The following is a 46,544-nucleotide window of genomic DNA, read 5'->3' on the forward strand; positions in this document are numbered from 1 at the left end:
CTGCGCCGGAAGATCGCCGACCAGGCCACCGCCTACGCCTTCCTGACCGGCGGACTGCTCTGCTTCATCCTCTTCTCCTGGTACCCGGCCGTCCGGTCGGTGATCATCGCGTTCCAGAAGTACACGCCCGGCTCCGACCCCCAGTGGGTGGGCACCGCCAACTTCACCCGGGTCTTCCAGGACCCCGAGTTCACGGCGGCCTGGCGCAACACGCTCACCTTCACCGTGCTCGCCCTGGTCATCGGCTTCGCCATCCCGTTCGTCATGGCCCTGGTCCTCAACGAACTGCGCCACTCCAAGGCGTTCTTCCGGGTCGTCGTCTACCTGCCGGTGATGATCCCGCCGGTGGTCAGCGCCCTGCTGTGGAAGTGGTTCTACGATCCGGGCGCGGGCCTCGCCAACGAGGTCCTCGGCTTCTTCCACCTGCCGACGTCGAACTGGACCAACGGCGCCGACACCGCCCTCGTCTCCCTGGTCATCGTCGCCACCTGGGCCAACATGGGCGGCACCGTCCTCATCTACCTCGCCGCGCTCCAGGGCATCCCCGGTGAGCTGTACGAGGCGGCCGAGCTGGACGGCGCGTCCATCTGGCAGCGCGTCCGGCACGTCACGATCCCGCAGACCCGCTTCATCATCCTGATGCTGATGCTGCTCCAGGTCATCGCGACGATGCAGGTGTTCACCGAACCCTTCGTCATCACCGGAGGCGGGCCGGAGAACTCCACCGTCACCGTTCTCTACCTGATCTACAAGTACGCCTTCCTCTACAACGACTTCGGCGGCGCGTCCGCCCTCAGCGTGATGCTCCTGCTGGTGCTCAGCGCCTTCTCCGCCCTGTATCTGCGACTCACCCGCACCGACTGAGTAAGGAGCGGCCGCCACTCATGACCCAGACAGCTCCGCCCCCGGTACAGCAGCCGCCCGCCACGCTCGCCAAGCGGCCCGCGGACGCACCGGCCGAGAGGGCCGTACGCACCATCGTCTCCCCGCTCGCGCTCGCCGGACGGCGCGGCAAGGTCACGTACTGGTCGGTGTTCGCCCTCGTCGTCCTCCTCTTCGCCTTCGCGTTCCTCTTCCCCGTCTACTGGATGGTCACGGGCGCGATGAAGCCGCCCGAGGAAGTGGTGCGCACCCCGCCCACCCTCGTCCCCGAACAGTGGCGGGTGACCGGCTACACCGACGCCTGGGACCTGATGCGGCTGCCGACCCACCTGTGGAACACGGTGGTCCAGGCGACCGGCGCCTGGGTGTTGCAGATCATCTTCTGCACGGCCGCCGCCTACGCCCTGTCCAAGCTGAAGCCCGCCTTCGGCAAGGTGATCCTCGGCGGCATCCTCGCCACTTTGATGGTGCCGGTCCAGGCCCTCGTCGTACCGAAGTACCTGACCATCGCGGACATGCCGCTGATCCACGTCAACCTGCTCAACGACCCGCTGGCCATCTGGCTGCCGGCCGTCGCGAACGCCTTCAACCTCTACCTGCTCAAGCGGTTCTTCGACCAGATACCGCGGGAGGTCCTGGAGGCCGCCGAGATCGACGGGGCGGGCAAGCTCCGCACGCTCTGGTCCATCGTGCTGCCCCTGTCCCGGCCGGTGCTCGGCGTCGTCTCGATCTTCGCGCTGGTCGCCGTCTGGCAGGACTTCCTCTGGCCCCTGATGGTCTTCTCCGACACCGACAAACAGCCGATCAGCGTCGCCCTGGTCCAGCTCTCCCAGAACGTGCCCCTGACCGTGCTGATCGGGGCCATGGTCATCGCGAGCATCCCCATGGTCCTGATGTTCCTGGTCTTCCAGCGGCACATCATCGCCGGAATCAGCGCGGGCGGCACGAAGGGCTGACCGGCGGCCGGCACCGAAGACACCCCTGGCCGGCCGTACCGCCCGCCTTCGACCCGCCGCCGTCCCCGGCTTCCCGCCCCGCTCCGGGGCGGCGGCGCCAGAACCTCCAGCTCCTCCCTGTTGCGCGGACCGGCACACCCCGCCGGCGACCGCGCCCGTCCGAAAGGAACCCGCCTTATGGAAGGCAGCCAGCTTGCCGCCGACGACTGGTGGCGCTCGGCCGTCATTTACCAGGTCTACGTCCGCAGCTTCGCCGACGGCGACGGCGACGGCACCGGCGATCTGACGGGTGTGCGGTCCCGGCTGCCCTACCTGGCCGAACTCGGCGTCGACGCCCTGTGGTTCACGCCCTGGTATCTCTCCCCGATGGCGGACGGCGGCTACGACGTCGCGGACTACCGGGTCATCGACCCCTCCTTCGGCACCCTCGCCGAGGCCGAGAAACTCATCGCCGAGGCCCGCCAGGCGGGCATCCGCACCATCATCGACATCGTGCCCAACCACGTCTCCGACCAGCACGTCTGGTTCCAGGCGGCGCTCGCCGCGGGCCCCGGCAGCCCGGAGCGCAAGCTCTTCCACTTCCGCCCCGGCCGCGGCGAGAGCGGCGAACTGCCGCCCAACGACTGGGAGAGCGAGTTCGGGGGAGTGCCCTGGACCCGGGTCGAGGACGGCGAGTGGTACCTGCACCTCTTCGCCACCGAACAGCCCGACCTCAACTGGGCCCACCCCGCCGTACGCCAGGAGCACGAGGACGTCCTGCGCTTCTGGTTCGAGCGGGGCGTGGCCGGTGTCCGCATCGACTCCGCCGCCCTCGTCGCCAAGGACCCCGCCCTGCCGGACGTCGCCGGACACCCGGGGCCCCACCCGTACGTCGACCGGGACGAACTCCACGACATCTACCGTGGCTGGCGGGCCATCGCCGACGAGTTCGGCGGCATCTTCGTCGGCGAGGTCTGGCTCCCCGACTCCGAGCGCTTCGCCCGCTACCTGCGCCCCGACGAACTGCACACCGCCTTCAACTTCAACTTCCTCAGCTGCCCCTGGGACGGCGAGCGGCTGCGCCGGTCCATCGACGAGACCCTCGCCGAGCACGCCCCGGTCGGCGCCCCCGCCACCTGGGTCCTCTGCAACCACGACATCACCCGGACCGTCACCCGCTACGGCCGCGAGGACACCAGCTTCGCCTTCACCAGCAAGGCGTTCGGCGTCCCCAGCGACCCGGAACTCGGCACCCGCCGCGCCCGCGCGGCAGCGCTGCTCTCGCTCGCCCTGCCCGGCTCCGTCTACCTCTACCAGGGCGAGGAGCTGGGCCTGCCGGAGGCCGACGTACCGCTGGACCGCATCCAGGACCCGATGTACTTCCGCTCCCAGGGCCGGGCCCCCGGCCGCGACGGCTGCCGCACCCCGCTGCCCTGGGCGGCGGACGAACCGTACGCGGGCTTCGGCTCGACCGTGGAGCCCTGGCTGCCGCTCCCGGCCGACTGGGCATCCCGCGCCGCCGACCTCCAGGCCGCCGACCCGGCCTCCATGCTGGCCCTCTACCGCGAGGCCCTGCGGCTGCGGCGCTCCCTGCCCGAGCTGCACACCGGGCAGCTGCGCTGGCTCAGCGAGGAGCGAGACCTCCTCGTCCTCGCGCGCGGCGCCACCCTGGTCTGCGCGGTCAACCTGGCCGAAGCCCCCGCCGAACTCCCGGCCCACACCCGCGTACTACTGGCCAGCGGCCCCCTGGACGACGACGGCCGGCTGCCCCGGGACACGGCGGTGTGGCTGGCGGTCTGACCCCGTACGAAACGAACAGCCCCCCGGCCCCTGGCACCGCCAAGGCGTCAAGGGCCGGGGGAGCGACTCAGCAGCTCACTTCCGCCCCGGGCCGCGTACCGGATCAGGAGGACCGCCCACTCCCACTGAGTATCCGAACTCAGGTCCGAGATCCCGGCCGCCGCGACGATGATCACGACCGCGCAGGTCACCTCATCGACCGGACCACAGGAGAGCCGTGCTCAGCAGCGTCGCAGCCGCCGTCATCCCTTGCCTCGGCCGCCTCACGGTCACATCCGACGACGCCGGCGCCCCGGCGCCCGGCTCCATCATCGTCGCCAACCACACCTCCCTGGCCGACCCCGGCGTCGTCCTGGCCGCGCTGCTGCGCCTGGGCGTCGAGCCGGTCGTCCTGGCCACCGCCGGCCTCTGGCGCATCCCGGTCCTCGGCCGGCTTCTGGAGCGTGGCGGTCACGTCCCCGTACACCGCAACACCCACCGGGCGGCCGACGCCCTCGACACGGCCGCCGCCGCGCTCGGCGCGGGCCGCCACGTCCTCCTCTACGGGGAGGGCCGGCTGCCGCTGCGTACGGACGCGGCCGAGGCGCCGCCGGAGAGCTTCCGCAGCGGCCTCGCCCGCCTGGCCCACGCGTCGGGCGCGCCCGTCGTCCCCCTCGGCCAGGCCGGTGCCCGCCGGGTGACCTCAGGCTCGGGCGCCAAGCAGATCGCGGGCTTCCTCACCGCCCCGGCCCGCCGCCCCCGCCTCCACGTCCACCTCGGTGCGCCGGTGCACCTGCCCCAGGGCGTCGAGGCGGCGACCGCCACCGCCCGCGAAGCCGTCACCACCGCCTGGCGCACGGCCGCCCGGCACCTGGGCGAACCCGCGGCGGCGCCCGCCGTACGGTGAACCCGCCATGGGGCCGGCCGAGGTCGCACGCGCACACCCCCGGCGAAAGGTTCGCGTCCGCCGGACCCGGGGTACGCGCCCGGGTGGCGCCGCCGACCCGCGCGGCGTAGGTATGTAAGGCATGTTGTTCCGGCGACGAGACGGATCCCGATGACGGCGGCAGAGCGGAGCACCCCCGCACACGGCTTTCCCTGCTGGGTCAGTCTCATGACCCAGGACCTGCGCGCCGCACAGGACTTCTACTCGGCCGTGCTCGGGTGGACCTTCCGCTCCGGCACCCTGGGCGAGGGGTTCACCGTCGCGCACGCCGACGGCCTGCCCGTCGCCGGGATCGGCCGGATCGGGCCCGGCCTGCCCACCGCCACCACCTGGACCCCCTACTTCGCCGTCACCGACGTGGACGCCACCGCCGCCCGCGTACGGGAACGCGGCGGCACGATCGCCGTCGGACCGATCCGGCTCGGCCCCGGCAGGGGAGCCGTCGCCGCGGACCGCGAGGGGGCCGGGTTCGGCTTCTGGGAGGGCCGCACCCTGCCCTGGTCGATCGGGAGCGGCAGCGCGCCCGCCTCCCTCGAACTGCGCACGAGCCACGCCTTCGACGCCGCGATCTTCTACGCCGAGGTCTTCGGCTGGGACCCCCTCGAACCGGGCGGCTGCGAGGTCGGCTACGCCTACCAGCAGGACACCGTGGTCGTCCGCGAGGGCGACAACACCGTCGCCACCCTGCGCGGCGGCGGCGACGGGGGCTCCCCCGACCCACGGCTGCGCCCCCGGTGGCACGTCCGCTTCCAGGTCGACGACCTGACGGCGGCCACCGAGGCGGCACGGAAGGCGGGCGGAGAGGCCGCCCCGCCGACCGTCTCCCCGGACGACGGACCCGAGACGATGATCAGCGACCCCGGCGGCGCCCTCTTCACGGTCGGCGCCCGCCGGTCACCCGCATCCCCCGAGTCACCCGCATCCCCCGGGTGACCGGAGTGGCTTCGTTCACGTGAAGTAGCAGCGTTTGATCAGTGGTTTGGGCAGCAGTTGGCGATCTTCAATGCTGTAGATGCTCACGAGAAATGACGTCACCGTGGTGTGGTGCCGCCGGAGTGCGGCAGCGGCGGACCGTGCTCTTGATCATCGGTCGTTAGACTCCCGGGGTTCGGATGGTGTCGGTAAACCGGAAGGCCAAACCATGGACGATGAGCGCTGGGCCAGGTGGCCCGAGCCGTGGGCAGGCACGGATGCCGACATGCGGACGGTCATGGGCGCGATCCCGCGGGAGGTCAAGGACGGGTTCAAGTACGACGAGATCCCCTGGCAGCGGTTCCCGCACTTCTACGGACCGGGCGAGGAGGTTCCCGGTCGCCTCGCGACGCTCGCCTCCGCAGACGCCGAAGCCGCCGGCCGGGCCTTGGGAGAACTGTGGAATCACCTCCACCACCAGGGCAGCACGATCGCGGTGGGAGCCCTGGCAGTACCGTTCCTGCTCCGGATCGCGGCCACCGGGCTTCCCGGGCTCCGGGCGGACACCCTGCGCCTGGTCGCCGAAATCGGGCGATGCCAGCACTTCGGAGACGGAACACGCGAAGGTCTTCTCCAAGTCGCCGAGGATCCGCTGGAGGCGGAGGGCACCACGATGTGTCCGACGAACTGGACGATTCAGGCTGCTCGCGATGCCATCACGGACGACCTGCACCTTCTGTTCCCTCTTCTCCCTGACCCCGATCCCGATGTCCGCTCCGCGACCGCCTTCGTCCTGGCGGCGGCGACCAGCGAGATCCAGCGCGTCTCCTCAACCCTGCACCGCAGGCTGGCGGTGGAAGCCGATCCGGTGGTCCGCGTGAGCTTGATCCTGGCCATCGCCCAGCTCGCCCGCGAACACCAGGATGAAAACGCTCCGTCGTGGGCCCGGGAGCTGTGGTCGGATCCCGGCCGATCGCCCGAGATCCGCATCGGCGCCGGCCTCGCCTGGCTGTGCCTGTCCGGCGACCCGGTCCCCGACGAGCTCCGAGCCCTCCTGACCGACCCGAGTACCGACCGATGCAGCGACCTGTTCCAGCGGGTGCCGTGGCTCGAGCCGGTCGACTACTACGGCAGCGGGCTGCGCCGCTGCATCCACGAAATGCTCACGCCGGATGTCCCCTGCCAACCTGATGGTCCTCCGCCCTTCTAGGGGAAGACCATCAAGGCCTTCGGCAGTCAGCCAGCCTTGGCAGGTGCCTCGGTCCGTGCCCGGGTGCTGGCGAGGCGATAGGAGTCGGTACCGGTTTCGATGATGGTGCCGTTGAAGGTGAGGCGGTCGACGATGGCCGCGCAGAGGCGGGGGTCGGTGAAGGTCTTGGTCCAGCCGCCGAAGGACTCGTTGGAGGCGATGGCGACGCTGTTCTTCTCCTCGCGCTCGGTCAACACCTGGAAGAGGAGCTCGGCGCCGTGGCGGTCGAGTTCCATGTAGCCGAGTTCGTCGATGCAGAGCAGGTCGACGCGGCCGTAGCGGGCGATGGTCTTGTTCAGCTGCTTCTCGTCGGCGGCCTCGACCAGCTCGTTCACGAGTTTCGTGGCGAGGGTGTAGCGGACGCGGTAGCCCTGCATCGCGGCTTCGGTGCCCAGGGCGATGAGCATGTGGGACTTGCCGGTGCCTGAGTCGCCGATCAGGCAGAGCGGCTGGCTCTTCTTGATCCACTCGCAGCTGGCGAGAGTGTTGACCACGGCGGGGTCGATGTTCGGGTTGGCGTCGAAGTCGAAGGCCCGCAGCGACTTGTCCCGGGGAAACCCGGCGGCCTTGATCCGCCGCTCCGAGCGGCGTCGGGCCCGGTCGTCGCACTCCGTCATCAGCAGCTCGGCGAGGAACCCTCGATAGGTCATCTGGTCCTTCGCCGCCCGGTCGGCGATCTCAGCGAACTCGCTGCGGATCGACGGCAACCGCAGCAGTCGGCAGGCGGTGTCGATGGCCGTGGTCGCGGCCTGCTCGGTCAGGTTCCGCTGGCGGGGCAGGGTCATGGCGCTTCTCCCTCTCGCAGGTCACCGCCGCCGGCGCGGCGGTGTCGGAGCAACTGGTCGTAGTGCGACACCGACGGCAGCGGCCTGGTGTCCAGCGGAAGATGCGCGAGCCGCCACTCGTGCAGGAACGTCACGGTCGCCGCTCCCGGCCCTGTAGCCGGCCGCGGTGCCGGGATGTCGGGGGCGGTGGGTTCGTCCTCGGCCTGGGCTGCCTTGCGGGCCTCCAGCGCGACCGCGTCCGCGGTCAGGGCCCCGGCCCGAAGGGCTGTGGCCAGGCCGGCGACGATGTGCTCGTGCGCGAGGTGGCGGCCCAGAAGCAGTACCTCGATCAGAGCCCGGGTGCCCTCGGAGTCGCCGTGGGCCCTGACCGCCGCGGCCCACCAGGCGTCGTGGACCGGGGTGAACTTCCCGGCGGAGCGGGCCTGGTCGAGTGCGGTCGCGCCGGGGAAGGCGCCCGGCTTGCGGACCAGGGCCTCCAGGTAGTGGTCCAGCTCCAGCCGGCAGGCGCCCTTGGCGATCAGCCGCTCGTGCCGGGCCACCTCGACGTTCTTGTCGTAGACCACCAGGTGGGAGGCGTGCAGCAGTACCCGGACGCGCTTGCCGATCAGTCTCACCGGCACCGAGTAGCGGTTGGTGCGGACCGCGATCTGGCCGTAGCGGTCGACCCGCGGGGTGAAGACCCGCCCCGTCTCGAACGGGTCCTCCGGCAGCGGCAGCAGCCGAGGGCGCTCGTCCTCGAAGTACTCGTCGATCGTCCGGGCCCTGGACCCGATCCGGCGCCGCCCGTCGTGCCGGTCCCACTGCTCGACCAGCTCGTTCAGCTTCGCCAGCGAATCGACCTCCGGCACCGGCACGAAGTGGTTGCGGCGGAAGTAGCCAATCTGCCCCTCGACGCCGCCCTTCTCGTGGGCGCCCTCGATGCCGGGCCGGCAGTAGAAACTCTCGATCCCGAAGTGCGACCTGAAGGCGATCCACCGGTCGGCCTCCACCCGTGCCCGGCTCAGCCCCAGCACCCGGGCGACGGCCGCCTTCAGGTTGTCGTAGCGGACCTTGCTCCGCGGAACCCCGCCCAACGTCCGCAGCGCGTGGACATGGCCCTCGAAGAACGCCTCCTGCCCGCAGGACGCGAAGACGCGGTGGACGGCCTTGCCCGAATACGACAGGCGGAAGGAGAACAGATAGCAGGTCACCAGCTCGCCGGCGAGCCGCACCGTCACGTCCCCGAAGTCGACCTCGGCCTCCATGCCGGGCTGGTGCGTCTGCGGGACGAACGCCTCGATCGGAGCCTTGCCCGACTCCACCAGGATCTGCGGCTTGCGGTCGGCGACGTAGCGGCGGACCTGCTGGTAGGAGACGTCGGCACTGTGCTCCTCGACCAGGCGGTGGAATATCCGGGTGACCGTGTGCCGCTGCTTGCGCGGCGCGTCCAGGTCCGCCCTCAGGATCCCGTCGACTACCGCCTTGTACGGGTCCAGGGCGGTCGCGCGCGGCGGGAGCTTCTTCCGCGGCTCCGGCCAGACCGAGTCCACGGCCTTCCTGATCGTCCGCCACGACACGTTGTACTTGCGCGAGATCTCACGAATCTTCATGCCGTCGCGGTGGTCACGCCGGATCGCGGCGTACAGCTCGACCTTCGACATCTGCGGCATGACCAGGGCCTTTCACCAGGAGCACTCCGATGCTGACCTGGCAAGTACCCCGGTGACGTCGAAACTCGTGAACATCACCCGTCCGTGGTTCGAGGCGTCTCCCAAACTCGTGAACAACTGACGTCAGGACTCGTGATTAAAGCCACCGGAGAGCGCCGGGGCGTATCAGCAGGTGCGGAAGACGTACCCCGGCTGCCCCGAGGGGCGGACGTCGAGGTCCCGGTGGACCACGGAGACCTCGGCGCCCACGGCGGAACAGGCCTTGTCGAAGTCGCGGGCGGTGTACTCGACGACGAAGACCCTGTTGCCGTACGCGGTGGCGTAGTCGGCGCACTCGCCGTAGCGGCCGCACTCCTCCGCGACCGCGAAGTCGAAGCCGATCGCCTCGCGCTTCTCCAGCAGGTCGGTGGTGTTCTTCTGGCCGATCGCCAGCCCCGCCGCGTGCGCCCGCGTGGCCAGCAGCTCGGCGAACGCGGCGTTGTGCGCCCGGGTGAGCCGGCCCCCTGAGCGCTCGTAGGAGTCGAGGTTGTCCGGCTCCACCGCCTGGAACCCGGACTTCGCGCAGCCGTCGATCCAGCCGCCGACGATCTCCGCCAGCCGGGTGCGCTTGGCCGCCGTCGAGGTGTCGAGCAGCGCCTCGCCCCAGGCCTCGTCGTCGACCGGCTCGCCGCTGCCGTCGCGCAGCAGCAGATCCGGGTGGTTGCCCTGCCACCAGTCCAGGGCGTCCGGCTGGGCCTGGAAGGCGTTGACGTAGCAGACGTTGTACAGGCCGGGCACCGGCCTCGCGCCCCGGTCGCGCGAGAGCGCCTCGACCCCGGCGGGCGGGGTGTAGGCCCCGCCGATCTGGTAGTCGAAGGTGGCGTCGGCCCGGGGGAGGACGACCTCGGGGGCGGGTTCGGCCGCGAAGGTGCCGGACAGCATGGCCCATGCGCCGGCCGTCAGGGCGACCCCGCCGGCCAGGGCCGCGAGGGTGGATCGGCGGCGGAGGAACGGGGTGACGGCGTGCTGGGACATGGAGACTCCTGTGGGTGATCTTCGTACCTGTTCCCGCATCATGAACGGCCGATCATGAGCGGACCGAGAGCGTCAAGCCCCTGCCTGCCCGCCCGCACCTGCCCGTCTGCGCCCTGTCCGCACCCCGCCCGCCTCCGCCCTTACCTGCCCGCACCGCGCCTGCCTCCACGCTCACCTGCCCGCCCTCCTCGGTGCGCGCCGCCCCTGGCCGTACGGTGTGCACGAGACCGGGCGCCGGGCTGGGGAGACCCGTCATCCTAGGAGGCCCCGTCGAGCGCCTCGGCGGCCTGCGCCACCACGGCCTCGGCCACGGTCGCGAGGGCCGGTGAGTCGAGCTTCCACTGCTGCCAGTACAGGGGGACGTCGACGTGACGGTCCGGGGCGAGGGCGACCAGCTGGCCGGCCCTCAGCAGCGGGCGCGCCTGGACGTCGGGCAGCATGCCCCAGCCCATTCCCGCCACCACGGCGTCCACGAACCCCTCCGACGTGGGTACGAAATGGCGCCGCGCACCTGCCCGCCGGCCGCACCCCAGGGCGCGGACGAAGGAGTCCTGGAGGTCGTCGCGCCGGTCGAAGTCCACCACCGGCGCGTCCGCGATCAGGTCGGGCAACGGGGTCTCCGTCCCCAGCCCGAGCCACCTTCCGGCGAAGGCCGCGGTCGCCACCGGCAGGTAGCGCATCCGGCCCAGACCCCGTACCGAACAACCGGACACGGCCTCGGGCGACGAGGTCACCGCCGCCATCACCAGCCCCTCGCGGAGCAGCGCGGCGGTATGGTCCTGGTCCTCCCGGCGCAGCTCGTAACAGATGCCCAGCTCCTCCGGTACGCGACCGAGGGCGGGCAGGAACCAGGTCGCCAGGGAGTCGGCGTTCACCGCGATCGTCAGACGGGTCGGCTCGCCGGGGCCGGACATCCCGAGGGCCGACTGCGCGTCCTGCTCCAGCCGGGCCAGTTGGCGGGCGAAGCGCACCAGGACCTCGCCGGACTCGGTGGGCCGCACCGGCTTCGTCCGCGTCAGCAGCACCCGTCCCGTGCGCTGCTCCAGGGCCTTCACCCGCTGGCTGACCGCGGACGGCGTCACGTGCAGGGCGCCGGCCGCCGCGTCGAAGGTGCCTTCGTCGACGACGGCCAGCAGGGTCCGCACCTGATCGAGCGGAAGTTCCGACATCATGACAGCTAATGATACGTAAGAATCATTAGCTGTACACGCATGCCGAGGCTCCCTAACGTCTGCGTCATGACCAACGCTCTGACCACCGCGGCCGCCGGATTCGGCACCGGCCTCTCCCTCATCGTCGCCATCGGCGCCCAGAACGCCCTGGTTCTGCGCCAGGGCGTCCGCCGGGAGGCCGTCCTCGCGGTGGTCGCCATCTGTGCCCTGTCCGACGCGGTCCTCATCGCCCTCGGCGTCGCCGGGGTCGGTGCCGTCGTCGTGGCCTGGCCGTCCGCGCTGACCGTGGTCTCCCTGCTGGGCGGTGTGTTCCTCATCGGCTACGGCGTCCTGGCCGCGCGCCGGGCCTTCCGCCCCTCGGCCCTGCATCCGCGGGGCGCGCCGTCCGGGGCGACGCGGGGCGCCGTACTCGCCTGCCTCGCGATGACCTGGCTCAACCCACACGTCTACCTCGACACGGTGTTCCTGCTCGGGTCCGTCGCCGCCGATCGTGGTCCGCTGCGCTGGACCTTCGCTCTGGGGGCGATCCTCGCCAGCGTGTGCTGGTTCGCCGCTCTGGGCTTCGGCGCCCGGCTGCTCAGCGGGGTGCTCGCCCGTCCGTCGTCGTGGCGCGTCCTGGACGGTCTCGTCGCGGCGATGATGATCGGCCTCGGCACCCGGCTGGCCCTGGCCGCCTGACCGTTCACGGGCGTTCGCGCGCCGCCGGTGGCCCGTGCGTGGGAGCCGACAGGGCGCGCAGGCGTCACGGGAGCCGGCGGGCTCGGCGCGCGGGAAGCCCGAGGGCTCTCAGTACGCGGGGATGAGCCGGGCGAGGTGGGTGGTGCGCTGAGGGCTGAGGTCGAGGGCGGTGAGGATGGAGGGGGTGGCGACACTGGGAAGGATGTGCCGCTGGAGTGTGATGTAGCGCTGTTCCAGATCGCGGTAGTTGCTCAGGGTCTGGGAGACCGCCTGGATCCCCGTGAAGGCCGCGACGTAGAGGTCCGCGGTCTCTGTGGGGTCGACGTGCGGGAGGAGTTCGCCGTTCTGCTTGGCTTGGGCGAGGAGATCGTGGGTGGTCTGCTGCCACCGGAGGAAGGGGCCGGTCCGGTCCAGACCCTGGGCCTGCTGGTCCATGGAGAGGCGGACACCTGCACGGGCGAGGAGGCTGGTGTGGAGCCGGTGGCTGAACAGCATCCCCATGTCCACGAGTTCCTGGAGTTTGAGGACCTGGTCGGGGGCGGGCGGCGGCGGCTCCTGGGCCTCCAGCACGCCGAGCGCGAGCTCTTCCTTGGACGGGAAATGGAAGTAGAGCGCGCCTTTCGTGACCCCGGCGATCTTCAGTATCTCGGTGATGGTGGCGGCTTGGTATCCGTGCTTCTCGAAAGTCTCGGCCGCTGCCATCAGAATTGCCTGACGGGTGCGGATCGCCCGGTCCTGCTTGGCCATCCCTGTCTCCTTCGTCGGGCTGGGCCGGTCGTGCGGCCGGGCGTGGGGTGGGGATAGAAAAAAAACCGCTTAGTCTGTATCTTATCAGTGCGTGCGCACCGCAGGAACGGCTCGCCCATCACATGACCCCTGGGGGGAGTTATGCCCGAAGCAGCAGTGTTGACCGATCCTGTAGCGGCGTCGGCCGTGGGCTCGGAGGCCCGAGTGGTGCATCCGGTGGGAATGGAACTGGTTCACAGGAGCAGGCCGGAGGACGCGTTCCCGCGAAGCTGGGAGCGGTTGGGCCCGGACCGGTTCCACGTGGAGGCGGTGCTCCCGCACGACCATCCGTTCTTCGCCCCGGTGGGGGCGGACCGCCATGACCCGCTGCTGGTGACGGAGGCGATGCGGCAGGCGGCGATGCTGGCCTTCCACGCCGGGTACGGAGTCCCCGTCGGCCACCACTTCCTGATGGCGGACCTGGACTACGCGACCCACCCCGACCACCTGGTCGTGGGCGGCCTGCCCACCTTGATCGACGTGGAGGTGACCTGCTCCGAGCTCAAGTGGCGTGGCGGGCTGCCGGTGCAGGGCCGCGTGGACTGGGTGGTGCGCCGCGCCGGCCAGCTCGTCGCGACCGGCATGGGCGCGACGAGGTTCACCAGTCCGCGGGTCTACCAGCGGATGCGCGGCGGATCCGCGGAGCCAGGCGTGGAGATACCCCGGACCGTGCCGGTCGACGCCGCTCGGGCGGGCCGTGACCGGGTGGAGGACGTGGTGCTCTCGGAGAGCTGCCGCGAAGGGGTCTGGCAGCTGCGGGTGGACACCCGCCACCCCACGCTCTTCCAGCGGCCCAACGACCACGTGCCGGGGATGCTGCTGCTCGAGGCGGCGCGGCAGGCGGCGTGCCTGGCCGCCGGGGACGGCGGCTTCGTCCCCGCGGAGGGGCGTACGCACTTCCACCGGTACGCGGAGTTCGGCAGTCCGTGCGTGATCGCCGCGGAGGTCCTGCCGGGCGTCGCGCCGGGCCGGGCGAGGATCCGGGTGACGGGCCACCAGGACGGCGAGCCGGTCTTCGACACGGTGCTGTCGGGCCCGGTGGGCGCGGGCTGAAGGCGCGGTCGGCCGAGGGAGGCGCGAGCTGCGTGGTGCGGGTGAACGGCAGGCTGATGACGGTGTGTGAGGGGTACGTGGCGTGATTCTGGTGACAGGGGCCACCGGTGCGGTGGGTCGTGAGGTCGTCGGCCTGCTGGCGGCCGCCGGTCCGGTGCGGATCCTGGCGAGGCGGCCGGAGCGCGTGACGGTACGCGGCCCCGAAGTCGACGTCGTGGCGGGGGAGTACGGGGACCGCGAGTCCCTCGACAAGGCCCTGCGCGGGATCGACGCGGTGTTCCTGGTGACGAACAGCCCCACGGACCCCGATGACGAGAGGGTCTCCGCGGCGGCCGCGGCGGCGGGGGTGCGCCACCTCGTGAAGCTGTCGATGATGGCGGTGGAGGAGCCGGGCGCGGACGACTTCATCACCCGCCTCCAGCGCGTCAACGAGCAGGCCGTCCGGGACTCCGGGGTGCCCTGGACGTTCGTCCGCTCCAGGACCCTCATGTCCAACACGCTCTCCTGGGCGAGGGGCATCGCCTCGGACGGTGTGGTGCGGGCCCTCTACGGCGGGTCGCCGGTCGCGTGTGTCGATCCGCGGGATGTCGCGGCGGTGGCCGTCGCAGCCCTCACCGGCACGGGCCACGAGGGGCGGACGTACGCGGTGTCGGGCCCGGAGGCGATCACCGCGCGCGAGCAGACGGCTCACCTCTCCGCACTGCTGGGCCGGCCGCTGCGCTTCGAGGAACTGCCCCTGGACCGGGCGCGCGAGGCGCTGCTCGCGAAGTATCCGCGGCCGGTGGCCGAGGCGTTCCTGGAGAGCGCGGAGCGCCAGCGCGCGGGGGCCAAGGCGGCCGTGGTACCCACCGTCGAGGAGCTGACGGGCCGCCCGGCCAGGACGTACCGCGCCTGGGCCGCCGACCACGCGGAGTCCTTCGGCGCCGTCGGCCGGGCCGGACAGCAGCCGACGGGTGGGACGGGCAGCGGCTGACGGGCGGACGCGGAACCTGTCCGCGCATACGTTCCCCTGGAAATCAAACCGGTAAGTTGGTTTGATATTCCCCATGATGCTGCTTCACCGCTCCGGCGGAGAGCCCCCGGCCCTCGTGGCTCACGGCCCAGGGCCCCTTTCCACTCGCTTCTCCCCACGGCGGAGGTCCCGGTGACCAAGCAGGTGCGCGCCGCGCGTACCCGCCAGGCCTTGATCCGCTCCGCTGCGATCGTGTTCGAGCAGCACGGGTACGGACAGGCGCGCCTGGCACTGATCAGTTCCGGCGCGGGCGTCAGCACCGGCGCCCTGCACTTCCACTTCGAGAACAAGGCCGCGGTCGGCCAGGCCGTGGTCGCGGAGGCGTCGCACGCGCTGCGGGAGGTGTCCGGCTCCATCCGCCGCAGGACGGACACGGCCCTTCAGGCCCTGGTCGACACCTCGCACGCCCTGGTGGACCTGCTCGGCCGCGACCCGGTGACCCGGGCCGGATTCCGGCTCAGCTACGACGGGGACAGGGGCGGAGAGCCCGGCCTGCCCGAGCAATGGCGGGGCTGCGTAGGCGAGTTGCTGGACGAGGCGGCCGCCGGCGGAACCCTCGCCGAGGGCGTCTCCCGCACGGACGCCACGGCCGCGACGGTGGCCGCGACCACCGGGTTCGAGGTGCTCGGACGGTACGACCCAAAGTGGCTGTCCACACGGACGCTCACCGGCTTCTGGCTGCTGCTCCTGCCCCGCCTGGCCGACCCGGAGACCCTGCCCCTCCTGGACCCGTCGGGGACCGCCGCGGCGACGGAGGCCGTCGCCGCGGGCCGGGCCGAACGCGAGAGCTACGGGGTGGGGACGGCCGCCCCGATCTGACCCGTCGGCTCCCACGCGCCGTCCGGTGTGATCACCCGGGGTTCGGTTCCGCCCGCCTCAGCCGGTCAGGGCGAACGACTGGGCAGGGGAGCTGCCGCACGGCTGCTGGGCCAGCTTCGCCCCGTCGGCCGTCGAGGAGTTGTCGACGGTCAGGCACGTGCCGCTGTGGCGGGCGACGAAGCGGTACCGCCCGGCGGCGGCCAGGGGCTCGGGGCGCCACTGCTGGTTGGTGGAGCCGACGTAGGACCACAGGTGGACCTTGGTGCCGTCGGCGGTGGCCCCGGGGCCACCGTCCACGTCCCACACCTTCGCGTTGTGCCGGTTCACCACCTGGTAGTGGCCGTCGCCGGTGGGCCGGAACTGCCAGCCCTGGTTGGCCCCGGTGCCGCAGGCCCACTGCTGGAGCGCGGTGCCGTCACCGGTGCCCCAGTCGGCGGCGTCGAGGCAGGCCCCGCTGTTGGTGTTCTGCACCCGGTACCAGGCGGCGGGGTCGATGGGAGTGGCCGGAGGCTCGGTCGTACCGCCGTCGCCGTCCCAGGTGAAGGTGGCGACGGCACCGGCGGGCAGGGTGTACGCGAGGGACTTCCCGTTGTCGGTCAGCGAGAACCGCTGGGCGCCGGAGGCGGTGTTGACGACGACGGCGGCGCGGGTGCCGTCGGGGTTCTGGAAGGCGACGTTCTGCACGCCCCCGGCACCCTGGCTGGTGGAGCCGATACGGGTCGCGGCGGGCCTGATGAACTTGGTGACGTGCCCCAGGACGTAGAACTCGGCGTTACGGGTGACCTGACCGTTGGCGATCTCGACGATGCCGTTGCAGCGGTTGGTGCAGTGCCCCTGGTGGGGGCCGCCGTTCCGGTCCAGGGCCAGGTTCCAGTTGATGACCGTCTCGCCGCCGTTGCGCATGTTCTGTACGACGAGGTTCTCGGCGTGCCACTTGAGGGTGTCGCCGAACGTCGTGGCGGGGTTCTCGCTGTCGGTGCCGGAGCACTCGGTGAAGAAGACCCGCTTCCCGGCGTCGACGACCTGCTGCTGCGCCGCCGGGGCTCCGCCGTAGCAGTGGAAGGCCGCGCCGATGATCCGCTGGATGCCACCCGTCCGGGCGAAGACGTCGAGCGGGTAGTCGGGGTGGTCCCAGTTGTGGTCGTAGGCCAGGAGGTTGGTCGGCAGGTTCGCGGCGGTCAGCGTGCGGTCCAGGACCTGGAAGAAGTCCGCCTGCTGGGCGGCGGTCATGCTCATGGACGGGTAACTGGTCGCGAACTCGGGCTCGTTCTGGGCGGTGAGGTCGGTGAGGGTGATGCCCTCCTGCCCGTACGCCCGGATCGCCTTGACCAGATAGTCGGCGTACGCCTGGTGGTGCTCGGTCCTGAGGCTGCCCCCGTTGAGGGAGTTGTTGGTCTTCATCCAGGCCGGGGGAGACCAGGGGGAGCCCATGAACCGGATGGCGGGGTTGATCGCGGTGGCCTGCTTCAGGACCGGGATGATCCGGCTCCGGTCCCGGTCGATGGAGAAGGAGCCCCGGGTGTCCTCGTACGTGTAGAAGTCGGAGTCGGCGTCGAAGTCGGTGCTGCCCAGCGGCTGGCGCAGGTAGTTGAGCCCGATGCCGTCCCCCTCCGCGGAGAACAGCGACCTCAGCAGCGCGGTGCGCTGCGCCTGGGGGAGGCCCTGGATGAGATGGGCGGAGGCGCCGGTCACGGAGGCGCCCGCGCCGGTGAACTTCTGGCCCTTGCTGTCGGCGTCGATACGGATGTCGACGCTCTGCGGGGTGCCGGTGAACGGGACGCTGCCGTCGGCGGTGAGCTTCCGGCTGCCGTCGGTGGTGGTGACCCAGACCTGCGCGGCCGGGTCGGCGGCCTGTGCGGTGGTGGCGGTGGCGTTGATGCCGAGTCCGGCGACGGCCACGACGAGCGCGGCGCCTGCCGCGCGTGCTCTGAGACGCAGGGGGTGGGGGCGGGTCATGTGCGGCTCTCCTCGGGTCGGTACGTGCGTACATCGCAGGGGGCAACGGCGTGAATCGGAGGGGCAACGGCATGAAACCACACCCACTAAGTGGTTAGTAAGTAGTCTGCCGCGGTGTTCTGCCGCGCCCCGAAGCCCTGCGAAGATCCCTGCCGGACCACCGCCGCGGGCACGCTTAAGCTGGGCCGGTGAGCAACCAGTCAGTGGGTAACCAGTCGGTGGGCGGGTCGGCGCGCCGCCCCGCCAAGCCCCGTACGCCGCGCAGCCCCGAAGCCCAGCGGCGGCAGCAGGACATCCTGTCCATCGCCATGGACACCTTCGCCGCCCGGGGCTACAACAACGCCTCGCTCGCGGAGATCGCGGACCGGGTGGGCCTCACACAGGCGGGCGTCCTGCACTACTTCCGCTCCAAGTCCCTGCTCCTCACCAGCGTTCTCGAACTGCGCGACCGGGCCGACATCGAACAGCTCGGCCCGGACCGCCCCCAGGGGCTGGACTTCCTGCGCCACCTGGTGAACACCGCGCTCCGCAACGCCGAGCGCGAAGGCATCGTCAGGCTGTACGCGGTCCTCTCGGCGGAGTCCGTCACCGACGACCACCCGGCCCAGGACTACTTCCGCGACCGCTACCACGGACTGCGCGGCTTCGTCGCCGACGCCCTGCGCGAGGCGTGCGAACCGCCCGCCGACCGCGCGGAGATGACCGAGAACGCGGCCAACGCCATCATCGCCGTCATGGACGGTCTCCAGGTCCAGTGGCTGCTGTCGCCGGACTCCGTGGACATGGCCGCCTCGACGGACCTCGTGGTCACCTCCCTTCTCGCCACCCTGGCGCCCGAGCGCTTCGGCCCGTCCTCCCGCCGCTGATCACCGGACACGGGACAGCACTGACCGAGGGCGGACCCCCGCGCGCCGACGTATTGGGCCGTTTCCCGGTCGTACGCGGTCGGCCGGCCATACCATGCGAGGGCTCCGGTGGATCCGGAGCGACAACTGAATGCGTGCGCGACTGGGGGAAGCCGGTGGGAATCCGGCACTGACCTGCAACCGTGTGCGGCCCGCCGGGCCGCGAGTCGGACAGCCCGGCGCGTGACGCGTACCGCTTCCCCTGTCATGGTCTGCAGTGCGAAGCCCCGCAGTCGCGATCCGCGGCGCGTACGCCGCGGCACACGCGGGCGGACACGCGGCGGGCCGGCCGGCTCCGGTGCGGCACGGCAGGCCGTCCCGCACCGGAAAGGCATGCTTGTGCACCTGACATCCGCCCGCCGCGCCCTCGTCGTCACGGCCGCCCTCGGCCTCGCCCTGGCCTCCGCCCCCGCCGTGGCCCAGCCGCAGGCCACGGCATCCACCAACACCCCGGTGAAGGTCTCCCTGACCGTGCAGGGTCCGGACGGACTCCTCTTCAAGGGAAAGATCAGGACCAAGGGCCATGACGTGACCACCGCCACCGGCGGCACGCACCACTGCGACGGCACCAACGGCGGCGCCCACCCGAGCGCCGTACCCACGCCCACCGCGGCCCTCGACGACGCCGCCCGGAAGAGACACTTCACCTGGGACGGCGCCTGGTACGCGTCGTTCGACGACTTCTCCGTCGACACGATAAAGAACGTCGACGGCGTTGGCGTCGCCTACTGGAACATCGCCGTCAACGGCACCTCGATCCCGGTCGGCGGCTGCCAGTTCAAGCTGAGCGCCGGGGACAAGGTCGCCTTCACCTGGACCGCGTTCTAGGTCTCTCGTCCGGCTCATGCCGGGCCCAAGGGTCCGGCATGAGCCGCCGAAAGGGCCCATGGCGGCAGGCGTCGACCCTGCTCGCGTCAGCTCCGCGCCGCGACGGCATGCGCGTGGGGGCCGCCGGCATCGCCGCCTGAGCCTCGATGCCGCCTGAACTTCGACGGCCGGCCGGCGGTGCGGTGGCCGCGACCGGGCCCGACCTGGCCGGCCCGACGACCGGCCGCCGTCCGCGCCGTCCGCGCCGTCCCGCCGGGCCTCGTCAGCCGGCGCGCCCGGCCGCACCCGTAGCCGTGGACGGTGCGCCCCGGGGGCGGCTCTCCCCGAGCACCGTCGAAAGGTGCGCGTCGAGCGCCTCCAGGAGCCAGTCGTGGGCCGTCCCGGGCGTCGGCTCCGGGCGGCCGCCGGGGGCGCCGCGCACCTCGGCCGTCAGCTCCCAGTAACGGTCGATGCGCGGATCGGCCGCGAGCTGACCGGCGAGCCGGCGGCGGAAGCCCGGCGTGTCCCGGGTGCCGTACGTACTGGCGTACGCGTCCACGAACCCGTCCAGGGCCTCACCGGGGCGGGGCACCCCGCCCCGCCGCAGCTCGCCGCCCGCCAGGTCGTACGCCGCCGCCAGCCCCGCGTACAGCACGGCCGATTCGCGCGCCCTCGCCGCCCGGTGGGCCCTGGGCTGGCAGGGCCCACCTCCGCTCCCGTCGCACGGCCGGGTCACGAAGGCGTACAGCCGCGCGAAGGCGAGCACCTGGGCCGGGCGGGGGTCGTCGGGGGGCTCGGCCACCGCCACCTCCAGGAACGCGCGGACGGACCGGGCGGGCATCCGCGCCGGCAGCCAGGCGCGCCAGAACCGGACCAGCGCGGCGGTGCTCGGCGGAGCGGCCACCGCGCCGACCAGGCGCAGCCGGTCGGGGCGCTCGGCCGGCGGGCAGTCCCGCACCAGCTGGAGCGCGGCCTCCCGCCAGCGCAGGGCCCTGAGCTCGGACCCGAGGACGCGCAGCCGGCCGTCGACAGCGGCCTCCAGCGCATCGGGCGCTTCCCCGGCGTCCTGCTCGTCGAGGATGCGCCGTACTTCGGCGACCGGCAGGTCGAGACCGCGCAGCGAGCGGATCAGGCCCAGCCGCTCCACGGCCTCCGGGCCGTATCTGCGGTGCCCGCCGGTGCTGCGGGCCGCCTCGGGCAGCAGACCGCCGTCCGAGTAGAAGCGGACGGTCTTGACGCTGACGCCCGCGTACTCGGCCAGCTCACCGATGGTGCACAGACCGTCGTGCGACGAGAACACTTGAACCTCCCCCAAGAGGAGTTCCTACGGTACCGGCGAGCACCGGCGGGGAACCGGTCCGGTGCGCGACAGAGAGCGTGACGAGGAGGAGCCATGACCGTATTCATCCTGGTGGCGGGGGCGTTCACCGGCCCGTACGTATGGCGGGACACGGCCGCGCGACTGACCGCCGAGGGCGCCGAGGTGCATACGGTGGCGCTCACCGGACTCGGCAGGAAGTCCGCCGGTCCGGCCGCGGCCATCGACCTGGAGACCCATATCGCGGACGTACTCGCGGTGATCGATCCGCTCGTGGCGGGCGAGGGCCGCGACATCGTGCTCGTCGGCCACGACTACGGCATCCACCCGGTGCTCGGCGCGGCGGACCGGCGGGCGGGGGCGGTCACCCGGATCGTCCACCTGGACTCGGGGATGCCGCAGGACGGCGTACCGGCCCTGGCCGCGGTGCCCGACCAGCAACTGCGCGAGGAGCTGGCCCGAGGCGGGGGAGGCCCTGCGCTCCCGCCGCCCGCCCGGGACGCCTGGCCCCGCTGGGGGAGCACCGCCGGGCTCTCCGAGGCGGCGCTGGACGGGCTCACCGCCCTCGCGGCACCGCAGCCGCTGAACACGCTCCTCCAGCCGCTGCGGCTCACCGGGGCCGTGGCGGCGGTGCCGGTGACCGGGGTGCTGTGCACCGGCAACGGGCCGGGCATCGAGATGGTCCAGCTGATGGTGGACCTCGGCGAGCCCGCCCTCCAGCCCCTGACCGACCCCCGGGTGACCTTCTTCGAACTGCCCACCGGCCACTGGCCGATGCTGTCCTGCCCCACCGAGCTGGCCGGGATCCTGATCGACGCGGCGGCTGGCGGCGGCCACCGGCTGAAGGCCCCCGGCACCCCCGCCCATCTGCGGCCGTTCCTCCTCGACGTACCCGAACGGCCCCGCGAACGGACGGGGAACACCGATCTGTACCTGCCGGAAGGACCGGGGCCGCACCCCGCCGTGGTGTTCGTCCACGGCGGCCCCGTACCCGCCGAGGCGCGGCCGACGCCCCGTGACTGGCCGACCTTGACGGGGTACGCCGGTTACGTCGCCGGGCACGGGGCCGTGGCCGCGACACTCGACCACCGCCTGCACGCCGTGACCGACTACGCGCGGGCCGCCGAGGACGTGGCCGCCGCGGTGGAACGGGTCCGGGCCGACCCGCGGGTGGACGCGGACCGGGTCGCCCTGTGGTTCTTCTCGGGCGGCGGCCCCCTCACCGCGGACTGGCTGGCCGCGCCCCCGGCATGGCTGCGCTGTCTGGCGGCCAACTACCCGATTCTGGCCCCGCTGCCGAACTGGGGGGTGGTCGACGCCCGGTTCCACCCGGTGCGGGCGGTGGCCGGTGCGGGGAAGCTCCCGATCGTGCTGGTCCGGGCGGGACGCGAGATGGCCGAGATCGCCGCGACCGTCGCGGAGTTCCTGACCGAGGCCGAGCGCTGCGGGGCCGACGTCGAGGTGGTCGACGTACCGGAGGGCCGTCACGGCTTCGAGACCCTCGACCGGACGGACGAGGCGCGCGAGGCCGTGCACCGCGCGGTCGCCGCGGTACTGGCCCGGCTGACCGCCTGACGACCGGGGTTACTCGATGACCAGCTCGACGTCGATGTTCCCCCGGGTCGCCTTGGAGTAGGGGCAGAAGGCGTGGGTCGCCTCGACCAGCCGCTGACCGACCTCGCCGGCGAGGGAGTCCGGCAGCTCCACGCGCATGACGACCGCGAGACCGAAGCCGTCGCCGTCCTTGCCGATGGAGACCTCGGCGGTCACGGAGGCGTCCTTGGCGTCGAGCTTCATCTCGCGGGAGACCGCGGCCAAGGCACTGGCGAAGCAGGCCGCGTAGCCGGCCGCGAAGAGCTGCTCGGGGTTGGTGCCCTCGCCGTTGCCGCCCAGGGCCGGGGGCAGGGCGAGCGGCAGGTCGATCCGACCGTCCGAGCTCACGGCCCGGCCCTCGCGGCCGTTGGCGGTTGCGGCGGCGGTGTACAGCGCGTCCATGGGGATGACCCTTCTTTTCGGGGCCGCGAGCCGAGCGGTCGCGGTCACAGCCATAAAGATGGCACACGACTAAGTTGTGCGCAACCTAATTGCGTGGCCGACGGTACGCTGGCTCCATGACGTCTGCCCCGAACGCCGTCCCCGACCTTCCCGCCGTGCCCGACGCGGAGCTGCTGAGACTCGACCGCCAGGTCTGCTTCTCGCTGCACGCCGCGTCGCGCGCGTTCGGCGGCTTCTACCGGCGGGTGCTCAAGGATCTCGGCCTCACCTACCCCCAGTACCTGGTCATGCTGGTCCTGTGGGAGGACGGCCCTCGATCGGTCAAGGTCATCGGGGAGCGCCTCCATCTGGACTCCGGGACCCTCTCGCCGCTCCTGAAGCGGCTGGAGGCGGCTGGGCTGGTCCGGCGCGAGCGCAGCCGCGCGGACGAACGCTCCGTCCTCGTCGAGCTGACCGATGACGGCGCGCGGCTGCGCGAGCGCGCGCTGTCCGTTCCTCGGGGGGTGCTCGCCGCGACCGGCCTGTCCGTGGAGGAGGTTCTCGGGCTGCAGGAGATCCTCGGCCGCCTCACCGAGGCCCTCGGGGAAGCCGCCGACGCTCATTGATGGAGCGCGCTTTCAGTGTGACAGTTTTTCTTGTCACTGATGAGGCCTGACAGCTATGCTTGTCGCATGAGTGAAGAGAAGGCCATCCCCACCCCGGCCAAGCACGACGAGGACTTCTGGAACGTGGTCATGACCCCGGTGGAGCCCGCCTGGAGCGAGCCCGGCGAGGACGACACGTTCACCATGGACGAGAAGGTGCTCGAAGCCGTCCGCGCGCTGGCCGAGCGGATCTCCACGCGTGCGCTCGCCTACCGGACCGCCGGCGAGCCCTTCGATGCCGCGCTGATGGCCGCCCCCGACGTGCAACTGGCGACGCTACGGGCCCTGTACGAAGCCAAGCGGTCCGTCGAACGGCTGGCCGAGAGCGCGGCCACCGTGGCCGGCCGCGGTGGGGCCAGCTACGCCCAGCTGGGCGCGGCCTGGGGCGGCATCAAGCGCCAGTCCGCCCGCCTCAAGTGGCCCCACGCGGTGGTCAAGAGGTCGGCCGGGGAGTCCGTCCCGCTCCGTTACGCGGGGGGCGCCGCCGTCATCCACCACGACCCGGGCGTGGACGCCTGGTGGTACACCGCCACGGCGGCGGACCAGCAGGAGGAGGAGTCCGAGGCCGTCCACGGCACCTCGGCCGAGGCCATCGCACGGGCGACCGAGTTCCTCCTGACGCACGCCCGGCCCACGGGCCGGGACTCCGTATGACCCCGGGGGCGGACGCCCGACGCGACGACAGCCCCGAGGAGCCCCGGCGGGCGCGCCTGGCCCGCGTCTTCGACGAGGACGCCGAGCTGTACGACCGGGCCAGGCCCGGATACCCGCCGCGGCTGTACGACGACCTCGCGGAGCGCTCGCCGTGGTGCGCGGCCAGCATGTGATGGGCGGCACCGAGGAGTTCTTCGCCGGGGTCCAGCGCTGCTACGAGCGCTTCGACCCGCAGACACCACCGGGGCTGCGGCCTCCCGCGACGGCCGACGTCGACGCCTCGGACCATGTGCGGGAGGTGGCGCGGAGCGGCCGGTTCGGCCCCACGGCCCTGTGCCGCTACGAGCAGGACCTCACCTTCACCACGACCGGCTACCTGGAGCTGCTGCGCACCTTCTCCGGCCACCGAGCGCTCCCCGAGGCAGCCAGGAACGGGCTGCTGGGGTGCATCGAGGCGCTGATCGAGGGACGGTACGGGGGCAGGGTCACCAAGCGCTACCTCATCGAGCTGGCGGTGTCCCACCGGCACTGACGTGCGACGAAAACCGTGATCCCTTCGCGCGCGCTCGCATACGGGTACCGGCCGGGGTGAGGTTGCCGGGCGGCGACACGCCCCCTCGATCCGAGCCGTGCGGCATCGCGGTGGCGCCGCACCACCCACCGGTCGCGCCGCACCGAGCCACGGTGACGGGCACAGGTCAGGTGCCGTGGCCGAAGCTCCACGCTTCGATGTCCCGGTAGCGGATCGTCCCCGGGCCGCGGCCGATGTTGCTGCCGACCAGGTGGAGCCGTTCGGCCTCCCAGGCGCGGCCGGAGAACGCGGCGAGTCCCGCGGCCACCTCCGCCACGGCGGAGTGGTCGCCCCGGCGGGAGCGGGCCAGTGTCAGATGGGGCCGCAGCGGCCGGTCCGGGAGGAGGACACCGCATGTCCCGACGAGGGTGCGTACGTCGGTGGCGAGCCCGTGCAGCCCCTCGACGTCCCCCTCGATCCCGCTCCACAGAACCCGCTCGTCGAAGTGCCCACCGCCGCGCAACGCCAGCCGCAGGGGCCGACGCCGCGCGGCGAGATCGGCCAGTGGAGGCATCAGGACCGGGATGGTGGTGACCGGGACCTCGCCGAGGAACGCCAGGGTGATGTGCCAGTCCTCGATCCGGTTCCACCGCAGCCGTGGATACGCCTCGTAGGCCGGGCGCAGTGCCCGCGCCAGTTCGTCCTTGGCGTCATCGGGCGGGGCAAGAGCCAGGAACACGCGGATCGTCGTGGCCGGCTCACGCTCGTCCACGGCGGGCACGTCGGCGGCCTCGGGCGGTTCGTTCACCTGCCGTACCGTACGTGCCCACCCTGCCCCCGGCGCAACGGGGGCCGCGGCCCGCTCGTCCGGTGATCCGCGAAGCCCGGTGACGCAGCCGGGTAGGGCCTGTCCCCTCTCGTTTCGGGGCGCTTCCCGTAGTGCCTGGGCCCGCCCCCGCGTGATCCGCTGTCCCTGGCGTAACCGTGTGGCGGACGGCGTTCCGAGGCCTCTCCGCCCCGAGCGGTGACGTGACCGCAGGGAGGCCGCCACAGCAGGTTCCATCAGGGCAGTGGCGACTCCCCGGGGGGCGGAGTTGAGGAACAGCACCCGCGCCGCCCCCACCCGCCACGCCGACCGACTGGTACGGACGGCACATTTCCGGCCCGCTCCCGCGAGCGGTTCAGGCCGTCGGCAGTCCGGCGGCCATGCCCGGCGCCGAGCGTCGGCCCTCCCGGAACTGAGCGGATGCGGTGCGGTTCGAACGCGTACGAAAGACACCGGCCAGATCTACGGCCCGGCCGACCTGGCCGGTCTACCCGTCGACCAGATAGGTGCCTGAGGCATCCAATGGAGTCGAAGCGCGGAACGACCGGCTCCGCGCGCACGACGGAGCACTGTGAGGCGACCCGATCCCATGACGGAATCCACCACGGACCCGGCCCGCCAGGACCTCGACCCCACCGGCCCTGCCACCGCACCGACCCCCGCGACAGCATTCCCCCAGGACCGGGGGTGCCCCTACCACCCGCCCGCCGGATACGCGCCGCTGCGGGAGGGGCGCCCGCTGAGCCGGGTCACCCTCTTCGACGGACGCCCGGTCTGGGCGGTCACCGGGCATGCCCTGGCCCGCCGGCTGCTGGCCGATCCACGGCTCTCCACCGACCGCACCAACCCGGACTTTCCCGCCCCGGCCCAGCGGTTCGCGAACGTGCGGCAGCGCCGCGTTGCGCTGCTCGGCGTCGACGATCCCGAACACAACGCCCAGCGCAGGCTGCTCATCCCGAGCTTCTCCGTGAAGCGGATCGCCGCGCTGCGCCCACGCATCCAGGAGACCGTGGACCGGTTGCTCGACGTGATGGAGCGACAGGGGCCGCCGGCCGAGCTGGTGAGCGCCTTCGCCCTGCCGGTGCCGTCGATGGTGATCTGCGCCCTGCTCGGCGTGCCGTACGCCGACCACGCGTTCTTCGAGGGGTGCTCGCAGCGGCTCCTGCGTGGCCCCGGAGCCGCCGATGTGGACAGGGCCCGGGAGGAACTCGATGACTACCTGGGCGCCCTGATCGACCGCAAGAGGACGGACCCGGGAGACGGGCTCCTCGACGAGCTGATCCACCGCGACCACCCCGACGGGCCGGTCGACCGGGAGCAACTGGTCGAGTTCGCCTTGATCCTGCTCATCGCGGGGCACGAGACGACGGCGAACATGATCTCGCTCGGCACGTTCACGCTGCTGCGCCACCCCGAACAGCTGGCGGCGCTGCGCGCCGGAGAGGTGACGACGGACGTCGTCGTCGAGGAGCTGCTGCGCTTCCTGTCCATCGCCGACGGCCTGCAGCGGCTGGCGACCGAGGACATCGAGGTCGCCGGGACGACGATCCGCAGGGGCGAGGGCGTGTTCTTCTCGACCTCGCTCATCAACCGCGACGACGACGTCTTCCCGGGGGCCGACACGCTCGACTGGGACCGCTCCGCCCGCCACCATCTCGCCTTCGGCTTCGGTGTCCACCAGTGTCTGGGCCAGAACCTGGCCCGCACCGAACTCGACATCGCGCTGCGCACGCTCTTCGAGCGGCTGCCGAACCTCAGGCTCGCCGTGCCCGCGCAGGAGATTCCCCACAAACCCGGGGACACGATCCAGGGCATGCTGGAACTGCCCGTGGCCTGGTGAGGGGCATGGGCGTCCAGGTCGACAAGGAACGCTGTGTGGGAGCCGGCATGTGCGCGCTGACCGCACCGGACGTGTTCACACAGGACGACGACGGCCTCAGCGAGGTCCTCCCGGGCCGGGAGACGGCGACCGGAAGGCATCCGCTGGTGGGGGAGGCCGTACGGGCCTGCCCGGTGGGGGCGGTGGTCCTCTCCTCCGACTGACGTGTCAGGACGGGATCACGGAGTCCTGCCTCGAAGGCATGGACTCCGTGAGGCCCGCGTCGCGGACGCACCTCGACGCGGCGGCGGGACGGCGCCGGACCCGCACAGACCGGTGACCGGTACGGGATCGCGCCGCCGACGGGACCGTAAGGCCCGTCGATCAACGCGGCAAGCGGTCGACGACAAGCAAAGTCGCGGCATTTATGATGACTTGATGCGATCTGCTCCTTGGTGGGCTCTGCTCTCCTCCGGGTGCGCCCCTGTGCTGCTGGTCGGTTCCTGGATGATCGCGCAGCTGCGGCAGGGCCCGGCGTACGACCCTGAGAGGCAGACCCTGAGCGTGCTGGCGTCCTACGGGGCCGGCAGCTACTGGCTGATGACGGGCATGCTGCTGGTGCTGGGAACGTGTTACGTGGTCACGGCGCACGCCCTCCGGGAGGCGGCGTTCGCCGGGCGCCTCGCGCTGGCCGGTGGCGGGCTGTGCGCCCTGGCGCTGACGGTGGTGCCGGCACCGAGCAGTGGCGGGACCCTGGAGCACGGGGCCGTGGCCGCCCTGGGCCTCGCACTGCTGGCGGTGTGGCCTCCTCTGGCCGCCGTTCGCGGAAGGGTCCCCGTCCCCTGGGGGCTGCGGCTGGATGTGGCGCTCGCCGCGAGCGCGTTGATGGGGGCGACCGCGCTGTGGTTCCTGGCCGAACTGCAGAGCGCGGGGGCGCCAGGTGTCGCCGAGCGGGTGGTGACGTTCGTTCAGGCGCTGTGGCCCTTCCTGGTCGTCGTCTCCTGCCGGCGGAGCACCGGCCGACGGAGCAGCCACTGAGGGACCGGTCATTGATGGGGGCGGCGCGGCCGCAGAATCGCCGGCCCGGCCCACCCAGCCCAGCCAGGTCGGAGCCGGTCTCCGGGGCAGCGGTTCCCGGAGGTGAAGGGGCCGTCGTGGCCGAAGGGGCCGTCGGCGACGCGCCGGGCGAGTTCGACGCGGATGACGGTGAGGGCCGGCGTTGTCCCGGCGGCGGCCCCAGGGGCCGGGAGACTCGGTCAGGAAGGGACGGGCCAGTTGCGCAGCAGGGAGTCGAGCGCGCCCAGGATCTCGGTCCAGCTCTCCTGGGACGCGGGCGCGCTGTGGCTGAAGCCGCCGGCCGCCTCCAGGCCGACGTAACCGCTGAAGACGCTGCCCAGCAGCCTCACCGCGTGCGTCTGCTGGGGCTCGGTCAGGTCGTAGCCGCGCAGGATCGCCCGCATCATCCGCGCGTGCCGGACGCCGGCGCTTGCGGCGGCCGCGTCCGTGTCGAGCGGGAACCGGGCTGCGGCGAAGCGCCCCGGGTGCTGGAAGGCGTAGTCGCGGTACGCGTCGGCGAAGGCGCTGAGCGCGTCCTTGCCGGCCCGCCCCGCGAGGGCGGCGGAGGCCCGGTCGGCGAGCTCCTCCAGGGCGAGCAGCGCGATCCTCGTCTTGAGGTCGTGGGCGTTCTTGACGTGCGAGTACAGGCTCGCGGTCCTGACACCCAGCTTCCGGGCGAGTTCGGAAGGCGTCACCTGCTCGAAGCCGATCTCGTCGGCCAGCTCGGCCCCCGCCTTCACCACGCGCTCCGCACCCGGTCCGGCCTTCGCCATGCCACCCTCCGAACACTTCCCGACGATTACCTAAGGGAAATATACGTTTGCCTAATGCTTGTAGGCAAATTAGCGTGGCTGTTATGAAGCCGCTGACCGAGCAAGAGATCCGTACCGCGTTCGTGAACTGCACCAAGGGCGAGGCCAAGCGCCTGTACACCCCCCGTGACCTGGCCGACAGCCCCTGGGACGACCTGGACTTCCTGGGCTGGCGCGACCCTCAGGCCCCCGACCGGGCGTACCTCGTGACCGCCTGGGACGGCCGCCCGGTCGGTGTGCAGCTGCGCTCCTCGGACGCGGGCTCCTGGCAGACCCGCCGCAGCATGTGCTCGTTGTGTGTGACCACCCATACCGGGGGCGTCTCCCTGCTGGTGGCCCCGAGGGCCGGGAAGGCCGGCCAGCAGGGAAACTCCGTCGGCGCCTACATGTGCAGCGACCTCGCCTGCTCGCTCTACGTACGCGGGAAGAAGGACGCGGGCATCGGCTCACGGCTCCACGAGTCGCTCACCCTGGAGGAGAAGATCCAGCGGACCATGGCGAATCTCGCCGCGTTCATCGCCAAGGTGACCGAGTGACCTGTCGTACGGCGCCTCGCCCCGCTCCCGGAGAGGCGTCGGCCGAGCCCGGACGCACTCCCCGCTCATCGGCGGCCGCGATCAGACGGGAAAGGGCGCCGCGTGGCGCGCCGAGCGCAGTGCGGTGGCCCACCAGGCCAGTTGGTCGAGGAGTGTCCTGGCATGGCCGGGTGCCTCGGGCGCGAGGGGGCGGCCGTCCTGCCAGGCGGTGAAGTAGTTCGGGAAGGCGAGACCGTCACGGATGGTCACCGCGTGCAGTTCGGTCAGGACGTTCTCCAGATGCAGGACCGCGTGCCGGCCGCCCGCCGCTCCGCCGTAACTGACGAAGGCGACGGCCTTGGCCGTCCACTGGGTGAAGTGCCAGTCGATGGCCGCTTTGAGTGACGCGGGATAGCTGTGGTTGTACTCCGGGGTGACGACGACGAACGCGTCGGCGCTGTCCAGGGCGGAGGTCAGCGCTGCCATCCGGGCGGGCCGGGGATAGTCGTCGGCGCCCTTCGGTGACACGGCGGGCAGCGCCGAGGGGATGTCGAAGTCGGCCAGATCGACGACGGCCACGTCGAAAGCGCCGTGCGCGCCGGCCTGTTCGGCGACCCAGGAGGCCACGACTGGTCCGAACCGGCCCTCCCGGACGCTTCCTACGATGATCACGAGCTTGGGCTTGTTGTCCATGGCCACCACGATCCGGCCGCGGCACGGTCCCCACCAGGCCGTGCTCAGGCTGGCCCCCGCAGGGCCACCCTGAGCGCTCCCGCGGCCGGGGGCAGGCGTCGTATCCTCCCGGCATGGGTTCGCCGTTGGGGGATTTCATCCGGGCCAAGCGCGACAGCGTCCAGCCGCAGTCACTGGGGGTGCCGGACTGGGGGCGCCGCCGGGCGCCGGGGCTGCGGCGCTCCGACCTCGCCTCGCGAGTGGGGGTGAGCGTCGAGTACCTGACCCGTCTGGAGCAGGGCCGCGATCGCAACCCCTCCGTTGCCGTGGTGAACGCCCTCGCGGACGCACTCGGCCTGAATCCGCAGGAGCGCGATCACCTGCGCCATCTTTCGAAGATCACCGGCGGCGAGTGCATCGCGCACACCCGGCCCGCGCCGCCGCGCCGCGATGTCCGCCCGTCGGTTCTGCGGACGCTCGGTCTCCTGGAGCCGGGGATCGCCGTGGTGACCAACCGGCTGGGCGACATCCTCGCCCGCACCGGTGGCTTCGAGTCGGTGGCCCGAGGCAGCGGCCTGCTCGACGCCGACCCGCCGAACCTCACCCGTTACGTCTTCACCGACCCCCGGGCCCGCACGTTCTTCGCCGACTGGGACGAGGTCGCGGACGAGCGGGCCTTCGAACTGTGGTGCGGGCCTTCAGCGGCGAGCTTCGAGTGGTTCACCGCGGAACTCGCCCCCACCGCGGGCCCGGACTTCACCCGCCGTCTGGACCGACACGTGGTTCCGCGGCGGGGGCCCCTACGGCTCCACCACCCCTCCGGATGCGAACTGGCGTTGGTCCGCGAGACCCTGGAGCTCCCCGAGGACGCTCAACAGCTGGTGGTCTTCCTTCCCGCGGACGAGGCGACGGCCCGGAGCGTCGACGGGCTCGGAGACCGCGCCTCCGGCCGACTGCGTGCCGTGTGAGATCCCCTTCTGGTACGCCGACAGCGCCGGTACGCCGGGAGCCTGCGGGCCGGGGTCACGGCAGGCGCTTGCGGGCCGCTTCGACGGCGTCCGTGACGCTCCCCACGGCACTGCCTGCCACGTCGCCGACCCGGTCGGCGGCCGCATGCGCCTGGTGGGTGACGGCGTCGGAGGCGTGGCCTGCGGCATGACGGGTGCGGTAGGCGAGCGAGGGCTTGCCGTGGGTGTCGGCGGCGGCGATGAGGAGTCCGCCGAGCATGGACGCGTTCTTGAAGAAGTGGATCCGCTGGGCCGCGCGTTCCTGCGGGTCCTCGACCGTCCAGTACCGGTGGGCCGCCAGGGTCGTCGGGATCAGGGTCGCGGCGAGGGCCGCCGAGGCCAGCCGGGGGGCGCACCCCAGCGCCAGCAGGACGCCGGCGCCGAGCTGTACGGCGCCGTTGAGGCGTACGAGGTGCTCGGGGTCCTCCGGCAACAGCGAGGTTCGCGGTGAGACCCTCGCGGAGACGGGATCGGTCACGGGCTCCGCGGCCGGCACCAGGCGCGCGGGATCGCGCACCGCGTCGTATCCGCCGCTGACGAACATGGAGGCCAGCAGGGGCCGGGCGAGTTTGCGCAGAACAGTCATGATGGTCGGCTGCCCCGCCAGGGGGAGAGCACACACGCGCCTTCCGTGGGCCCCCGGGGCCGACGTGCCGACCCGCGCTTGATGCCGGCCCCTGCCGACCTGGGGGTTCGGCCGGCCCGTGCGCGCTCGCAGAGCGGCCCGTTACTCGTACCGGTACTTCAGCGCGTCCGACTCCGCCTGCTCGATGTCGGCGATCGTCAGCTCCGGCATCCGCAGCTGGGCCAGCGTCACCTCGGCCGAGGTCGGCTGGGCGTCCTTCGGCAGCCACTGCTCCGGCTTCCAGGTGCCGCTGCGCAGCAGCGACTTGGGGCAGTGCGGGTAGACCTCCTCGATCCCCAGCACCAGCGCACTGGCCGGCGGCTTGCCCACGGCGGTCAGCTGCGACAGCAGGTCCGGGCGGGTGGAGACGACAGCCCGGCCGTTCACTCTGAGCGTCGTGGTGCGCCCGGGGATGACGAACAGCAGCCCGGCCCGTCCGGTGGTGATGACGTTCTGCAGGGTGTCCAGCCGCTTGTTGCCGGTCGCGTCCGGTATCGCCACCGTCCGTGAATCCAGGACGGCGACGAACCCGGCCGGGCCGCCGCGCGGCGAGACGTCACAGTTGCCCTCGGCGTCCGCGCTGGCGACCAGGACCAGAGATGAGCATCCGATCAACCGCTTGGACTGTTCGGTGAGTTCGGTCATCTGCTTGCGTACGGCCGCGTCGCCGGGGAGTTCGTACGCCCGGCGCAACGCCTCCCGGTCGGGTACGGCGTCGAGGCGGAGCGAGTCGAAGGCACTGCCGGCGAGAGGTGTCGTCATACCCCCGACCCTAACGAGCACGAGCGATTGATCCTGGTCGGTGGCGGGCGGGGACGTGGAGACACCCGCGCAAGTTGCCCGGCGTGCGACGATCGAACAGGCCCACGCGAGCACGCCCCCCCAGCCTGCTGCGGGTGGACCGGCACGTCGCAAGATCAATGGCGGGTCAGCCCGTAGGACGATCGAGAACCGGACCCACCTGTGCCGGCACCCGGACGCCGCGCGTGAACAAGAGATGGGCGACGGCTGCCGGAGACCGGCGCCACCCTTGTCGCCGATCTCCGGCAGCCCGATGGTTTCGGCTGGGCGGCCCTTGCCGGCCCCGAAGGCAACGAGTTCCGCGTTCCGCACAGCCAGTCAGACCGGACGCCATGACTTCCTGACGCTGCCGCCGCCACCCTCGTCCGGGCCGGGCGACAGCCGCTGTCTCAGCGATCGGCGACCCAGCGCGCGTCCGCGGGCCACATGCCCGTGCTGACGATGCGCTCCACGAGCCTGAACGCCTCACCGATGGGCACGGTGTCCTGACCGGGGTAGGCGTCGTGCTGCCCGTTGGACAGAACGAACCCTTCGCTCCATCCGTCGGCTCCTGGGTCCACGGCATGCTCGCCTGGATCACCCTCGCCGCCGAGCAGCACCACCATCGCCCGCTCGGTGTTCGTCACGAAGGCCATCGACCGACCGGACGAACTCCTCAGCCACGTCTCCAGCAGACCTCTGCCGACCCTCTCCCGAAGCGTCTCCACCACGGCCTCGGCCGCCACAGGGACGGTGCCGCCGTCATCGATCACCCAGGACTCGTTCATGAGCACGACGATCTCATGAACGATTCAGGAGACGGCCCATGGGCATCAGTGCGGCTTCTCGGGAGCCACGAAAGGGCCGCGGTGGGTCCCGGGTGGCGGTGGCCGCCTCATCCGGCCTCGGGCTCGGCCTGGGGTGCTGTGTCGTGGAGGGCAACGCCGAGCCGGCCGGCCACGGTGGTGAGAGCTGGGCCCAGCGGGAGGGCGATGCGGGTGATGGCATGGCGGTCGCCGCGGGTCGGGTCCTGGTTGACGATCAGTACGGGTTGTCCGGCCTCGGCCGCCTGGCGGACGAAGCGGAGGCCGGACATGACCGTCAGGGAGGAGCCCAGGACGAGGAGGGTGGCCGCCCGGCGGACCAGTTCGCGGCAGTGTTCGACCCGTTGCGGGGGCACGGCTTCGCCGAAGAACACCACGTCGGGTTTGAGGATGCCGCCGCAGGCGGAGCAGGGCACCACGCGGAAGTCCCCGACCTGTACGTCGGTGAGGTCGGCGTCACCGTCCGGGTTGATCGCGGCGGCCACCGGCGCGAAGCCCTTGTTGGCTTCCTCCAGCCGCTGGGCGAGCTCGCGGCGCGGGCTGAAGGTGCGGCACGAAAGGCAGACCACCCGGTTCAGGCTTCCGTGGAGTTCGACCACCTCTTCGCTGCCGGCGGCTTGGTGCAGGCCGTCGACGTTCTGGGTGATCAGACCCGAGAGCATCCCGTGCTGTGCGAAGGAGGCCACGGCCCGGTGCCCGGCATTGGGGCGGGCGCGGCCGAAGGTGCGCCAGCCGAGGTGGCTGCGCGCCCAGTACCTGCGACGGGCCTGGGCGTCGGTGGTGAATTCCTGGTACGTCATCGGGGTGTGCCGGCTCAGGCTCCCGCCCGCGCTGCGGTAGTCGGGGATGCCGGACTCCGTGGAGATGCCTGCCCCGCTCAGCACCAGCACCCTGCCGTTGCTCAGCGCATCGGCGACCGGCTTCGGATCGGTGGTGGCCGGGGGCAGCTCCCCGGCAGAGGTCCAGCTCAGAGTGGGGCGCATCCGCATCCCTCCAGGGTACGGAACCAGCTGCCGGTACAGGGCTCCGCGCCGGGGCGGCGGGGCGGCGGGGCGGCGGGGCGCTTTCGCGCGTCAGGCGAGCTCCGGCCGACGTCGGCGGCCCGACAGTGCCTCCGTGCTTGCTTGCCCGGCGGCCTGCCTGGCGAGGGAGGGCGATATCAGGCCATGCCTGCATGAGTGCAGGGCCGGCGGGATCGTGGCTGCTGGCTGAAGACCGACAGGGTTCTGCCGGGCCGGGAGCGGTGCGTGCGATCGCTGAAGGGCGGACCTGGCGGCGGGGCAGGGGCATTTTCCAGCCGGTCTCGCATGACAGGGGCATGATCAGTGCCTTGAGGTGGGCATAGGTTCTGCGGCCCCGGAGGTTCGGCGACTGGTCATCGCTCTGGTCCAGCTCGCCGTGGTCGTCCTCCCGCTCTCCCGGTTCCGTACGGACCCGGACCCCCCATGAGTGAAGGGACAAGGCAATGCTGGATTCGGTATGGCTCAAGGCGGCAGGTATCGCCGCGGCAATCACTCTGACCACGGGCACGGCGGCGAACGCCGTGCCCGCGTCGGCCCCGTCCGCGGGACCGGCCGCGTCGGCGGTGGTGACACTCCACTACGACGGCAGCCGCGCCGGCGGCTGGGAGGCGGCGATCACGGAGGGCGTCGCCTCGTGGAACGCGAACGTCGACAACGTCAAGCTGGTTGAGGCCGCCCCCGGGGCGCGCGCCGAGATCCAGATCGTGGCCACCAACGGCTGGCCGCAGGCCACCCTCGGCCCGGTCCGTCCGGGCGGCCAGGTCCGGGTGGAGCTGGGCAGCCAGGCGGTCACTGAGGGCCACGACAAGACCCGCATCGCCGCTCACGAGATCGGCCACAGCCTGGGCCTGCCGGACACCAAGCCCGGCCCGTGCTCCCAGCTGATGTCCGGCTCGAGCGCCGGGATCACCTGCAGGAACGCGGTGCCTGACGCGGCCGAGCAGGCCCGCGTCGAGTCGTTGTACGGCAACGGCGCCGCCGCACGTACCCCGGCTGACGGTCGGATCCTGGTGGACGCGCCGTAGCCGGCACTACGCCGAGACGAGAGGAACCGGGCCCCGCCGCCGAATTCCGGGACGCTCGCGAGCAACCCGTACGGCGACGGACGGCCCGAGCGTAACGGAGCGGTGAGGGCGTGCCGCGATCTCCAGTGAGCAGACCAGAAGGCGTTCAGCCGGGCTACCGGTTCAGGCGCGGCGGGCGCTGGATGGAGACGAGGTTCCCTGACGCTGCCGGGGTCCGTGCACGGCACGCCCCTCCCGGTGACTGCCTGCACTGGGCGGCAGATCGACTGACGTAGCGTTACCAGGTGCAAGCGGAAGGGGGCTGGTCCCACAGGGCCCGGCCCCCTCCTACGTTGTGCCGGTCCACGGACGCCAACGGTCTTCCTGCACAGGACCGACACTGCTGAGCCACACCAGCGCCCCACCGGCAAGACCAGGCTTGTCCTGTGTGGCCCAGGGCTGGGGTATCGAGCAAGTCGACGGCCGTTTCCCGATAGATGACCAGGGTGTCGCGCTCCTCGCAGGGGGCGTCGTTGTACCGGGACCACTGCCCCAGGCGGCCGGTTGCGGTGTCCAGACAGAGCCCCGCCGCGCTGCCGGCCGGGCCCAGAGCGAACACCGGAAGCCACGTGGGCCCCAGCCGATGACCGACCCGTCACCGGCACGATCGACGTTGAGGAGATCCTGGCTGACCTGATCTTCCCTCTTCAGCCGGTACGCGGCGGCCACGGCGTCCAGATTCATCAGGCCCCGATCTCCCGGAAGACAGCCCCAGCCGTCACCTCCATCGTCGCCGGCTGCCAGAAGCCACAGGACGCTCAGCTCGACGGAGATCCGAATGCCCAGACTGTCCTCCAGGCAGGAGAGGGCGGCGGGACTGGCTCCGGTGCGGAGTGCGTCGTAACGAGACGGGGCGTTGTGCCGCAGCCAGCAGGTGATGCGGCGCCATGCGCCAGCGACCTTCCGTACGGAACCGGCCTCGGCGACAGGCCGGTGTTGCTGCCGGCCCTGGTCCTCGCTGTGGTCCGGGGCGGCGGGCTGCGCAGAGGGAACCGGGTTCACGTACCGGATCTCCATCCGGTCGGACTCACGGATATGGCCGATGCTCAGCGTGGGGCAGTCCTCGAACAGGTCGCCGTCCACCGTCACGGTGAGGACGCCGGGCAGACTCGAACCCTGCCCCGGGTCAGGATCGTCGGCGAGCCGGCCGGCCAGTACCTTCAGGGCGTAGGGGACCCCGGCTCCGAGCCGGGCAGCGGAGTCGCGTATCCGAGAGAGGATTCCGACGTTCACGCCTGGTGGTCCTTGCTGATCGAAACGTGGGCGGGCGCGCTTCACACGGTAGGACGCCTGGGAGCCTCCTGAGCAGCGGCAGCCGGACGCGTCGCAGCGGAGGACCGCATCCGCCATCATGGTGGGCGCGTCGCTCCTGCTCCGGAGCGGCACTGACTGGGAGGCGCGGTGAGCATGACCGGGGAACAGGACCGTTGGGCGGAACTGACCGGCAGGGAGGCCGGAGAGCAGTACGCGCGGCGTTTCGCGCAGCTTGCCGAATCGGGTCACGACATCCATGGCGAGGCCGCGTTCTGCGCCGCATTGCTGCCCCCTGCCGCCCGGGTGCTCGACGCCGGCTGCGGCACAGGACGGATCGCCATCCGGCTTGCCGAGCTGGGACACCGCTGCACGGGTGTGGACATCGATCCCTCGATGCTCGCCGTCGCCCGCCGCGAAGCCCCCACACAGGAGTGGCTCCTCGGGGACCTGGCCCGGATGGACGCCCCCGGTGCGGACGGCGCCTTCGACCTGACGATCGCCGCCGGAAACGTCATCCCCCTCCTGGCCCCAGGTACCGAAGAAACCGTCGTGGGCCGCTTGGCCGCCGCACTACGCCCCGGCGGATTGCTGGTGACGGGCATGGGATTGGACGCTGACCACCTGCCGCTGCCCGAGGCACCCTTCGGACTGGAGGAGTTCGACCAGTGGTGTGCCCGGTCGGGACTGACCTTGCGGCAGCGTTACGCCACCTGGAGCGGCGATCCGTACGTCCCCGGCTGTGGCTACGCTGTCAGCGTGCATGTCCGCTCTGTCGGCCCTGCCCGCGAGTGAAGCTGACCACGAGAATGGCCGTGCGAGTACGTCAAGCACCCGACACCAGTCCAGACAAGGATCGGCAGGAGCGAACCGCGCAGCACCGCCCAGAACCTGATCCGACCTGGCCCCGACGGCAGCAGGCCGTCACCCCCCACCTCGATGTGGTTTCGGGTCACACAATGCTCAGGCTGCATGAAGCCATCACACCATCGGCAGCTAGGCACTTGGGCAGCGGTTCCGTAAGAACGCCCCTGCCGTGGCACGATTCAAGCCCTGTACCTTGCCAGCCTCCGTTCACTTCAATGAAGCGCTGAAGAGGGCGTACTCGAGAAGGTCGGGCGCGGCGTTCGACGGCCAGGTATCCGTTGCCGCTGCTTGGTCGGCTGCCGCGTGCATGAACGAGAGGTAGACCGCGTAGCGGTGCGGTGACCAGGTCTGATCCCGCCAGACCCAGTTGGCTATCGAGCCGTCGGGGTCGTGACCGGTCTCCCGGCCGACTGCCTGGGCCAGGGGCCGTAGCCGGCGGGCCAGAACCCGGTCGAGGATGAGCGGTTGGGGGCCGGCTGCCGACGGAACCGTCTTGCCGACGAAGTACAGGAACTTGGTGAAGAACGACGGACCGAACCCACGAACAAGGCCCCGTAGCCCCGCATAAGCAGCTTCTGCGCTGTGCTCGCTCAACGCGATGACCGCACGAGCCAGTGAGGTATTCAGGCCCTCGGCGGCCAGGATCTTCTGAAGGGTGGCGGGGCCGCTGCCGCCGGGGGAGCCGCGTTTGCCCTTTCCCCACACATAGGTGGCCACCAGCGCCTCGCTGAACGCTTCGCGCCGCAGCGCGTCAGCGACGATGGTCGCCACCTGCGCTCGGCTGATTCCGGCATCACCGGAATGAGACGTCGAAGCCAGTGCCGAGGGCCAAGAGGTGATCTGCGCCCACTGGCTGGGGGAGTAGCGGACCGTGTGCGCGCCCGGCATCCCGTCCGGGAACGTCGCCGCGTTCTCGCTCCACCAACTCCTCAACGCCTGCAGAGCTGTATCGGGCAGCAGCCTCACGGCCATAGCCCTGTCCACCACGTCCGCCCGGCCTTGTCTGCTCATAACCCGCCCCCAGACTCCTGACCCGAACCTACCCCTGCCGTTACCCCTGCGCCTCGCACCCGCGTGAAGCCGACATCTCCGCCCCGTCGCCGTACGGGCCTGGGCAGGAAGGCCAGATCACCTCCCGCCGCTTGCCTCCGGGACCGGAGGCTGACCGGCAGGTGCGCGGCTGAGCTGTTCCGCGGGTGGGCCAGGCCATGGAAGACAGGCGGCAGACGACGTTCTGGCACACAGGCCGTAGCCCCTGCGTTGGCGGTGGCGGCGATTTTACGGGTGAGGCCTTAACCATGCGGTACCCGCCCGACATCTCCTGGTGCCCCTTCGACGTACCGCTGTCAGCACGGAATGGAAGGATGACGAGGGCTGACGTTCGTTCGATGCGGGAGCCGACCGGAAGACATGTCGTGGGGTGGGATTGTGACGAATCAGGAACCTGAGCAGTGCCGGAACTGCGGGGAGCCGATCACCAGTTTCGACGGCCGCTGGTCGCACGGCCGCCACGGATACGGTGGGTGGGGAACTGTCGGGTGCAGCGCCTACAGCTTCACTCTGCACGGCGAATGGGACAGCCGCCTGACCAAGGCTGAGAAGGCGAGTCCCCGGACCAGAGGCCAGCTCGCAGGCAGGGAGGAGTTCCCTGCCTGGCCCGGACTGCAGCAACAGCGCAGGGAAGCCGAGCGCAAGGAACAGGAGGCCGCCGCGCTGGCCGCCACCCGGTTCTCGTCGAAGCTGTCGAAGGCGGTTCAGGCTGCCGAAGCGGTAGCGGCCGAGCCTGGAAGCCACACCTTCCGCACCCTTGAGCGCCGACGCCAGGCAGTGGTCCTGGCCATGGAGGAACAAGCCCGGCGCGCCGCGGCCCGGAAGGGCCATGCGGAACTGGGCAGCAGCACGGCGAACGACGAGCTGGCCCGGCTGATCCAACTGACCAGTGACGTGCTGCGCGCCCTGCGCGTAGCAGAAGACCTCCTGCCGCCGGCAGAGGCACTCAAAGCAGCGGCAAGCCGCTACACAGCCCGCATCGATCAGATCGCCACAGATCGGTACGGTTCCTTGCCGCGGCAGGCAGACGGTGCCTTCACCGAGCGACACACGTTGCAGGCGGCGCGCCAACGAGCGGAGCGTCACAAGGAGACTCCCTGACTCAAGTGCTGACGTCGAGCGAGCGTTGTGCTGTGCCTGCCGTTGTGCTGTGCCTGCTGTTCTGTGTGTGTTGTGTGGTGGTGTGTTAGGTGGTGGTGATGGTCATGGCGACGATGGCGGGGCCGAGTGCTCCGCCGAGTTGGTAGGAGAGGTTGAACAGGCCGATGGCGACGGGGCGTTTGGTGGGGGTGACGGTGTGGGTGGCGTGGGCCATGAGGGCGCCTTGTCCGCCTGCTGCGGCGAAGAGTGCGATGGCCAGGGCTGTCAGGATGATGGTGGGTGAGGTGGACGTGGCGGTCAGGACGGTGGCGAGGATCCCGGTGGTGGTCAGGATGATCGCGGTGAGGGTTCGGCCCATGCGGAGGGCGATCGCTGCGATGAGGAATGCGGGGATGGAGCCGGCTATCTGGGCGATGAGGGTGCCGACGCCGATGGCGTCTTCGTTCCATCCGGCGTGGTCGGAGAGTTGTGCGGGGATGACGAAGAGGAGCCGGAAGAAGGAGGTGGCCAGGAGGAGGGCCAGGAGGCTGACGCCGATGAAGAGCGGGGAGCGTAGGAGGGTGAGGGGGACGAATCCGTCGGGGCGGTTTTTGATGTGGATGGTGAGGAGGAGGGCGGTGGCCACGGCGCAGATGGTCGCGGGCAGGGGGGAGTAGGGGATGACGACGAGGGCGGTGGCCAGGGCGGTGAGCAGAAGTGCGCCGCGGGTGTCGAAGGGGCTGTCGTCGGCCGGGGTGGTGGGGGCGTGTCGTAGGACGGGGGGTACGAACAGTGCGGCCACCACGGGCAGGAGGAGCACGATGTGCCAGGAGGTCCAGTCGGTGACCAGTGAGCCGATGAGGGGGCCGATGGCGGCGCAGGCGGCGATGGTGGAGGTGATCAGGCCCATCCGGCCGGCGGTTCCTGCCAGGTTCATCGCGACGGCGATCAGTCCGGTGCTGCCCAGGGCTTGTGCGGCGCGGCCGATCAGGGCTATTTCCAGCCAGGGCATGACGGCCACGATGAGGGTGCCGGCGATGAGGAGGAGGGTGCTGGTGATCAGTGCGGTGCGTAGTCCGCGCCGGCTGATCAGTCCGCCGGCCAGGGGGGTGCCCACGGCTATCGCGAGTGCTGTGACGGTTACCAGCCAGCTGGCGGTGTCCAGGCCGATGTTGTAGCCGTCGGCCATTTTGGGCAGGACGATGACGGGTGCGGTGACGCCGAGGGTTGCCGGGGCGGCGATCAGGGCGAGCCATGCTCCTGCGACCCGTGGTGGGGTCGGGCCGTTGCGGCCGGTGTCCGGTGTTGCTAAGGAGCGGGGCGGGCTGGGTCCGTCGGACTGGATGGCCATGGTGTCTCCTGGGTGCGAAAAGGCCTGTTGGAGCGGGGTGGTGCGGTGGGGGTGTTTCAGGATACGGCGCGTCCCCGGCCCAGGATCGCGGCGATCTCGATGACGTGACGGGCCTGGTATTCCACGGCGGCGATGTTGTCGGCGGGGACGGTGCCGGGTTCTTTCTGCCGTGAGTGGCTGGCGGTTCCGTAGGGGCAGCCGTTGGCGCGGCGCTTGCTGATCACTTCGTGGGTGATGCCGTTGGGCACGATGATCCCGCCCCAGTGGCAGAAGGTGTTGTGGAGGCCGAGTACGGCTGTTTCCTGGCCGGCGTGTGCCCCGTCGCCGGAGGTGAACGCGGTGACGGGTTTGTCGTGGAGCTTGCCGGCGATGGCCATGTCGGTGGTGGTGTCGATCCATTCCATGAGTTTGGGGGCCGGCAGGCCGTAGCGGACGGGGGTGCCGATCATGATGGCGTCGGCCCATTCGAGGTCGGCGAGCTGGGCGAGGGGGATCTGGGCGGTGGCGTCGACGTGCTCGGTCCATACGGTGCGGTCGATCCAGAGCAGGTCGGCGGTGTCCTGCCCGGGGACCACTTCGCCGATCCTGCGCAGCCGTACCTCGGCGCCGGCTTTCTCGGCGGCCTGGGCGGCGGCGTGGGCCAGTTGGTGTACGTGTCCGGTGGCGGAGTAGTAGACGATCGCGATGTTCGTCATGCCGGGGTTGCTCCCTTGTGCGGGTGGGGGAAAGGGCGGTTTCGCGGGTGGGGCGGTCGGGCGGGCCGACGGCGACGTGCCGGGTCAGCATGGTGGGAGGCGACTTCGGTGGCAACGTCGCGGATCGAACTATGTCAACTGGGTTGCCGGACCTGACAGAACGCGGATGCGGCTCTTGCCAAGGAGTTCGGGGGGGCGCTTGACTCGGCCGCCGGTGAACCGATGGCAGCAGGACCACCGTCGGCAGCAGAGTGAGTCAGCCGAATTTCCCTATCCCGCAGGGGGCCGCAGTGTTGAACGACGCCACCGTCGATCTGTATTTGAAGCGTATCGGTGCACAGCGGCCGGAGGCCGCCGACCTCGATGCGCTGCGGCACTTGCAGGAACGCCATGTTCTTTCGGTTCCGTTCGAGAATCTCGATTACCACGACGGCACGCCGGTGAAGCTCGATGAGAGTGTCGTGGACAAAATCGTGCACCGGGGTCGTGGGGGCGGGTGTTACGAGCTGAACCCGGCTTTCGGGTTTCTGCTCGAGGCGCTCGGTTATCACGTGGAGATCCTGCCGGCCAGGACCTACAGCGGGGAGAAGCTGGGCCCGCCTCTGTGTCACCTGGTTCTCAGGGTGACGCTGGGCGGTGAGAGCCTGCTGGTGGATGTCGGGTTCGGTAAGTGCCCCCGCGGGCCGCTCTTCTTCGGTACCCGTGGTGAACAGCTGGACGCGCACGGTGCCTACGAGCTGGTGCCGGTCGGGAACGGTGAGGTGGATGTCCTCCTCAAGGGCAGGCCGCAGTACCGGGTCGATGACCGTGCGACGACCCTGGACGCCTTCCTGCCCACGTTGTGGTGGTATCGCACGGCGCCCGACTCGCCTTTCCTGCAGTACGTGTTCGCCGCCCAGGTGACCGCCACGGGGCGCGTGAGCATGAAGGGGAACACCCTCACGGTGACGGAGGACGGCCTGCGCCGTACCGAGGAACTGACCACGGACGAAGCGGTGGTGGCCGCCTACCGGACGCATCTGGGAATTGCTGTCGAGCGTGCGCCGAGGACCACTGCCTCCTACCGGGGTGAGGAAGTGGACATGTACATCAGCTGACACCCGTGGAATCACCTGGTGACGAAGTCGACGAGGCACCCCTCGAACTGGCCGATAGGAGCGAGTGAATGGGTACACGAGAGCGCAGCGGCACGGCAGAGATGCTGGCCGCCGAGGCTGCCCGGGAGTGTGTGATACGTGAACGCTGGGCGCGTGACACCGGGCAGTGGGACGAAATGGCGGCGAGCTATTACCCGGACACGCGTATCGCGGTCGGCTGGGCATCGTGCGGCGGTGCGGAATTCATCGCGAACACCCAGAAGCTGGCAGCCACTTCCCGCGGTCAGGGGCTGCACCAGCTGGGGCCCATCCAGGTGCAGGTGAACGGGGACCGGGCTTTTGCCGAGCTGCCCGCGCAGATCGTCATGCCGGTGCAGATCGATGGTCAGGAAGCGACGCTCTTCGTGTGGGAGAGGATGTGTTTCCGGGTCGAGAAACGGCAGCACGACTGGCGTATCGCGGAGTTCCGGGCGGTGTATCTCAAGGATTCCGTGGCTCCCGAGTACGTGGGGGACCGTATGTCCCTGGACACCGAACTGCTCAGCTCCTACCGGCGTTCCTACCGCTACACCCAGTACTGGTCGAACCAGGCCGGCTGGGGAAACCATCCCGACCGGCCGGGTATCGACCGCCCGGAACTGATGCGCGCGGTGTACGACGACAACGCCCGGTGGCTGGCCGAGCCCGCCCAGATACCTTCTGTGACTTTCTGAGGAACGGCGCACCTATCCCATCGCCCCCGAACGGCCAGGAGCACACGAACATGACCAGCACCGACGCGGCGAGCACGGACACGAACAGAGCGCAGGGGGCCGGCCGGCCGATCCCGGCGGGCCTGCCACCGGAGCTTTTCGCCCACGCCCAGCAGAACGAACCCATCGAGTTCCACCTCCTGGAGCGCACCTGGGACCTGCTGCCCGGCGTCTGGCCCCCCTACATCTCCCCCGAGACCAAAGGTTTCACCGAGTGGCTGCCCTACCCGGAGGGGGGCTCTTTCCTCGAGGTCGGCAGCGGCTGCGGGGTGACCTCCGTGATCGCTGCCCTCAAGGGCGCCGGGCAGGTCACCGCCCTGGACATCACCCAGGAAGCGGTGGACAACACCTTGGTGAACGCCGCCCGGCACGGGGTGGCCGGGCACGTGCGGGCCCTGCGCAGCGACATGTTCGCCGCTCTTGACCCCGACGAGCGCTTCGACGTCATCTACTGGGACTCCAACGCCCTGCTGGCACCGGACGACTTCACCTACACCCACTACATGCAGCGGGCCATCATGGACCCCGGCTATGTCTCCCACCGCTCCTTCCTCCTGGACGGCCCCCGGCACCTGGCCGAGGGCGGGCGGCTCTTCCTCGGCTTCAACGACCACGGTGACTGGGACAAGCTGGCCGAGCTGGAGCAGGAGGCCGGGCTGACCCGTACCGAGCTCGGCGTCCTGGAGTTCGTCAGCAACGGCACGACCGCCAACTTCCGCCTCCTGGAGTACCTCAGGAAGGCCTGACCGGACCCGGACCTGGACCTGGATCGGCCCTGGACCTGACCGGACCTGACCGGACCCGGACGGGATCGGACCTGGACCCGGACCTGACTGGACCCGGACCTGACTGGACACGGACGGGATCGGACCTGGACGGGACCTGGACGGGACCTGGACCCGGACCTGGACCTGGACCCGGATCGAACCGGACCCGGATCGGACCGGGCCGGACCCGGACGGGATCGGGCCGGACCTGGCCCTGGACTGGACCTGGATCGGACCCGGCCCTGGACCCGTGACCTGGATCTGGACCGGCCCGGATCTGGACCGGACGGGACCCGGACCCGGACCTGGACCTGGTTCCGGACCTGGATCGAACCGGACCCGGACCGGGCCCGGGCCGGGCCTGGGCCGGCCCGGGTCCGGTCTCGCGGCGATGGAAGCCACTACTTCTTGGGAGTGAGAATGACTGCTGAAATCGCCGGCGAGGCGGGCGCACCCCGGACACCGACACCGGTGAGCATCCTGGGCACCGGATCCTATGTTCCCTCCCGCGTCATCACCAACGACGACGTCGGCTCCACAGCGGGCGTCGATGACGAGTGGATCGTACGCAAGACGGGCATCCACGAGCGCCGTTACGGCAAGGACGACGAAGCCACCTCCGACCTGGCGGCCGCAGCGGCCCGCGCCGCACTGGAGAACGCGGGAGTCTCCGTCGCCGACCTGTCACTGATCATCGTCGCCACGTCCACCCCCGACTCCCCCCAGCCGCCCACGGCCACCGTCGTCGCCGAACTCCTGCAGACACCGAGCACCGCGGCCGCCTTCGATCTCAACTCGGTGTGCAGCGGCTTCGTCTACGCCCTGTCCGCCGCCCGGAGCATGATCGCCGGCGGCGGATACGCCCTGGTCATCGGCGCGGACATGTACAGCAGGATCACCGACCCCACCGACCCGCGCACCCGCGTGCTGTGGGGAGACGGGGCCGGCGCCGTCGTCCTGGGACCTGCCACCGGCCGCCGCGCTGTGACCGCCACCCGCCTGCTGACCTACACCGAGGGCCACGACCTCATCAAAGTCCCCGCCGGCGGCACCCGGATGGGCACCACGGCCCAGACCCTGGCCGAGGGAGCGCACTACTTCACCATGAACGGGCGCGGCGTCAAGGAGGCGGTGTACACCACCCTGCCGGAAACCCTCCAGACCTTCCTCGACGACGCGGGCATCGACAAGGCGGAGGTGTCCCACATCGTCCCGCACCAGGCCAACGGCGTGATGCTCGCCGAACTGGACCAGTCGCTGGGCTTCCCCCGGGCCCGGATGCACACCACCGTCACCCGATACGGCAACACCGGCTCCGCGTCCATCCCCATCACCCTCGACGCGGCGGCCCGGCAGCAAGCCCTCGGGCCGGGCGAGAAGGTGCTGCTCTGCGCCTTCGGCGGCGGCTTCAACCTGGGCTTCGCCCTCATCGAGTGGTGAGAGGCCAAGACCCTCGCCTGCGCCCTGTCGGTCTGGTGCCGAGGGTGGTGCGAGGCGGTGGCGGCCGCGTCGTGGGCGGGGCTTTCACGAAGACTGGTACCTGTCGAGGTCAGGGTGCGGCGGATGCTGTACTCGCCGAGTTCGTCGGGCTTCCAAGCATCGCCTCGTGGATCTCTCGCAGATCGTTGTGCAGATACTCTTCCGCGAGATCATCCGATCATGCGGCATGCGCTTGTCCTGCGCCGTAGGCGGGCTCAGCCTGCGGCCGGCACTCGCCGGGACACAGGCCCGAACGACTCGGTTCGTTGGGTGTTGGCTGCACCTTCCGGTGAGGCCGTGCACCCCGATTGCTGCTCGGCCTGCCCACGGTCCGCCCCACGGCGTAGGGGTCCGGCGACTGTGACTCGTGAACAAGGCTGCCCCGGATCGCAGGCGCTCGGATCTGAGGAGCCGTACTCCGGCTGGCCGCTGGCCGCTTGCGGCTTGGCTGCCTGCCGGAGCACGGTGAACACGAAAGTTCCTTGCGGACCTCAACCGAGCCGTGCTGCTGCCGGCGCTCGAAGCGGTGGCGTCGGTGGGCTTCTGGTTCGCTGAAGGCATCAAGCAGTGGGCTGCCCCCCGGCCGCCCCCCCCCTGATCCGACGGGGCGGGAGGTGGTGGCGCTGAGCACCCCGGGCCCCCGGGCGGCGGGTTGGGCGGTGATAGCCCCCC

The 46,544-nt window shown here is 71.1% G+C and carries 46 protein-coding genes, 2 pseudogenes and 1 riboswitch; of the genes and pseudogenes, 29 read left to right on the top strand and 19 right to left on the bottom strand.

The genetic code is table 11. The features are described 5' to 3' along the window. The 6 genes from AB0917_RS13980 to AB0917_RS14005 all read left to right on the top strand — a co-directional run. Nucleotides 1–864, top strand: an 864-nt coding sequence (locus tag AB0917_RS13980; protein ID WP_366819756.1) for a sugar ABC transporter permease, incomplete at its 5' end; no start/stop codon positions are given. 20 nt (nt 865–884) lie between these two features. Then, nucleotides 885–1,838, top strand: a complete 954-nt coding sequence (locus tag AB0917_RS13985; RefSeq protein WP_366819757.1) for a carbohydrate ABC transporter permease — start codon at nt 885–887, stop codon at nt 1,836–1,838. Nucleotides 1,839–2,015: 177 nt separating this feature from the next. Then, entirely contained in the window at nt 2,016–3,617 is a 1,602-nt protein-coding gene (locus AB0917_RS13990; protein WP_366819758.1) for a glycoside hydrolase family 13 protein, read from the top strand. A gap of 217 nt (nt 3,618–3,834) precedes the next feature. Then, nucleotides 3,835–4,503 (top strand): lysophospholipid acyltransferase family protein, encoded by a 669-nt coding sequence (locus AB0917_RS13995; protein WP_366819759.1) that lies wholly within the window; start codon nt 3,835–3,837, stop codon nt 4,501–4,503. A 150-nt stretch (nt 4,504–4,653) separates the two neighbouring features. Next, on the top strand, nt 4,654–5,475 hold the full coding sequence (locus tag AB0917_RS14000) for a VOC family protein (RefSeq protein WP_366819760.1): 822 nt from the start codon (nt 4,654–4,656) through the stop codon (nt 5,473–5,475). Between the two features lie 208 nt (nt 5,476–5,683). Continuing rightward, nucleotides 5,684–6,664 carry a hypothetical protein gene (locus AB0917_RS14005; protein WP_366819761.1) on the top strand — a complete coding sequence of 327 codons (981 nt, stop codon included), beginning with the start codon at nt 5,684–5,686 and terminating at the stop codon, nt 6,662–6,664. A gap of 26 nt (nt 6,665–6,690) precedes the next feature. Here AB0917_RS14005 and istB read toward each other — a convergent pair whose 3' ends face one another. From istB to AB0917_RS14025, 4 genes are all read right to left on the bottom strand, one after another. Then, nucleotides 6,691–7,488 (bottom strand): IS21-like element helper ATPase IstB, encoded by a 798-nt coding sequence (istB, locus tag AB0917_RS14010; protein ID WP_266357142.1) that lies wholly within the window; start codon nt 7,486–7,488, stop codon nt 6,691–6,693. Next, nucleotides 7,485–9,128, bottom strand: a complete 1,644-nt coding sequence (gene istA / locus AB0917_RS14015; RefSeq protein ID WP_366819801.1) for an IS21 family transposase — start codon at nt 9,126–9,128, stop codon at nt 7,485–7,487. Before istA ends, istB begins: the two co-directional genes overlap by 4 nt. Nucleotides 9,129–9,302: 174 nt before the next feature. Next, nucleotides 9,303–10,151: an endo alpha-1,4 polygalactosaminidase gene (locus AB0917_RS14020; protein ID WP_366819762.1), complete on the bottom strand. Its 849-nt coding sequence runs from the start codon at nt 10,149–10,151 to the stop codon at nt 9,303–9,305. A 257-nt stretch (nt 10,152–10,408) separates the two neighbouring features. Further along, nucleotides 10,409–11,323, bottom strand: coding sequence for a LysR family transcriptional regulator ArgP (locus AB0917_RS14025; RefSeq protein WP_366819763.1), 915 nt, complete (start codon nt 11,321–11,323; stop codon nt 10,409–10,411). A gap of 66 nt (nt 11,324–11,389) precedes the next feature. On the opposite strand from AB0917_RS14025, the gene AB0917_RS14030 reads away from it, so the two are divergent. Further along, nucleotides 11,390–12,001: a LysE/ArgO family amino acid transporter gene (locus AB0917_RS14030; RefSeq protein WP_366819764.1), complete on the top strand. Its 612-nt coding sequence runs from the start codon at nt 11,390–11,392 to the stop codon at nt 11,999–12,001. A gap of 108 nt (nt 12,002–12,109) precedes the next feature. Here AB0917_RS14030 and AB0917_RS14035 read toward each other — a convergent pair whose 3' ends face one another. Then, on the bottom strand, nt 12,110–12,748 hold the full coding sequence (locus tag AB0917_RS14035) for a ScbR family autoregulator-binding transcription factor (RefSeq protein WP_366819765.1): 639 nt from the start codon (nt 12,746–12,748) through the stop codon (nt 12,110–12,112). A 222-nt stretch (nt 12,749–12,970) separates the two neighbouring features. On the opposite strand from AB0917_RS14035, the gene AB0917_RS14040 reads away from it, so the two are divergent. The 3 genes from AB0917_RS14040 to AB0917_RS14050 all read left to right on the top strand — a co-directional run bounded on the left by AB0917_RS14040 (nt 12,971) and on the right by AB0917_RS14050 (nt 15,671). Then, entirely contained in the window at nt 12,971–13,840 is an 870-nt protein-coding gene (locus AB0917_RS14040) for a ScbA/BarX family gamma-butyrolactone biosynthesis protein (RefSeq protein ID WP_366819767.1), read from the top strand. Between the two features lie 82 nt (nt 13,841–13,922). Further along, on the top strand, nt 13,923–14,813 hold the full coding sequence (locus tag AB0917_RS14045) for an NAD(P)H-binding protein (RefSeq protein ID WP_366819768.1): 891 nt from the start codon (nt 13,923–13,925) through the stop codon (nt 14,811–14,813). Nucleotides 14,814–14,984: 171 nt separating this feature from the next. After that, the gene (locus AB0917_RS14050; RefSeq protein WP_366819769.1) at nt 14,985–15,671 is read left to right on the top strand and encodes a ScbR family autoregulator-binding transcription factor; all 687 of its coding nucleotides are present in this window, start codon (nt 14,985–14,987) and stop codon (nt 15,669–15,671) included. Nucleotides 15,672–15,728: 57 nt separating this feature from the next. Here the strand turns inward: AB0917_RS14050 and AB0917_RS14055 are convergent, their stop codons facing one another. Further along, nucleotides 15,729–17,627 (bottom strand): RICIN domain-containing protein, encoded by a 1,899-nt coding sequence (locus AB0917_RS14055; protein WP_366819770.1) that lies wholly within the window; start codon nt 17,625–17,627, stop codon nt 15,729–15,731. 218 nt (nt 17,628–17,845) lie between these two features. On the opposite strand from AB0917_RS14055, the gene AB0917_RS14060 reads away from it, so the two are divergent. Further along, nucleotides 17,846–18,493 (top strand): TetR/AcrR family transcriptional regulator, encoded by a 648-nt coding sequence (locus tag AB0917_RS14060; RefSeq protein WP_366819802.1) that lies wholly within the window; start codon nt 17,846–17,848, stop codon nt 18,491–18,493. A gap of 145 nt (nt 18,494–18,638) precedes the next feature. Then, a riboswitch (cobalamin riboswitch) is annotated at nt 18,639–18,710 on the top strand. 161 nt (nt 18,711–18,871) lie between these two features. Then, nucleotides 18,872–19,360, top strand: a complete 489-nt coding sequence (locus tag AB0917_RS14065; RefSeq protein WP_366819771.1) for a DUF4430 domain-containing protein — start codon at nt 18,872–18,874, stop codon at nt 19,358–19,360. Between the two features lie 262 nt (nt 19,361–19,622). Here AB0917_RS14065 and AB0917_RS14070 read toward each other — a convergent pair whose 3' ends face one another. Continuing rightward, nucleotides 19,623–20,639 (bottom strand): MerR family transcriptional regulator, encoded by a 1,017-nt coding sequence (locus AB0917_RS14070; RefSeq protein ID WP_366819772.1) that lies wholly within the window; start codon nt 20,637–20,639, stop codon nt 19,623–19,625. A gap of 93 nt (nt 20,640–20,732) precedes the next feature. Here AB0917_RS14070 and AB0917_RS14075 point away from each other — a divergent pair, with 93 nt between their 5' ends. Continuing rightward, nucleotides 20,733–22,232: an alpha/beta fold hydrolase gene (locus AB0917_RS14075; protein WP_366819773.1), complete on the top strand. Its 1,500-nt coding sequence runs from the start codon at nt 20,733–20,735 to the stop codon at nt 22,230–22,232. Nucleotides 22,233–22,241: 9 nt separating this feature from the next. On the opposite strand, the gene AB0917_RS14080 is transcribed toward AB0917_RS14075, so the two are convergent. Continuing rightward, on the bottom strand, nt 22,242–22,652 hold the full coding sequence (locus tag AB0917_RS14080; protein ID WP_366819774.1) for an Ohr family peroxiredoxin: 411 nt from the start codon (nt 22,650–22,652) through the stop codon (nt 22,242–22,244). Between the two features lie 116 nt (nt 22,653–22,768). On the opposite strand from AB0917_RS14080, the gene AB0917_RS14085 reads away from it, so the two are divergent. From AB0917_RS14085 to AB0917_RS14095, 3 genes and pseudogenes are all read left to right on the top strand, one after another. After that, a complete protein-coding gene (locus AB0917_RS14085) occupies nt 22,769–23,257 on the top strand; it encodes a MarR family transcriptional regulator (protein ID WP_366819775.1) in 489 nt (162 codons plus the stop codon). 66 nt (nt 23,258–23,323) lie between these two features. Further along, nucleotides 23,324–23,950 carry a hypothetical protein gene (locus tag AB0917_RS14090; RefSeq protein WP_366819776.1) on the top strand — a complete coding sequence of 209 codons (627 nt, stop codon included), beginning with the start codon at nt 23,324–23,326 and terminating at the stop codon, nt 23,948–23,950. Further along, a pseudogene (locus AB0917_RS14095) lies at nt 23,947–24,482 on the top strand (hypothetical protein). Before AB0917_RS14090 ends, AB0917_RS14095 begins: the two are co-directional and overlap by 4 nt. Nucleotides 24,483–24,648: 166 nt before the next feature. Here the strand turns inward: AB0917_RS14095 and thpR are convergent. Beyond that, on the bottom strand, nt 24,649–25,269 hold the full coding sequence (gene thpR, locus AB0917_RS14100; protein WP_366819777.1) for an RNA 2',3'-cyclic phosphodiesterase: 621 nt from the start codon (nt 25,267–25,269) through the stop codon (nt 24,649–24,651). Between the two features lie 607 nt (nt 25,270–25,876). On the opposite strand from thpR, the gene AB0917_RS14105 reads away from it, so the two are divergent. The 3 genes from AB0917_RS14105 to AB0917_RS14115 all read left to right on the top strand — a co-directional run bounded on the left by AB0917_RS14105 (nt 25,877) and on the right by AB0917_RS14115 (nt 28,144). Beyond that, complete coding sequence (locus AB0917_RS14105) at nt 25,877–27,127, top strand: cytochrome P450 (protein ID WP_366819778.1); 1,251 nt, start codon at nt 25,877–25,879, stop codon at nt 27,125–27,127. A gap of 5 nt (nt 27,128–27,132) precedes the next feature. Beyond that, on the top strand, nt 27,133–27,330 hold the full coding sequence (locus AB0917_RS14110) for a ferredoxin (RefSeq protein WP_366819779.1): 198 nt from the start codon (nt 27,133–27,135) through the stop codon (nt 27,328–27,330). Nucleotides 27,331–27,544: 214 nt separating this feature from the next. Then, the gene (locus AB0917_RS14115) at nt 27,545–28,144 is read left to right on the top strand and encodes a DUF998 domain-containing protein (protein WP_366819780.1); all 600 of its coding nucleotides are present in this window, start codon (nt 27,545–27,547) and stop codon (nt 28,142–28,144) included. Nucleotides 28,145–28,362: 218 nt separating this feature from the next. On the opposite strand, the gene AB0917_RS14120 is transcribed toward AB0917_RS14115, so the two are convergent. After that, entirely contained in the window at nt 28,363–28,935 is a 573-nt protein-coding gene (locus tag AB0917_RS14120; protein WP_366819781.1) for a WHG domain-containing protein, read from the bottom strand. An 83-nt stretch (nt 28,936–29,018) separates the two neighbouring features. Here AB0917_RS14120 and AB0917_RS14125 point away from each other — a divergent pair, with 83 nt between their 5' ends. Next, nucleotides 29,019–29,510 carry an FBP domain-containing protein gene (locus AB0917_RS14125; protein WP_366819782.1) on the top strand — a complete coding sequence of 164 codons (492 nt, stop codon included), beginning with the start codon at nt 29,019–29,021 and terminating at the stop codon, nt 29,508–29,510. An 81-nt stretch (nt 29,511–29,591) separates the two neighbouring features. On the opposite strand, the gene AB0917_RS14130 is transcribed toward AB0917_RS14125, so the two are convergent. Continuing rightward, the gene (locus AB0917_RS14130) at nt 29,592–30,182 is read right to left on the bottom strand and encodes an NAD(P)H-dependent oxidoreductase (protein ID WP_366819783.1); all 591 of its coding nucleotides are present in this window, start codon (nt 30,180–30,182) and stop codon (nt 29,592–29,594) included. Nucleotides 30,183–30,295: 113 nt separating this feature from the next. Here AB0917_RS14130 and AB0917_RS14135 point away from each other — a divergent pair, with 113 nt between their 5' ends. Further along, a complete protein-coding gene (locus AB0917_RS14135) occupies nt 30,296–31,129 on the top strand; it encodes a helix-turn-helix transcriptional regulator (RefSeq protein ID WP_366819784.1) in 834 nt (277 codons plus the stop codon). Nucleotides 31,130–31,184: 55 nt separating this feature from the next. Here AB0917_RS14135 and AB0917_RS14140 read toward each other — a convergent pair whose 3' ends face one another. After that, nucleotides 31,185–31,754: a DoxX family membrane protein gene (locus AB0917_RS14140; protein ID WP_366819785.1), complete on the bottom strand. Its 570-nt coding sequence runs from the start codon at nt 31,752–31,754 to the stop codon at nt 31,185–31,187. Between the two features lie 141 nt (nt 31,755–31,895). After that, complete coding sequence (locus tag AB0917_RS14145) at nt 31,896–32,555, bottom strand: MSMEG_1061 family FMN-dependent PPOX-type flavoprotein (RefSeq protein WP_366819786.1); 660 nt, start codon at nt 32,553–32,555, stop codon at nt 31,896–31,898. A 175-nt stretch (nt 32,556–32,730) separates the two neighbouring features. Between AB0917_RS14145 and AB0917_RS14150 the strand changes: the two are divergent. Further along, nucleotides 32,731–32,930, top strand: a pseudogene (locus AB0917_RS14150) (VOC family protein); the annotation flags it as partial. A gap of 53 nt (nt 32,931–32,983) precedes the next feature. On the opposite strand, the gene AB0917_RS14155 reads toward AB0917_RS14150, so the two are convergent. Both AB0917_RS14155 and AB0917_RS14160 read right to left on the bottom strand, forming a co-directional pair. After that, nucleotides 32,984–33,361, bottom strand: coding sequence for a hypothetical protein (locus AB0917_RS14155; protein ID WP_366819787.1), 378 nt, complete (start codon nt 33,359–33,361; stop codon nt 32,984–32,986). A 107-nt stretch (nt 33,362–33,468) separates the two neighbouring features. Further along, nucleotides 33,469–34,386, bottom strand: coding sequence for an NAD-dependent protein deacetylase (locus tag AB0917_RS14160; RefSeq protein WP_366819788.1), 918 nt, complete (start codon nt 34,384–34,386; stop codon nt 33,469–33,471). Nucleotides 34,387–34,862: 476 nt separating this feature from the next. Here AB0917_RS14160 and AB0917_RS14165 point away from each other — a divergent pair, with 476 nt between their 5' ends. Beyond that, nucleotides 34,863–35,444 (top strand): snapalysin family zinc-dependent metalloprotease, encoded by a 582-nt coding sequence (locus tag AB0917_RS14165; protein WP_366819789.1) that lies wholly within the window; start codon nt 34,863–34,865, stop codon nt 35,442–35,444. A 327-nt stretch (nt 35,445–35,771) separates the two neighbouring features. Here AB0917_RS14165 and AB0917_RS14170 read toward each other — a convergent pair whose 3' ends face one another. Continuing rightward, complete coding sequence (locus AB0917_RS14170) at nt 35,772–36,716, bottom strand: hypothetical protein (RefSeq protein ID WP_366819790.1); 945 nt, start codon at nt 36,714–36,716, stop codon at nt 35,772–35,774. A 174-nt stretch (nt 36,717–36,890) separates the two neighbouring features. Here AB0917_RS14170 and AB0917_RS14175 point away from each other — a divergent pair, with 174 nt between their 5' ends. Continuing rightward, nucleotides 36,891–37,529 carry a class I SAM-dependent methyltransferase gene (locus AB0917_RS14175; RefSeq protein ID WP_366819791.1) on the top strand — a complete coding sequence of 213 codons (639 nt, stop codon included), beginning with the start codon at nt 36,891–36,893 and terminating at the stop codon, nt 37,527–37,529. Nucleotides 37,530–37,808: 279 nt separating this feature from the next. On the opposite strand, the gene AB0917_RS14180 is transcribed toward AB0917_RS14175, so the two are convergent. Beyond that, a complete protein-coding gene (locus AB0917_RS14180; protein ID WP_366819792.1) occupies nt 37,809–38,573 on the bottom strand; it encodes a hypothetical protein in 765 nt (254 codons plus the stop codon). A 456-nt stretch (nt 38,574–39,029) separates the two neighbouring features. Between AB0917_RS14180 and AB0917_RS14185 the strand changes: the two genes are divergently transcribed. Continuing rightward, a complete protein-coding gene (locus AB0917_RS14185) occupies nt 39,030–39,752 on the top strand; it encodes a hypothetical protein (protein WP_366819793.1) in 723 nt (240 codons plus the stop codon). An 85-nt stretch (nt 39,753–39,837) separates the two neighbouring features. On the opposite strand, the gene AB0917_RS14190 is transcribed toward AB0917_RS14185, so the two are convergent. Both AB0917_RS14190 and AB0917_RS14195 read right to left on the bottom strand, forming a co-directional pair. After that, on the bottom strand, nt 39,838–41,082 hold the full coding sequence (locus tag AB0917_RS14190) for an MFS transporter (RefSeq protein ID WP_366819794.1): 1,245 nt from the start codon (nt 41,080–41,082) through the stop codon (nt 39,838–39,840). Between the two features lie 56 nt (nt 41,083–41,138). Further along, the gene (locus AB0917_RS14195; RefSeq protein WP_366819795.1) at nt 41,139–41,777 is read right to left on the bottom strand and encodes an NAD(P)H-dependent oxidoreductase; all 639 of its coding nucleotides are present in this window, start codon (nt 41,775–41,777) and stop codon (nt 41,139–41,141) included. 290 nt (nt 41,778–42,067) lie between these two features. Between AB0917_RS14195 and AB0917_RS14200 the strand changes: the two genes are divergently transcribed. The 4 genes from AB0917_RS14200 (at nt 42,068) to AB0917_RS14215 (ending at nt 45,833) form a co-directional block, all read left to right on the top strand. After that, a complete protein-coding gene (locus AB0917_RS14200) occupies nt 42,068–42,874 on the top strand; it encodes an arylamine N-acetyltransferase (RefSeq protein WP_366819796.1) in 807 nt (268 codons plus the stop codon). Nucleotides 42,875–42,942: 68 nt separating this feature from the next. Then, nucleotides 42,943–43,587 (top strand): nuclear transport factor 2 family protein, encoded by a 645-nt coding sequence (locus AB0917_RS14205; RefSeq protein ID WP_366819797.1) that lies wholly within the window; start codon nt 42,943–42,945, stop codon nt 43,585–43,587. Between the two features lie 50 nt (nt 43,588–43,637). Then, a complete protein-coding gene (locus AB0917_RS14210) occupies nt 43,638–44,372 on the top strand; it encodes a methyltransferase domain-containing protein (RefSeq protein WP_366819798.1) in 735 nt (244 codons plus the stop codon). Nucleotides 44,373–44,813: 441 nt separating this feature from the next. Beyond that, nucleotides 44,814–45,833 carry a ketoacyl-ACP synthase III gene (locus AB0917_RS14215; RefSeq protein WP_366819800.1) on the top strand — a complete coding sequence of 340 codons (1,020 nt, stop codon included), beginning with the start codon at nt 44,814–44,816 and terminating at the stop codon, nt 45,831–45,833. Nucleotides 45,834–46,544: the final 711 nt, after the last annotated feature.

It is taken from the genome of Streptomyces sp. NPDC007346, from assembly GCF_040703535.1.
Lineage (GTDB): Bacteria > Actinomycetota > Actinomycetes > Streptomycetales > Streptomycetaceae > Streptomyces.

Excerpts from the sequence above, each read along its gene's own strand:
- AB0917_RS13985 (WP_366819757.1), top strand. The coding sequence starts at position 885 with ATGACCCAGACAGCTCCGCCCCCGGTACAGCAGCCGCCCGCCACGCTC.
- AB0917_RS13990 (WP_366819758.1), top strand. The coding sequence starts at position 2,016 with ATGGAAGGCAGCCAGCTTGCCGCCGACGACTGGTGGCGCTCGGCCGTC.
- AB0917_RS14000 (WP_366819760.1), top strand. The coding sequence starts at position 4,654 with ATGACGGCGGCAGAGCGGAGCACCCCCGCACACGGCTTTCCCTGCTGG.
- AB0917_RS14005 (WP_366819761.1), top strand. The coding sequence starts at position 5,684 with ATGGACGATGAGCGCTGGGCCAGGTGGCCCGAGCCGTGGGCAGGCACG.
- istB (WP_266357142.1), bottom strand. The coding sequence starts at position 7,488 with ATGACCCTGCCCCGCCAGCGGAACCTGACCGAGCAGGCCGCGACCACG.
- istA (WP_366819801.1), bottom strand. The coding sequence starts at position 9,128 with ATGTCGAAGGTCGAGCTGTACGCCGCGATCCGGCGTGACCACCGCGAC.
- AB0917_RS14020 (WP_366819762.1), bottom strand. The coding sequence starts at position 10,151 with ATGTCCCAGCACGCCGTCACCCCGTTCCTCCGCCGCCGATCCACCCTC.
- AB0917_RS14025 (WP_366819763.1), bottom strand. The coding sequence starts at position 11,323 with ATGATGTCGGAACTTCCGCTCGATCAGGTGCGGACCCTGCTGGCCGTC.
- AB0917_RS14030 (WP_366819764.1), top strand. The coding sequence starts at position 11,390 with ATGACCAACGCTCTGACCACCGCGGCCGCCGGATTCGGCACCGGCCTC.
- AB0917_RS14035 (WP_366819765.1), bottom strand. The coding sequence starts at position 12,748 with ATGGCCAAGCAGGACCGGGCGATCCGCACCCGTCAGGCAATTCTGATG.
- AB0917_RS14040 (WP_366819767.1), top strand. The coding sequence starts at position 12,971 with ATGGAACTGGTTCACAGGAGCAGGCCGGAGGACGCGTTCCCGCGAAGC.
- AB0917_RS14055 (WP_366819770.1), bottom strand. The coding sequence starts at position 17,627 with ATGACCCGCCCCCACCCCCTGCGTCTCAGAGCACGCGCGGCAGGCGCC.
- AB0917_RS14075 (WP_366819773.1), top strand. The coding sequence starts at position 20,733 with ATGACCGTATTCATCCTGGTGGCGGGGGCGTTCACCGGCCCGTACGTA.
- AB0917_RS14080 (WP_366819774.1), bottom strand. The coding sequence starts at position 22,652 with ATGGACGCGCTGTACACCGCCGCCGCAACCGCCAACGGCCGCGAGGGC.
- AB0917_RS14085 (WP_366819775.1), top strand. The coding sequence starts at position 22,769 with ATGACGTCTGCCCCGAACGCCGTCCCCGACCTTCCCGCCGTGCCCGAC.
- AB0917_RS14090 (WP_366819776.1), top strand. The coding sequence starts at position 23,324 with ATGAGTGAAGAGAAGGCCATCCCCACCCCGGCCAAGCACGACGAGGAC.
- AB0917_RS14105 (WP_366819778.1), top strand. The coding sequence starts at position 25,877 with ATGACGGAATCCACCACGGACCCGGCCCGCCAGGACCTCGACCCCACC.
- AB0917_RS14110 (WP_366819779.1), top strand. The coding sequence starts at position 27,133 with ATGGGCGTCCAGGTCGACAAGGAACGCTGTGTGGGAGCCGGCATGTGC.
- AB0917_RS14115 (WP_366819780.1), top strand. The coding sequence starts at position 27,545 with ATGCGATCTGCTCCTTGGTGGGCTCTGCTCTCCTCCGGGTGCGCCCCT.
- AB0917_RS14120 (WP_366819781.1), bottom strand. The coding sequence starts at position 28,935 with ATGGCGAAGGCCGGACCGGGTGCGGAGCGCGTGGTGAAGGCGGGGGCC.
- AB0917_RS14125 (WP_366819782.1), top strand. The coding sequence starts at position 29,019 with ATGAAGCCGCTGACCGAGCAAGAGATCCGTACCGCGTTCGTGAACTGC.
- AB0917_RS14130 (WP_366819783.1), bottom strand. The coding sequence starts at position 30,182 with ATGGACAACAAGCCCAAGCTCGTGATCATCGTAGGAAGCGTCCGGGAG.
- AB0917_RS14135 (WP_366819784.1), top strand. The coding sequence starts at position 30,296 with ATGGGTTCGCCGTTGGGGGATTTCATCCGGGCCAAGCGCGACAGCGTC.
- AB0917_RS14140 (WP_366819785.1), bottom strand. The coding sequence starts at position 31,754 with ATGACTGTTCTGCGCAAACTCGCCCGGCCCCTGCTGGCCTCCATGTTC.
- AB0917_RS14145 (WP_366819786.1), bottom strand. The coding sequence starts at position 32,555 with ATGACGACACCTCTCGCCGGCAGTGCCTTCGACTCGCTCCGCCTCGAC.
- AB0917_RS14155 (WP_366819787.1), bottom strand. The coding sequence starts at position 33,361 with ATGAACGAGTCCTGGGTGATCGATGACGGCGGCACCGTCCCTGTGGCG.
- AB0917_RS14160 (WP_366819788.1), bottom strand. The coding sequence starts at position 34,386 with ATGCGGATGCGCCCCACTCTGAGCTGGACCTCTGCCGGGGAGCTGCCC.
- AB0917_RS14165 (WP_366819789.1), top strand. The coding sequence starts at position 34,863 with ATGCTGGATTCGGTATGGCTCAAGGCGGCAGGTATCGCCGCGGCAATC.
- AB0917_RS14175 (WP_366819791.1), top strand. The coding sequence starts at position 36,891 with ATGACCGGGGAACAGGACCGTTGGGCGGAACTGACCGGCAGGGAGGCC.
- AB0917_RS14180 (WP_366819792.1), bottom strand. The coding sequence starts at position 38,573 with ATGGCCGTGAGGCTGCTGCCCGATACAGCTCTGCAGGCGTTGAGGAGT.
- AB0917_RS14190 (WP_366819794.1), bottom strand. The coding sequence starts at position 41,082 with ATGGCCATCCAGTCCGACGGACCCAGCCCGCCCCGCTCCTTAGCAACA.
- AB0917_RS14195 (WP_366819795.1), bottom strand. The coding sequence starts at position 41,777 with ATGACGAACATCGCGATCGTCTACTACTCCGCCACCGGACACGTACAC.
- AB0917_RS14205 (WP_366819797.1), top strand. The coding sequence starts at position 42,943 with ATGGGTACACGAGAGCGCAGCGGCACGGCAGAGATGCTGGCCGCCGAG.
- AB0917_RS14210 (WP_366819798.1), top strand. The coding sequence starts at position 43,638 with ATGACCAGCACCGACGCGGCGAGCACGGACACGAACAGAGCGCAGGGG.
- AB0917_RS14215 (WP_366819800.1), top strand. The coding sequence starts at position 44,814 with ATGACTGCTGAAATCGCCGGCGAGGCGGGCGCACCCCGGACACCGACA.